This window comes from Colwellia sp. BRX10-9, assembly GCF_014077405.1.
Taxonomy (GTDB): Bacteria; Pseudomonadota; Gammaproteobacteria; order Enterobacterales; family Alteromonadaceae; genus Colwellia_A.
Genome location: NZ_JACGVV010000022.1, coordinates 1 through 57,671 on the forward strand (window position 1 = coordinate 1; position 57,671 = coordinate 57,671).

Consider the following 57,671-nt stretch of genomic DNA (forward strand, 5'->3'; position numbering starts at 1 on the left):
GTCATCGATTACAAGGCTTTCACCTTGAATTTCTTCAACATTCTCTGCGATTTTTTCTTCAGAAACATCAGATGTTTCTACTGATGTTTCAACAACATCTGTAACTTCTTCAACAGCTTCTTCTTGCTGACGTCCCAAACCTAACCAGGAAAATAGACCTTTTTTCTTTGACATAACAATAAATTCTTCTCTGCACCATCATTTTGATGGCAATAGTTCACTAAACAAGGATAAAATCCTCGCTATAGTAGCACCTAAAAACAATACAAAAAACAAAAGCTGAGTAAGATATGAACAAACAACGTAAACAATCAGCAAAACCTAACAATAAAGGCAGTATTCGTATTATTGGCGGATCACACCGTGGCCGAAAGCTGCCTGTTTTAATGGCAGAAGGTTTAAGACCCACCACAGATAGGGTAAAAGAAACCGTATTTAATTGGTTAATGCCTTTTATTCAAGACAGTCTATGTTTAGATTGCTTTGCTGGCTCTGGTGGTTTGGGTTTTGAGGCATTATCGCGAGGGGCAAGCCATGTTAGCTTCGTAGAATTAAACAAAGCGGCGGCTCAGCAATTACTTGAAAACCAACGTTTACTGAAATCAGCTAATATCTCGATAGTAAATAGTGATGCGCTGAGTTTCATTGAAAAAAATATCAGCAAATTTGATATTGTCTTTATTGATCCGCCTTTTCGCAAAAATTTAGTTGAGCAAACGGCCAAACGATTAGACCAACATAGTTTGGCTGACAACGCATTGATTTATATAGAAATGGAAAGTGAACAAAATAACCAACAGCTGCCCATGAACTGGACACTATTAAAAGAAAAAATAGCCGGACAAGTCGCTTATCGTTTATATCAAAAAATGTAACCTTCGTTTATCGCTGGGAGTTAACCTTAAACGCCCCCAGCTTAACATTATCAATAAAACGCTTACTGCTTAGGTTTAAGCTTTAAGTCATGAAAATCAAAGCTAAAATCGGTTGCGCGCGACACAGCTTGCATTGTTATCTCGTTAATTGAACCATCCGGATTCAGATTAAAATTAACAAAAGCATCGGCTTCCAAGGTTCTATCATCCCAGCGCACAATAAAAGTATTATGTTGATAATGCTCTAATACACCGCGCAATGCCGGTGTATGACCAAACTGCATGCTTAAAGCATTATTTGCATAGTTAATCGCAATATCACCGTACCAATTATCTTGATAGGTTTGTGCATAAGCTTTTAAAGGTAAAGAATGACGTGAATTTTTATCAACATTACTGGCGGCTTCTGCTAAACGATTTTTTTCTGCACTTTTTCGTTGCTCACTCATCGTCGCATAGAAATCCACCCAGTCTTTTTCAGGCAAGTCTAAATATTCATTTAATATTTGATGATAAATCGCATTAAAAGCATATCCCGATTGCTGATTGGTTAAAATAACCATCGCTAAGTTTTCTTCTGGAACTAAAACAACTTTAGAGACCATACCTAGAATGCCACCACTGTGATGAACTAACTTTACACCGTGATAATCATTTAAAAACCAACCTAGACCATAACCAGAAAAATGGGTTTTATCATTTTTTGTCGCGGTAGCTGATACCGGTAATATTGTTCGCATTTGCCACATGTTGTGGCTTTGACGTTCACTAAAAAGTTTTTTGTTATCACCGTAAACGCCTTGGTTTAACTGCGCTTTGAGCCATAAAGACATATCATTAACACTTGAGGCAACAGATCCCGCTGAAGAAAACTGCTCTAAGAAGTTACCACCAACCACATTTAGCTTGCCATCTAACGGAACATGAGCACGAGCAACATTTTTGTTGTCTGTTGAAATCAGTGAAAACTTTGCTTTAGTATTCTTCATCCCTAACGGCTTAAAAATAGTTTCTTTAATATTTTCTTGCCAAGTTTTACCGGTAACTTTTGCGATGATCTCACCGGCAATAACATACATTAAATTGTCGTAAGCGAACTCACTGCGAAAGCTTGAAACCTCGGGTAAATGCTTTAAGCCTTTAATAATATCTTTATTGGTTAACGTTGTACCTGGCCAAATCATCAGGTCGCCTGCACCTAGACCTAAACCACTGTTGTGTGATAATAAATCGAGTAGGGTAAACTCGCGAGTCACGTAAGCGTTTGGCATTTGAAATTCAGGGAGTATATCAATAACCTTTGTTTGCCATGTTAATTTCCCTTGATCCACCAAATTGGCTAATAACGCTGCGGTCATCGCCTTAGTGTTAGAGGCAATACCAAAAAGAGTATCGCCATTAACCTTATTATTTTTACCATATTCAGTTAAACCGAAACCTTTACTCATCACCACTTTATTATCTTTAATAATAGCAACAGCAACACCAGGCACTTGAAAAGTATTCATTGCCTTATTAATCGATTTTTCGATATTTTGATTTTTTTGTTCAAGCGTATTTGCAGGATTACCAAAAGCTAAAGAGGCAAATAGATAGGCTACCGTCATCAAAATAGTGTGGAATAATTTCATCTTTTATCCTAATTGTTTAGTTATTCTAATAAGTAGATTGTGCATCCTAAGTAATTTCAATGCCTAAATTGGATAATCCTTCTTCAAGAACCATCGCTTTAATTTTAATACAGGTTTCTTTATTTTCAGGAGAATCTTTTAGTGCGTAATAGAGCTCATTTTGCGTATCAAACTCCCACTCCATTAATGGGTGTTGTTCTATTTCTTTAGTCGTAATGTCACTGTCGTCATTAGCGTCTCTTTGATCAGCGATCATCAGTTCAACATAATAAGTTACGCTATTCTCTGATAATCGTGAGACAATTTCAGCGCCTTCTACCTCTTTATCTTGCATCGCCTGTAAAAGTGACATTGTTGCCATAGTTGCATCAATGGCTGGAAATACCCCAAAAAAATCAAAACCTTCTGGATCGGGTATTTGTGGCTCCAGTTTATTTATTTGTGCTTCATAATTTATTTTACAACGATTATTTTTATCAAGCCACTGCCAGATAAGCTCTAATTGATTACGTAATACTGAAAATTCACCAAAATCTGCATGTTCAGAAAAAACTTTATAATTGGGGATCATTCGCTCTAATAATGCAGCAGAAAAAGCGATCTGTTGCCATTGACTTAAATGGGAAAAAGGAAGTTGAATAGCCACTGTACTCTCCATGGAAAAGTTTAAAAAATGAGTATATCCCAAAATATAACATTACGTTTATTTAGATATAAAAAAAGAGCCATAAGGCTCTTCTCTTTAAAACCGTTAAGCGATTACGCTTCAGCAGTTTCTTTAGCAAATTGTATTTGAATAGCCGTTACTTTTTGCTCACTATCAGATAGATTGCGTAATTGAGCTAAACGATTAATTTGACCAATCGATCCTAACATCGCATGAATCGGAATAAATAGACCTCGTTTATGGAAATCTAAAACTTTAGCTTCGCTAAGTTCCTGAAGTTTTTTCTCATTAATGCCAAATAAACCAACCAGTTTTTTATTTTCGCCGGTACTGAAATTAATATGCAATTCTAATTCTCGCAATAAATCATTTTCAGCTAATTCAACCATGAATCGTTCTGTCATCGTTTCATTTTCATATAAACGGCCTAATGATTCTTGAACGTTTTTATAAAAATCGGTAACCAAACCTTCAGCGTCAAACAAGGCATTATCTTTATCATCGCCTACATAAGCACTGTCTAAATCGATATAAGTCGTTAACGTTTTTTCTTTATCTGGGTCTATACCTAAACCAAACGGCATCATAGATGCACCGTGTGGTAAGTAAGTACCAGTCCAACGTTCATCTTTATAGTATAAGTTTTCGCCAGCTTCTAGTCCTAGCATAACGATACTGCGGAAGCTTGAGCCCTCAGGCTGTTTAACTAAGAAGATAGGAAAGCTGTTAGCAGCTTTGGTATATTCTGCTGCGGTAATTGGAGCAATGTGTTGCTTCTCAATATGTTCTAAGCCACGTTTAGTAGTAACTTTTAAATTCTGGTGTTGATCTTTTCTTACTGGAACGACGTTAGCCATAATAATATTCTTCTCTTTAATGCATGCGCTTTTCATTTAAAAATTTTAGCGCTTATATAATGTTATAAATAGTTATGGTGCCAATAGGGAGAGCTTTCAATGGTATATAAAAAAAAATGTTCTTTTTATTTAAATATTAAATCACTTTTCACTCTACACAATAAGTCAGCTATACTTTTGTAAAGAATATCAAATAGCTAATACTTCCTTATTATCTAAAGAAAATAATGTAAATTTAATGAAAAACTTACTCATCACCCTATTTTTTGCTGTATTAATATTGTTATTAACAAATATCGTCCATGCGAAGCCAAAAACAAAAACTATTTATGGCCGTAATTTAGACGGATTTGCACAGGTTAAAATAAAAAACAACACGACTGAAAACCTTGCCTGTTATGTTGCAATCGACGGGTACAAAATTAAATTTCGATTACAGGCACTTCGTGAATCGAAATGGTACACCGCCACAGATAAACGTTTTCAATACCGTAGCTTTAGTTCTTGGTGCGACTACTTAACTTTATATCCCGAATATTTAAAATATCAAACTTTCTAATTTTTGATAGATGCAGATAATAAAATATATAAATCCCACTTAAATATAGCAAAAATTAGCGCTAAAAAACTAGCGCTAATAGTCGACTATTGGCTAAGCTTGAGCATTTAGCGAGCTCTGTAAAGCTTAATAAGGGCATTCGTTGAGCCATCCATATCTAGCGTTTCACTGGGGTCAGTTATTTTTGTTAGTACTTTATTACCCAGCGATTTGCCTAATTCAACCCCCCATTGGTCAAAAGAGTTCACTTTCCAAATAACCCCCTGCACAAACACTTTATGCTCATACATAGCAATTAAACTGCCAAGCACCTTAGGTGTTAACTTTTCAAATAAAAGCGTGTTACTGGGTTTATTACCCTCCATAACTTTATGTGTAGACAGCTTTTGAATCTCTGATACATCACAGTTCGCTTTTTTCATTGCCGCTTTCACTTCTTCGAGACTTTGCCCTGCCATTAAGGCCTGACTTTGACCAAAACAGTTAGACGCCAGCATGTCATGATGATTCCCCATCTCGTGAAAGGGGAATAACGGCATCAAAAAATCAACAGGAATAGGGGTTTTGCTTTGATGAATAAGTTGATGAAACGAGTGCTGACCGTTGGTCCCTTCGCTTCCCCAAATGATCGGCCCAGTATCATAAGACATCGATTTATTATCAAGTGAAATAGATTTTCCGTTACTCTCCATATCCAACTGTTGGATATAAGCCGGTAAACCCCGTAAATAATGGTAATAAGGTAATAAAACCTGTGATTGCGCGCCATGAAAATTTCGGTACCAAATACCTAATAATGCCAAAATAACCGGGAGGTTTTTTTCAAGTGGCGCCTGGGTGAAATGTTCATCCATTTCAAACGCACCTTGTAAAAAGTCACGGTAATGATCAAAACCTATCGCTAAAGCTAAAGGTAAACCAATCGCAGACCAGACCGAATAACGTCCTCCCACCCAATCCCACATCGGAAAAATATTATCTTTATCTATACCTAATTCTTGCGCGGCCTCAACATTAGACGACACACAGGCAAAGTGATGTTTAACGTTTTCGGTGGTGGCAGTAGCAACAAACCAATCACGTGCTGTTACGGTATTACGCAGTGTTTCTTGGGTAGTTAATGTTTTAGATGACGTAATAAAGAGCGTCGTTTCAGGATTGACTTTAGCAAGCACATCATGAATGTGACAACCGTCAACGTTCGCAATAAAATGGACGTTTAACTGGCTTTGTTGATAAGGCTTTAGTGCCTCTGACATTATTTTAGGTCCAAGAAAAGACCCGCCAATGCCAATACTAATCACATCCGTAAATGCTTTGCCGGTATAGCCTACTTTTTTACCTGATGAAATATCATTAACAAAAATTTCGAGCTTAGCCAGCGTTGTCTGTATTTGTGGCATCACATCGACACCATCAACATAGACAGCGCTCCCTGAAAAGTTACGTAACGCGGTATGTAATACCGGACGATTTTCAGTGGTATTAATCGCTGAGCCATTAAACATCTGAGCACGCTTATCGACTAAACCGGATGATTGTGCCAGATTCATGAGTAAGTGCATGGTTTCATCAGTAACGCGGTTTTTCGAATAATCGAGCATTATTCCCGCGCCAGAAAGTGAAAAATTATTAAAACGTTCCGTATCTTGCGTAAATAAATCGCGCATTTGTACCGGTACGTTTTTATTATAATGATTGACGAGTGACTTCCACTCAGGGGTGCTTGGTAACATACCCGTTATATCCTAATTTAAAAGAGGAGACTGACTACAAAGTCACATGATAGCGCAACCTTTAGCTATCGGTCATATTTATACGAAAAAATCATTACAACTGATTAGGGCGTTGGCTTTAAATACCCTAAACATGCATCAACTTCTTCCGTTGAGCCCATAATCACCGCAACACGTTGATGAATATGCGATGGTATGATTGTTAAGATACGCTCGTGTTCAGTAAAAGCTTTACCCTGAGCATTTTCAACAAGCATGGCTAAGGGATTGGCTTCATACAACAAACGTAATTTAGCCGGTTGCTGAGCATTTTTAGTATCGCTGGGGTAGCAAAAAATACCACCACGAGACAAAACACGATGAACATCACCCACCATAGCGCCATTCCAACGCATGTTATATTTTTTAGCGCGCGGGCCTTCATTGCCTAACAGTAATGCATTAATGTAATCGGTAAAGCCCGATGACCACTGAGTAAAGTTTGACATATTGACCGCAAACTCTGCTGTCTGTGTCGGTATTTCCAGTTGTGCGGTGGTCAGTAAGTAGCAGCCTTGTGTTCTATCTAAGGTATATAAACGCGACGGACCGCCCGTGGTCAGCGCCAGCATGGTCGAGGGACCATATAACACATAGCCCGCACATACTTGTTCGGTTCCTTGTTGAGCAAATTGTAATTCGCTGGTTGCCGGAACGTCGTCTTTGGCGCGATAGATGGTAAATATCGTGCCTATTTGACCATTAATATCAATATTAGAAGAGCCATCAAGTGGGTCAAAGGCGACAATATAAGGGGCACCTTCGGTTGCCGCAACCACCGAGTCTTCTTCTTCAGACGCAATGGTTCTAACGCGACCACTCTCTAACAACATATCTTTAAGTAACTGATTACTGATGATGTCTAATTTTTTTTGCGTTTCACCCTGAATATTCTCATCTAAGGTAGAGCCCAGCACATTTGACAATGCGCCTTGTCCCACTCTAAAAGAAATTTCTTTACAGGCTGTTAAAATGGTATCAATTAACAGAATAAGTTCAATATCAACCTTATCGTTTTCTAAACAATGAACTAAGCGTTTCATAAGTCTCCCTTATACCGATTAAGGCAATTAAGTTCTTTAAATGAAAGGATTAAACGCTCAGCCATCGACAGTTCGACTTTACGTAACCAGACACGTGGGTCGTAATATTTTTTGTTAGGACTATCGTCACCCGTAGGGTTACCTATTTGGCTTTGCAGATAAGCTTTATTGTCTTGATAATAGTCAGCAACCCCTTTCCAGCTTGCCCACTGTGTGTCGGTATCTATATTCATTTTGATGACACCATAACCAATAGCTTCAGTGATTTCTGCTGGTGCAGACCCTGATCCACCGTGAAAAACAAAGTTCAGCGCGTTATGTCCCAAAGCATATTTTTCGGCAACAAAGGCTTGAGAGTTTTTCAATATCTTAGGCGTTAATTGCACATTACCAGGCTTATAAACGCCATGCACATTACCAAAAGAAGCCGCAATGGTGAATGAATCACTGACACGACTTAAGTGCTCATAAGCATAAGCAACATCTTCGGGTTGGGTATAAAGTAATGAAGCATCAAGGCCAGTATTATCGACACCGTCTTCTTCGCCGCCTGTACAGCCGAGCTCAATTTCTAAGGTCATACCGATTGCTGTCATGCGTTTAAGATAACGAGCACAAATATCAATATTTTCGACTAATGTTTGCTCAGATAAATCAATCATATGCGAGCTAAATAATGGTTCGCCCGTTGTTTTAAAATGTGCCTCGCTGTGCGCTAATAAGCCATCAATCCAAGGTAAGAGCTTTTTAGAAGCATGGTCGGTATTAATGATGACAGGAATATCATAAAACTTAGCCACGGCTTTAATATATTTTGCCGCGATAACACCGCCTTCAATGGCGGCATCCATAGGTGAAAGTTTATGCCCTTTACCAATAAAAAAAGCCGCACCCGAATATGATAATTGAATAATAATAGGTGAGTTTATTTCACTGGCCGCTTCGAGTGCTGCATTAATAGAGTTAGTACCAATGACATTAACCGCAGGGTAAGCAAACTTATTTTTTTTAGCATAATCAAAAAGCACGCTAACATCTTCACCGAAGACAAAACCACTATTGACTAGATCTGATAAACTCTTCATATTAATTAATTCCTTGGGCAGTTAAACAAGCAGCTGTGATCTTAGACCATTGCCCCGATTCTACCCAGTTAGCATCAGCAATCCAAGTGCCACCGACAGCAAATACATTGGTTAATGCTAAATATTCATCTTGATTACTCTGCTTAATTCCGCCAGTTGGGCAAAAAGATATGTCTTTAAAAACTGACCCCATAGCTTTTAAAAACGGAGCACCTCCAGATAATGAAGCAGGAAATAATTTAAGCTCGTTATAGCCAAATTCCTTTGCTAAAAGTATATCTGCCGTATTAGATACTCCAGGAAGTACAGGAACCGTACATTTAGCTAAAACAGTCAGTAATTGACTTGATACTGCTGGCGTAATAATAAAATCACTACCCGCGTCGAGTGCTTGCTTTAAAACATTAGCGTCAAGCACCGTACCAGCACCTACTTTTAATTCGGGTAGTTCTTGCTTAATGGCTTTTATAATATCAAGTGATGCTGGCGTTCTCAGTACCACTTCAACTAAACCAATACCTGCGGCGGCCATAGCTTTAGCAATATTAAGTCCTTGTTCAACATTGTCTGCTTGAATTATAGGTAGCAGAGTCTGCTTTCCCATCAGTGTGGAAAATGATTTCATGAATGATCCTTATTAAATTTTTAGACTAATTCGAGTTGAGTTTTAATAAACCGATTAAACTCATCTGCTGGTGCAATAGCACCTCTATGTTGTATTACAAAGCCAGCGGCTTTTGATGCTAAGGAAATTGAGTCATTTACTGAGTACCCCTCAATACGAGCACCAAGGTAAACGCCATTAAATGAATCGCCCGCAGACGTTGTATCAACCACATTTTCTACTGGGGTGATGGCAAATTGAGACGTTTCGCCGTCAACGACAACTAAAATGCCTTGCTCGCCATTTTTTATGATTAATTCAGTTAAGCCAAATTGCTGACAGTATTGATTAACTTCTTCAACGGTAGTCATACCAAATAATTGCTGAAAATCATCAACACCAGGCAAAGATAAATCTGATTTTTGTAAGGCTAATTCAAACTGATCTTGAGCTTCTTTGGCGCCACTCCACATACGAGGACGGTAATTAGGGTCAAATACAATTTGTACTCCTGCGGCTTTTAATTGATCAATTAAAAGCCAGAATGCTGCTCTAGCACTTGGCTCAATAACAGCCAAAGAAATACCGGAGAAAAAAAACATATCTCCTTTTGCTAATTGACTTATCACTTCATCATCAATGTGTTGCATTACTTGGCGAGCAGCAGAGTTTTCACGCCAATAGGTGAAACTACGTTCACCTTGCTCATCAAGTTGAATAGAGTATAAACCTGGGATTTTTGTTGTCGATTTAAACACAAAATCACAGCCAATATTTTCATTCTCAAAGTATTGGAGCATATCAAGGCTAAATGGGTCTTGACCAACAGCGGTAACTAAATGCACGTTCATGTCAGTAAAAGTGCGTTTTAGGTAAACAGCTGTGTTAAAAACATCTCCGGCAAACGATTGTTTCATTAGAGTAGATGACTGATCTTGTGCAGCAGGCATCAATTCAATCATACATTCGCCGAATAAATAAATGTTCTTCATTTACATAGCCTTATTAATTTAATTAAAATTTATCCGGTAACTAATTACCGGATGATTACATGCTTAAGCTTTAGGTTTTAATGGTTCTATTTTGGGAATAAGAATCCAAACAGCGGCCATTGCAATAATAGCTAAAGACGCACCGATAACAAAAGCAGGGGTGTAGTTACCATCAGCAGTTAAAATAGGCACTAACGCTGTTAAGCCTAATGCGCCAAATTTTGCCGCCATGCCTGAAAATCCAGCGAGTGTACCTACAGATTTTTTACCAAAAAGGTCACTAGGTAATGTTTGAAGATTACTGATAACGGTTTGGAAGCCAAATAAGATAACAGCCATAATCATTACCGCTGTAGTGGGTCCACCAGGGCTTGCCATCGCTAATAGTGCTGGCAACATAATCAAACAACCCAAAGTAATGGTTAACTTACGAGTTCTATCAATATTCCAGCCTGCCTTTATACGATTCTGTGCAAGAAGACCACCAAACCAAGCACCAAACATAGCACCCACATAAGGTACCCATCCGTAGATACCAATAGCTTTAACATCCATGCCATACACTTCGTTAAGGTAAATAGGGATCCAAAAAACAAATAGCCACCAAATAGGGTCAATAGCCGCTGAAGCAATAATTACGCCCCAACTTTCTTTACGTGACAGTAATTCACCCGTACTTGGGTTATATTCGTCTTCCGTTGAAGAATCATCAACATTAGTATTTCGTTGACCCGTTAAAATATATGCGCGTTCTTCATCGGTGATCCAAGGATGTGATTTAGGTGGCGCCTTTACCAATATAATCCAAGGAATAAGCCACAATAAACCAACCAAACCAATAACAACAAAGACCATTTGCCAACTGAAATAAACGGTCAAATAGGCCACTAACGGAATAGCAATGATACCGCCAATAGCAGCACCAGAGTTGAAGATACCTTGTGCTAAGGCACGTTCTTTTGTCGGGAACCAATCGGCATTACTCTTAGCTGCACCGGGCCAGTTTCCAGCTTCCGCAACACCTAATATAGCGCGAAAAATACTGAAACTCAGTACACCCTGTGCAAATGCGTGAGCGGCAGTGGCAAGAGACCAAACACCAATAGATAACACAAAGCCTAAACGAGTACCGATCCAATCAAATATCTTGCCAAAAATTGCTTGACCAAAAGCATAAGATAAAATGAAAACCATGGAAATATTTGCATAGATTTGTTTTCGTTCAAAAGCTGATTCATCAGGAAATAAATCTTCAACGATGTCTGGCCACAATACAGCAAGTGCAGATCGATCAATGTAGTTAATTACGGTTGCGATTGCGATTAACGTAATAACCCACCAACGGAGATTTTTAAGTTTCATTAGCTGCTTTCCTTATTGTGAATATGATCAAAAGCACCTTCTTCGACAAAATCTTCCCGAGCAGGGCTAAAAGTATCAATTAAAATTCCACCGGTATGGCAAGTCGCACCATGGTCAGCATGGGGTGGTATCATACAGCTATCACCTGGCTTTAATATTTTAGTTACACCATTAATGTTAAAGTGAAATTCTCCTTCAACAACATAGGTTACTTGAGAGTGCCGGTGAGCATGATTGTAACCAATGGCACCTTTTTCAAACCAGATCTTAACTGCCATCAACTCATGGTTGTAACCCAACATTTGACGCTTTAAACCGCCGCCTATATCTTCTATTTCTGTTTCATTACCAAATGAAAAATTTTCACTTTGACTCATGGTTGACCTCTATTTTTTAATTTCGAACAATTTAAAACGGCCATCAAATTTATATTTTGAGCCATTAAATGAAAATGCATTGCGTTGATTTTTTTCAGTTGCATTAAACGCTAATAGATAATGTTTATCGCCACTAAGCATGATTTCTACCACATCAATATCATCAATCTTTTGATGTGATAATGTTTCAACACTGCTTACGGCTGCGATGGTAAATTCTTTTGATGGGTTATATTCGCCATGCGGCTCTAATACGCTAACAAAGGTATGATTCTTAGATTTTGTTTTACGGTTGATAAAGGCATTTTCGTTACGTAAGTTAAAGAGCGGATCGTTGGCTCCAATCTGAGTAAAGATTAAGGAAGCATCACCGTCCATAACGATCGAGTTTGTGTAAAACCGACCATTATCATTTAACCAAGTAATTTGAGATAAGCCAGCCTTGGGTTGAGCTTGTGCTTTTAACCATAAGTGTTGATAGCCATTTTCTTTGCCAAGGACTGGCAAGCTAGTTAAATGGGTGTTTAAGTCAAAGCTTGTGCTAATTAAATGACCTTTGTAATGGACAGGTAAATCATACTGATGTGCTTGCTTTGACATAACATCAAAAACATCAACAACCAATGATTGTTCCTGCTCTGGCAGTTTTATTAACGCTATGGTGCGAGTTAATGAAACACCGTCATAAGCACTATTGATACGTGCAGAACTGATCGTCACATTAGTATCTTTTTCAAAAAACACCAGTTTAGGGTAATTGGCATTACCCACGGCAACATTGGCATTAAAATGTGATTTTTCGTCAACAACAACGGTGTTATGCGCAACAGTTTGTTTAGCCCATGTTTGGTTTTCTGGCAAATATCGCCCACCAAATTTAGCTTCAACATTTAAAAATCGAGCAGCGCCGTAATCTGAGACTATCTCTTCACCTTTATCATAAAATTGCCAAGTCAGTTTATCAAAATGTCCATGACCTAAACCTTGCGCGGCGGGTTTAAACAGTACCGCTTGTTCTCCACCAACATTTTGGCGCATGATCACTAAGGCACCTTGCTCGCCATCGTTACCATCACCAAAGGCAACCGACTTAAATTTATAAGGCGTAGCTAGATGATTATCTAAAGCATTTGCCACTTTTAAACCGTCGCCAGTTAATAAAATCTGTTTCTGCAGGTTAGCAATATCAAGTAAACCTGTGTCTTTTGTAAAACCATAGGCTATGGCAACACCATTAACTAACTCAATAGTATCGATACCCTTACTTTTAATCGCATCATTAATTGGAAAGAATAAATTGTTGTAGCTTAATTGTATCGTCGTATCAATCGCTTTTAATACGATTCCATCACGGTATTCAAAAATTTTACGTTCAGGTTGATTGGTTTGAATAGCCTTAGCAAAGGTAATAAACGGCAGTAACGCAAAACGTTGGTAATAAGGACCTTCATTGTAATAACCTGCGGGAGAGAAAAGCTCATCTAACTGTCTTAAAAATCCGCCCTTGCCAGATTTATCTAAACCATAAAGCGCTTGTTCTACCCAGTCCAACTCACCTAATACATAACCTGTCATACCAACAGCAGCCGTTGTCCAGGTACCATGGTTATGAACTTTATTGAATGTTTCAGGAGAATCGACAGATAAAAATTTTACAATAGGATGAAATAGCCCTTTTTCAATGGTCGATTTTTCAGCAGATGTTAAAGAAGGTATAATTAAATCGTAAGCTTGACTGGTATATACCAACCACATCGCTTCGTTTAAGCTTTGCCAAAAGAGTTTACCTGGGTTTTGTTTACCCATTTTTCTTTTTGGATGCAAAGGTAAAGTAGGGTAGAGCTTTGCATACTCAAGCAACATGTCACGTACGTAATTTGCATATTTTTCATCTTGCGTTAATTGATAAATAATCCCTGCATCGTACATCAATTTATAATTTTTCTTATGGCGCTCATGGGTATAACCGCCGCCGCCATCTTTTGGTAGAGGTACAGTTATCACTTGTATTATTTGCTTATTAACTAATAATTTATTAGCAACAAAAGCTTCGGTAAACTGTCCATTTTGTTCAATAGCACCACGCATATCAGCGACATCCGCAGTGGTAATAACAAGATTAGGGCTCGTATATGCCATCACCTTATTACTTGCCAGTACCGCGGTAATCAGCATGGAAATAAGAAATAGCCCCTTTTTTGCTGAACACCATATTGGTGAATAAAATGACATTGGATTAGAAATTTTCATAGAGAAGCTCTTAGTTAGATTGCTTGTTGTTTAATAGCACAGCGGTATGCGGGCCTGCGGCATGTAGCTCTTTCACATTAGGCGCTGCTGTACCCTTAAAGTTATTATCATTTATAGCTGTTTTGGGTTCGCCTACGGTATGTTCAATAATGATCTCAGCAGTATCAGTAAAAGTATTATTGTCGATATTGGTAACCTGTACACCGTGCAAGTAAAGACTCGATCCAGTTTTATTACGCTTACCATTACCACTATTGTTAATAGCGTTTTTATACATCGCTAAATGAGGACCAAAAGTACTTTCGTCAGTGCCACCTCGATATAAGTTAACTAAAGCACCTTGTACATTATCAAAAGTGTTATTTTTTAAAATGACATATTCCGCGTTATAAATACCTAAGTCTTCAATTTCTTTGTTTAAGCGAAGAAAATCACCGGTGATATCGGTAAATTGGTTATTAGTTAACTCAATATAATCAGCAAACGAACCATTACCCGCGTCAAAAAAATGAAACGAATGATTAATATCAAGTCCACTCACCTTGCTATTACGCATAACAAAACGGTAGTTATAAACCATTCCCCATTTCTGTGAACGAACTAAGGTATTACCTGAAGCATCGGGACTGTTGCTACCATTTATATTCAAGCCATCAAGAGTTAAGCTACCTCCATCAGAAATTTGAAATAAGGTAGAACGCTGAAAAGTTACCTTAACCATGCCTTGATTTTGCGCTTTAATCGATACCGTTTTATTAATATCAATCATCTTTCTAACATCGTAATTTCCATCAGCCAATATAAGGACATCGCCATTACTTGCTGAAACCACAGCATTAAATAAAGCATCGTCTTCTGCTTTAACATTAATAGTATGACCCGATTCAAAGGCAACTAAGCCATCAGTTTTCTTGTACCAACTTGGACCTGTTGCTGATTTTAAAACGGGTGATAAACTCTTTTTAGCTCCCTTAGCCAAAAGTTTTTTGTCGGTAGGGTAAAGCAAGCCATTAGCTGCACGCTTAAGCTCAATATTCTGTTGGCTAATACCTGATGCTAGCTTTTCTAGCGCGACAGTATTTGCAATATTGCCTTTAAATTTAATGCCACTTACATCGTCAAATAGCGTAAAAGGTTGTTGACCATTATCATTAAAAATTAAGTTGTTTTGTACTTTAGAGTTAATTGGTACCGCACTTCTTTCTTGGTCGCTTCCTGCTGCTAGCTGAATATGATCAACATTAATTAAAGAATTATTTTCAATTAAAGCGTTATCAACTTGGTGATATCGATTAATAGATGAATTAGGAACGCCATTCATGACAGTAAAGCCACTGCCAAAACGATAACCGGTTAGTCCTTCAAGATAATTGTTACGAATAATTTGTTCTTTATTTATTACTCGAATACCACCGGTATGGTCAACGCCATTACCAAAGAAGACATTTTCTTCTATGATATTGCCATTACCGTGGCGTAAGGTCAGCGTACCTCTCGACTCAAAAAAGACATTATTACGAATTTTATTTTGTCCTGATTTAACTGATATTATTTCTACTTCACCATCACAGCGATCAAAATAATTATTTTCAACTAAGGTGTATGAATTTGATAATGAATAATGGCTGGTGCCAATACGAAGAGTTTCGCCACCATTAGAGCCAAGAATAGGGCGAGGGCCAAAATAGTTATGATCTATTTTATGATGATTCTCTTGACTATCTACTGTATCTAAACGAACAGCAAGAGTTACCCCTTTATTACGTTTACCGGTGAGGTAATTATGATCAAAACGATTATATTGACCATAAATAGCCACCCAATAGTCAGACTCACGCTTATCAGGATTACTGAAGTTATCAATAACAACTTCTGTTACCCGTGAATGATAAGCTAAATTTTCTTTATTACTTCTAAAAGCGACAACAGCACTACTAGGCGTATAACCATTTTTAAAAACTAATCCTGAAACGACTAAATGCTTACCAGACAACCTCAAATTTGATTGCCCAGTCAGGAAAACCTTACCTTTTGTTTGTGCCTTTAGTGTTATTGGCTTTTGTATTGTACCTTCGCCTTTAAACAAAATTTCAAAGTTATTCCATATGCCGTCAGACAAGATAATATTGTCACCCGGCTTTACTTTTTCCAATGCATTTTTATACGCCGTTTGATCGCCAACTAACCATTCTTTTGCCGCTAATTGGTTTGTTGTTAACATTAAGCAAAATGTTATGGTGAGACAACACAGTAGATAGGGTGATAGTTTAGTTTGCTGCATAAAATAACCTATGAAATTAAAGTGTAAAATTTAACGTTTTTACTAATAACTATTAAATAACGTCAACATATTGGTATTAATTGGATTTAGCTAAAATAAAAGTATCACTTCCCTTTACATTTCGGGCTTATCCAACGCCATTACTAATGTAATAAAACAGCTCACATCGTACTTCTAACTAACAATCGATTTAATTTAACTGATATCAACAGCCATTGTCAACCAAATCACATTACCAAATACCGTCCAATTGGTAATAATTAAAGTTGAATTTAGCGCTAGACCTTTATACAGAAGTTATCTTTACACCTAGACCAAAACATTAATAAACAGAAAATTCCTCACCTAATAGTTTTGCCATAAGCGCCAGAAGGCTATATGATTAGTTATATAGGGCATCACTTTATTATATTTAGCTAAGGAAAATAATATGAGCAGCAACCGCAGGCTATTTTGGGGTATTGTAGATAAAATAGAGGCTTTAATTGATTCTGAAATTTACACCGCAGGCAGTCGCTTACCACCAGAAAGAGAATTAGCTGAAACATTTAAAGTGAGCAGACCAACGATTCGAGAGGCAATAATTGCCCTAGAAGTTCGTGAGAAAATTGAAGTTAAAACAGGTTCCGGCGTTTATGTTTTAAAACCGGTTAACCAATTATCGGGCTTACACAAGCAAATTAATGCTTTTGAGGTTACTCAAGCTAGAGCATTAATTGAAGGTGAAGTAGCAGCGATTGCGGCAACAACCATCACCGAAGATGAATTGGTTCGCTTACATCAAACCTTAGTTGATATGGAAAACAGTCAGTTTATTGCTGCCGCTGATAAAGAATTCCATCAAATTATAGCCAATGCTACCCGTAATAGTGCGATGATTTTAACCGTACAAAATCTTTGGAAGCTTCGCTCATCAACACCAGAAATTATTAAAGATTATGACAGTGTTTGCAGTAAAGATAATTCAAAAACACTTGCAGAGCATAAAGCGATCTATCAGGCATTAAAATTAAGAGACGCTCCTCAAGCAAGGCTTGCTATGCACAGTCATTTTAACCGACTAATAAACGCCTTATTTGATGCCGTTGAGTCGAGAGCGTTAGAAGAAATAAAACAAAAAAACAGTGAAAAGCGTGGACTTTATTCAATTCCTCACTCTAACGATATTTAATTAATTATAACTTTATATCAGGTAAAACATAAAAGGCCTCTTTAATAGAGGCCTTTTATTTAACTATATCGTCAATCAACTCATCACTTAAAATCTAACAACAGTGCGGTCGCCTTACTAATAGCGTCATTATGCTAAAACAATATTCGTCACTTTAGCATGATATACATTGAAATTACTTCGCCAATTTAAGGAAGTAGTCAAATATTTCTGGCACGTTACCATTACCCATGTCGGCAGCAACTGCTGCATTTAGATTGGCAGAAGTACCTTCAGCAATTTGTGACACAGTACCAAGGTCTTTGACCATTTCTAAAAAGTAACCTAAATCTTTATTCGCATTAGCGATAGAGAAACCTAAATCACTTACACCATCTACGGCGTAGTTTTTACAAAAGCCCATAAACGGTGAGTTAGATGGACCTGTCGACATAATATCAAAAAGCTGTTGGCGGTCAACGCCAGCTTTATCAGCAACAGCAAAAGCTTGTGACATCGCTGTAACCGTAGTCATACCGATGAAGTTATTTATGAGCTTAGTCGTGTGACCTGCACCAAGAGCGCCAAGATGGAATACATTTTCACCTTGCTGTTCTAAAATAGGCTTCACTTTATTAAAAGTATCTAAGTCACCAGCAGCCATAATATTAAGTAAGCCATCTTTAGCATGAGCGGGTGTTCGACCTAATGGGGCATCAATCATCCCTGCGCCTTTCTTGGCAAGATCTGCACCAATCTTACGAGTAGATGCTGGTATAGAAGTACCAAAATCAATCAGAACAGCACCTTCTTTAATACCCGCTAAAATACCGTCTTCAGCATAAACTAGCTTTTCAACAACAACAGAAGTTGTTAACGCAAGCATTACTATATCACTACGTTCTGCGAGTTCTTTCGCTGAGGTGACTTCAGTAGCATTACCGCGAGCAATTACCTTAGCAACCGCCTCTTTATTTAAATCCATTACATTTACTTGAAAGCCACGCGTTTGTAAGTTTTCGACCATGTTGCCGCCCATAAGGCCAAGGCCGATGAAACCTATAATAGGTTTTGTCATATCTAACTCCTAAAAATATTATTGTTTGTTTATCTGAGTGCAACATTGCTCACTTTATCGATGGGCATGTTATTTTATTTGAGTATATTTAGCTAAATTATCTAAGCCCTAGGGTAATACTCGGTATATAAACCGAACACCGAACCTTATATTCAAGCGGTTAATAATTTCGGTATAAACACGGTATGCTTGTCTTGTGTCTATACAAACTTATTGCTTAGAAACACTCGAAACAATAAGGAACCATTAAATACTAACCAAAACAACAATAGGTGTCAACCAATCAATAATTATTGGTAATAGAGTTGGTTTAACTTATTAAAAATAATGAAGCTTATAGGTGTTACCCGTATTCATCTAAGCTATTTTATAGTTTAACCATTTCATTTATAACAGTCAGATAAAAACCAAGTATATGATTTAAATGCCCTTTAACTAAAATTTATTGTTAAATATATACTTATCATTATATGATAATTTATTATATTTTTAGCTCATACAAAGCGCTGAAGTTTTACAATAACGTTTATATTGTTACTAATAAACATCACTTTAATGGCTATTATCTAATAGATTAGTGTTGAATCAATTGTGCGCCGCCACCCGGTCAACCAATAAAAAATATATGGTTGATCAGCAAAAATTCAACCATAACCTATCTAGACCATTACAATATATAAACTACACTCCTTTATATTTTATTAGAATATAAAAGATACATATAAAAATAAAAACATTCGTTATTACTAATGCACAATAATCGACCAAAAACTGTTTATTCAATAACTTACAAGACAAAACAACAATAAACAAACAACCTGGTAACCAACGAAGCGAATATTGGTATACCAATTTACACATTTTTACACTTGTTTTGTATAACCAAAAGATTGACCTTTCCAATTTTTATTGTAACTATCTGTAGTAATTCCTTATCAGTACTAAGTAATTTACTTGTAAGGTGTTGGGGGTTTAGGGGACGACTTTTATAAATTAAAGATGTGGCTTTTGAGATGTTTACAAATCAAATTTCAAAAAAACTACACAGGGGAAATATATGAGACAAAAATTATCAAAATTAACATTAGCGATTCTTTCAGCTACCTCGCTGAATTTTGCAGCATCGGTAAGTGCACAAGAAGCTGAAATAGAACCACAAGTAAACAATGAAACTGAAATTGAAGTAATTCAGGTTACGGGTATGCGAAGCTCTCTAACGACTGCCCTTGCAGAAAAACGTGAAACAGCTAACCTGGTCGAAGTCATTATGGCTACAGATATTGGTAAGCTACCTGACCAAAACCTTGCAGAGGTTCTTGAAAACGTAACAGGCGTTCAAATCACAAGAACAGCTGGTATAGGTACTGGTGTTCAAATTCGTGGTAGTAACGCTAACCGTGTTGAAATTAATGGTGCTTCGACAGTCGGCTCAGGGTCTGGACGAAGTGGAATGAATTTTGAAGATCTTTCAGCGGCCATTATCGCGGGTGTTGAAATAACAAAATCACCAGAAGCTAAAACGACCGAAGGCTCTATTGGTGGCACGGTAAATTTACGTACTATTCGTCCTCTTGAGTTGACTGAGACATTAGGATCACTTCGCTTACAAGGTGAAGACAGTAGTTTAACCACTGATGGTGTTCAGCCAAGATTCTCAGGAGCATACGGAGATAACTGGGAACTTGACTCAGGTAAATTTGGATTTGTTATAAGTGGTAGCTACGCTAAACAAGAAGCTACGTCATTTCGTCCACGCGTTGACCGTGATGGTAGCCTTGTTGAAAATGTTAACGCTGACGTCTATAGAAGTGGCACATTAGAAGATCAAGCAACTAAAAGACCTGCAGCTCAAGATTTCGATTTTCTCGGCATTCAATTCCTTAATCAGGAATTAGAAAATTTTGAATATGAAACAACCAATATTGCCACTACTCTTGAGTTTGCCCCTAACGACAACACGAAATTTTTCTTTGATGCTATTATTACCAGCCAAGAGCGTCGTCAAGAAAGTACACGAGTACAAGGTTCAGGTGTTAGTAGTGTACTTAACTACACTTTACCTTCTCAGTTTGAAACAATAAACTTTGGCTCTCTTGATGGTGTAAATCTAGGCAGTATTCAAGCGGCTACCAGAGGCACAATTCAACCAATCAATTCAGTTGATGACGACGATCCAAACTTACGCTTTAACAGTGATACTGGTGCTCGTGTCACAGACACCGAAGTTTTTAGATTTGGTGGTGAATGGCAAGGTAATAACTTATTTGTAAGTGCTGAGTTGTCTACAGCAAATTCTGATACCGTTACCCCTTCATTAAACACTCAATTAAACTTTATTAACCCTAACCCACTGACGCCTCTTGATGGTTCGAGTAACGATAACAGTGTGCCATTTATTTATGATTTAACTGGTGACTCATTGGCATTTGGTATTGATTTTGCTTCTCCATTCGCACCAACTGTTGATGATTTACTTAATCCAAATAACGTTGTGCTAGATCAGGTAGACATAAGTAGAAGCTCTACAGATAATTCTGAAAATGCATTCCGCACTGATTTCACTTATTTTATCGATGAAAGTATGATCACTTCTGTTGATTTCGGTTATCGCTACAATGAAACAAAACATAGTGCAGTATCAATATCTGATCGTATTGGTGGCTTCAGCAAAATGGTTGATAGTCCAAACGGCGCTTTGTTTTCAGAACTTCTTGTTGCTGGTCCTAGCCACTTTGGTGATGCCGATGGTAGAGAACTAGCCCTTAGAAATTTTCTTATTGTTAATCCAGACTTAGCATTCAATGATCCAGACGGTGTGTTAGCGACCTTAGAAGCGGCTATTGTTGCTCATGGCGGTAAACAAGACTTTTCAAACCTGACACCTTCAGATACCGCAGCTTTTAAAATAAAAGAAGAAACGCATGCGCTATACGCACAAGCAAACTTTGAATATAAAATGTTCCGTGGTAATTTTGGTGTTCGTCATATATCAACAGATATTGCATCAACAGGTAATACAGTAGTCAATGGTGTTGCAACGCCAGCAACAAACAAAGGTGATTATAGTTATACATTACCTCGTTTGAATTTAGTTGCCGATGTAACTGACGATGTGGTTTTACGTTTAGGTTGGGGTAAAGACATTCTTCGTCCTAACTTTGGCGATTTAAATACCTCGGTATCATTTGGTACAAACGAAAATCAATCTGTCGAAATTGGTAATGCTGGTTTGGAACCTGAAGAAGTCACTTCGTTTGATCTTTCTGCTGAATGGTATTTTGCTGAGGCAGCAGTAGTTAGTATCGGCTATTTCAAAAAAGAACGTACTAACTTATTTGTTACTCAATTAGAAAGTGCAGCAATTGACGCAAACGGTTGGCGTGAACCTGGACCTACATGTGCAGGAGGCGGTATCTATAACCCTGCCGTTCAGCCTAATGCAATCGGAGATCCAAATACCACAGGTTTGTGTGTTGATGTTGAAACACTCTTTAATGATACTGCAACAACGACTCAATCAGGTATAGAAATGGCTGTCCAGTATGACCTTTCCAGCTTCGAAGAAGACTTAGGTTGGGCATCAGGTTTCGGCATTGTCGCCAACTACACCATACAAGAGTATAAAGGCGGTTCAGCTTTTTACACTTCAGCGTCACGCGGAACAGATATCCTTAATGCAATACAAGGTGTTTATGACGATGCAAACTTTGTCACGTATTCATCAGAACGAGGTTTACTTGATTTTTCAGAAAACGCTTACAATGTAGCTGTTTACTATGAAAAATTTGGTCTTTCAGCAAGATTACGTTATACGTGGCGTGATGCGTTTCGCACTGAAGATACTGCAGCGGGCGCTAGCCTTAACTCTACATTAGGCTTCCCTGTTGTAACCCATGACAGAGGACAACTTAATGCTAGTGTAAGTTATGACGTCGATGAAAATTTAAACCTTGGTGTTGAAGCTGTCAACTTAACAGAGTCAGACATTACACAGTCATGTGTTAATGAAGGGGCTATGTTATGTGCTCAAGGTATAACAGACCGTCGTATTACCTTTGGTATTAGCTACAAGTTCTAAGAAATAAAAAGCGCTTATTCCGTCCTATAGTCATATTTATTTGGATGTCAGCGCTGTAGGTAAAGCATCAATTAAGTCATTAATGAGAAAAATCTCGTTAATGACTTTTTTTTAAATAAAAATAGTGCTGTGATAACAACCAAGGTTATTGTAGAAAATAAAAAGTGCTTTTTCTAAAATTATAAAAGTGTAATGGGGGCTAAGCGGACTGTTTATTAAGACAAATTAGTGTCTACATTAGATGAAAGACCCTAACAATGAATCTATGACCAATAAAAAAGCGACCACTCAAAAGAGTAAGTCGCTTTATAATTAAGATCTCATATCTATTAACTAGATCTCAAACCTATTTATCGATAACAACAGTTTTCTTTAATATAAGACCTATTACTCAACGGTAACTGATTTTGCTAAGTTACGAGGTTGATCAACATCTGTGCCTTTAATTATTGCGACATAATATGAAAGCAATTGCAGTGGTAACGTATAAACAATGGGTGCGATTAAATCGTCACATACCGGCACATTAATAACTTTCATCGTATCATCACTGGCAAAATTTGCTTCACTGTCAGCGAACACATACATTAAGCCACCGCGCGCGCGGACTTCTTCAACATTTGATTTAAGCTTTTCAATTAAATCATTTTTAGGCGCAACAACGATTACAGGCATATCAGCATCAATTAACGCTAATGGTCCATGTTTTAATTCACCAGCGGCGTATGCTTCAGCATGGATATAAGAGATTTCTTTTAACTTTAAAGCCCCTTCCATAGCGATAGGATATTGGTCGCCACGACCTAAAAACAAAGCGTTGTGTTTGTCAGCAAAGTCTTCTGCTAAATCTTCGATAGAACTTGCTAATGCTAAGACTTCTTCTAGTTTACTGGGTAAAGCCATTAATGAACTGGCGATTTCATTTTGAACCGCTTCACTCATACCGTGATGTTTACCTATAGCCCAAGTCATCATTAACAAGCCGACTAACTGTGTGGTAAATGCTTTGGTAGAAGCAACGCCAATTTCTGCGCCCGCTTTGGTCATGAAAGCGAGATCAGATTCACGTACTAAAGATGAACCGGCTACGTTACAAATAACTAAGCTGGCTTTATAGCCAAGCTCTTTTGCTAAGCGAAGTGCCGCTAAAGTATCAGCTGTTTCACCCGACTGAGAGATAGTTACAATTAAGGCATTTTTAGGAACATGAGACTTTCGGTATCTAAACTCACTAGCAATCTCTATATTACAAGAAACACCCGCTAGCGACTCTAACCAATACCGAGCAACCATACCTGAATGGTAGCTAGTACCACAGGCAATAATCTGTACGTGTTCGATACCCTTAAATATTTCATCAGCGCCTTCACCAAAAGTATTCATATCGAGCACATTACCAGACAAGCGCCCCTCTAAAGTATTGCGGATAGCCGTAGGTTGTTCATAAGTTTCTTTTAGCATGTAGTGACGGTATTCACCTTTATCACCACTGTCTTGACTGATATCTTGTTCTTTTGCTTCACGCTTTACGGGTACGCCGTTAGTATCAAATACGTTAACTTCAAAACGAGTGACTTCAGCAACGTCACCTTCTTCAAGAAAAGCAAACTTTCGCGTGACCGGTAATAGCGCCATCATATCAGAGGCTATAAAATTTTCACCTACGCCATAACCTATCACTAAAGGGCTGCCAGAGCGTGCAACAACTACACGACTCTTATCGGTCGTATCAAGTACAACTGTGCCATAGGCGCCATCAAGCTGCTTAACTGTTTTTTGTACTGCTTCAAGTAAGGTCGCTGATGTTTTCAATTCAAGATGAACTAAATGAGCAATAACTTCAGTATCTGTTTCTGAAACAAATTCGTAGCCCATGCCCTGCAAACGTATTCTTAAACTTTGGTGATTTTCGATGATACCATTATGAACAACAGCGATATTTTCACTAGATACATGTGGGTGAGCATTCACTTCACTTGGCGCACCATGAGTAGCCCAGCGCGTATGAGCAATACCTGTTCCACCTGATAAAGGGGTTGTTATTAAAGCGTCTGCTAACTCTTGTACTTTGCCTAAGCGGCGTACTCTGTTTAATTGGTTGTTATTATCGATAATAGCAACACCGGCTGAGTCATATCCACGGTATTCTAGGCGTTTTAACCCTTCAACTAATATATCTGCTACATCACGTTGTGCTACAGCACCTACGATCCCACACATAGTTTTTCCTTTTATTTTGCAATGAGTAATTTAACGTCTTGTTCTAAGAGTTTGGCTTTGAGTTCATCAGACAGATCTGCATCAGTGATCAGTATGTCTATATTTTGCCAAGGAATTTCAACGTTAGGTATTTTACGATTAATTTTTTCAGATTCAACAAGTACAATAACTTCACGAGAGACGTCGGCCATCACGCGGCTAAGCCCTAAAAGCTCATTAAAAGTAGTCGTGCCACGCTCTATATCGATACCATCGGCACCAATAAAAAGTTGGTCAAAATCATAAGATCTCAAGACACTTTCCGCTACTTGACCTTGAAAAGACTCAGAATGTGTATCCCAAGTGCCCCCGGTCATCAATAATGTCGGTTCATTTTCAAGCGCATGTAAGTCAGAAGCTATAGCTAAAGAGTTGGTCATTACGATTAAACCTTGTTTGCTATTAAGCTCTTTCACTAAGGCCGAAGTCGTACTACCGCTGTCGATAATGATGCGGTTATGATCACGAATAAGTGTTGCCGCTTTACTGGCAATTGAAACCTTTCGTTTCGAAACTTTATCAGACTTATGCTCGATAATATCTCTAGGTAAAGGCACAGCTCCACCGTAGCGTCTGAGCAATAATCCGCTATTTTCTAGCGCAGCTAAATCTTTTCTGATGGTTACTTCTGAAGTAACGAATTTTTTTGCAAGACTATCGACACTTACTTCTCCGTGCTCATTAAGCTCAGAGATAATACTGTGGCGACGCTGCTGGGTGTTTCTTTTTGACATGCGATTAAGTTTATCTTTTGTTTCGTCACTTATCTTACAGAATAAGTTTCGTTTAGTAACTTAAGCTATTAGAACAAAAGTATGCTTTTATGGCAATAAATATTTATTTCACTGATATTAATCCTAATTAATATCAGTGAACATAAAAAAGAGGCACATATTGCGCCCCTTTCATTTTAAATATCAATTAACCTAGCTTTTTTTGGTCGGTCTTTGCCAGCCGGCTATATTTCTTTGTTTACCTCTAGCAACCGCTAATTCACTGGCTGCTACATCTTTGGCAATAACAGAGCCTGCACCTATGGTGGCATTAGCACCGATAGTAACCGGGGCCACTAACGAACTATTTGAACCGACGAAAGCACCGTCATCTATAATAGTTTTAAACTTATTAACGCCATCATAGTTACAAGTGATGGTTCCAGCGCCAATATTTACATTCTGACCAATAATCGTATCGCCCAGATACGTTAAGTGTCCCGCTTTACTACCAGCTCCTAAAGTTGTTTTTTTCATTTCAACAAAATTACCAACATGAGAGTCTTTATTCATTACAGAGCCGGGGCGTAGTCGAGCAAATGGGCCGACAGAACAGTCTTTACCAACAACGGCGTCTTCGATAATACTATTTGCTTTAACTATGCTATTTTCGCCGATTGTACAATTTTTTAAAATACAATTGGCTCCTATTTGCACACCACTCGCTAAGGAAACATCACCTTCGAAAATACAATTGATGTCGATATGCACTTCTTCTCCAATGACTACGTTTCCACGAATATCGATGCGGTTAGGATCACGTAGGCTTGCCCCTGCTATCATTAACGCTTCGGCTTCACGTAGTTGGAAAGCTCGTTCTAATGAAGCAAGTTGCACTCGATTATTGGCACCTTCAACTTCAATCTCGGTATCGGGATGCGCAGTAGCAATAGTTTTACCTTCATGATGACATGCGGCAATAATATCAGTTAAGTAATATTCACCTTGGGCATTGTCACTTGACAAATTTGCTAACCAACGTTTTAAATCTCCACCATTTGCTAATAAAATGCCGGTATTAGCTTCAGTAATTAATAACTGTTCGGCCGAAGCATCTTTTTGCTCTATGATGCCAACCACTGCATTATCTTTACGCATTATACGACCGTAGCCAGTAGGATCAGCTAAATTTACCGTTAGTAATCCCATACCATGGTCTGGTTTAACCGCTAATAATTTTTCTAATGTACTAACTTTGGTCAGTGGTACATCACCATAAAGCACTAAAACATTTTCATTATCTTTAATGAAAGGTGATGCCATATCTACGGCATGTCCGGTACCTAGTTGTTCTTTTTGTTCAATAAAGGTTAAATCATCATTTGCACTACTCTTCGCTATTGTCGCTTTTAATACTTCACCACCAAAGCCATAGACAATATAGATATTATCGGCGTTTAATTGGCGTGCAGCATTAATGACATGGCTAACCATAGGTTTGTCAGCAATTGCGTGAAGTACTTTAGGGAGTGATGAACGCATGCGAGTACCTTTACCCGCGGCAAGAATGACAACTGAAAGAGACATAGTATATCCGTTATTTATGTTTTTGATGGTAATAACAAATATTGTAACCTTGTTTTAACAGATAAACTATAGCCATGTAGCGCTATAAGTATCTGATATATTTTTACATCATCAAGATTAATCGCTTAACAAAGTTCAGTAAATTTAACCGAGTGACTTTGTGGTAAGACTTAATTAGCCAGTATATTAAAGACAAAAAAAAGCGATATATACCTTAAGTAAATATCGCTTTTCTGTCACTAAAACTTAGTGTTTTGTCTGTAAAGTTAGACTTTTTTATTAGACGCTTGTATTACGCGTAATTGCGCAGTTACTCGCGCTAATTCAGCCGCAACTTCAGCAAAACCAACATCTCCGCCATGGGCGTTCATGTGTTTTTCTGCACGTTGCTTAGCTTCTAATACTTCTTTTTCATCCAAATCGTCTGCACGTATCGCTATATCAGCTAATACGGTTACGTTATTTGGTTGAACTTCTAACATGCCGCCAGAAAGATATATAACATCTACTGAGCCACCATATTTAACAATACGAGCCATACCAGGTTTTAGCGAGGTCAATAAAGGTGCGTGACCAGGCATAATACCTAGTTCACCTTCTGAACCTGTGATCTGTAATGATTCAATACGTCCAGAGAATAGATTCTCTTCTGCACTTACTACATTTAGATTTACCGTCATTGCTGACATTTTGACCTCCTAAAGTAGGCGGTTAGATCGTTAATAAGTCGATGACTTACGTTAACCTAACACGCCCAAGCAAATTACATGTTTTTAGCTTTTTCAACTGCTTCTTCGATAGAACCAACCATATAAAAAGCTTGCTCAGGTAAATCATCGTATTCACCTGCAAGTAAGCCTTTAAAACCACTGATAGTGTTTTTAAGTGACACATACTTACCAGGAGAACCGGTGAATACTTCAGCAACAAAGAACGGTTGAGATAAAAAGCGTTGAATCTTACGTGCACGATTCACAGCTAATTTGTCTTCTTCAGATAATTCATCCATACCTAAGATGGCGATAATATCTTTAAGTTCTTTGTAACGTTGTAATGTTGATTGAACACCACGGGCAGTTTCGTAATGCTCAGCGCCAACAACTAATGGATCAAGTTGACGAGAAGTAGAATCTAGTGGGTCAATTGCAGGGTAAATACCTTGCGAAGCGATATCACGACTCAATACAACCGTTGCATCTAAGTGAGCAAAAGTAGTAGCTGGAGAGGGATCAGTCAAATCATCTGCTGGTACGTATACCGCTTGGATTGAAGTGATTGAACCTTTCTTAGTTGAAGTAATACGCTCTTGAAGTACACCCATTTCTTCAGCAAGTGTTGGTTGATAACCAACCGCTGATGGCATACGACCAAGAAGTGCAGATACTTCAGTACCGGCTAATGTATAACGGTAAATGTTATCAACAAAGAATAATACGTCACGACCTTCGTCACGGAATTTCTCTGCCATTGTTAAACCTGTAAAGGCAACACGTAAACGGTTTCCTGGAGGCTCGTTCATTTGACCGTAAACAAGTGATACTTTATCAAGTACATTTGAATCGTTCATTTCATGATAGAAATCGTTACCTTCACGAGTACGCTCACCTACACCAGCAAATACTGAGTAGCCGCTATGCTCAATCGCGATGTTACGAATAAGTTCCATCATGTTAACGGTTTTACCAACACCAGCACCACCGAACAAACCAACTTTACCACCCTTAGCGAATGGACAAACTAAATCGATTACTTTGATACCAGTTTCAAGTAGCTCATTTGACATCGCTTGGTCAGCATATGCTGGCGCTTGGCGGTGAATTGACCACTTTTCTTCTTCGCCGATTGGGCCAGCTTCATCGATAGGCTCACCCAATACGTTCATGATGCGACCCAAAGTTGCAGTACCTACTGGAACTTGGATGTTCTCACCTGTGTTTTCTACATTCAGACCACGACGTAAACCGTCAGATGAACCCATGGCGATAGTACGAACTACGCCACCACCAAGTTGCTGTTGTACTTCAAGTACTAAGCCACTAAGGTTACCTTCAGTTATTTTTAACGCGTCATATACCTGAGGTACAGCATTTTGTGGAAATTCTACATCCACAACTGCGCCAATGATTTGGACGACTTTACCTGTACTCATGTTTAATCCTCTAATCTTGTGCTCTTATTTACTAATAAAATAAACAAAGAACTTTTGTTTATACCGCTGCTGCACCAGCACAGATTTCACCCAATTCTTGAGTAATACTTGCTTGACGCGCTTTGTTATATACCAATTGTAAATCATCAATTAAGTCACCCGCATTATCTGTTGCAGCTTTCATTGCAACCATACGAGCAGCTTGTTCACAGGCGAGATTTTCAACCACACCTTGATATACTTGCGATTCCGTATAACGAACGAGCAGTTTTTCAAGTAAAACTTGAGCATCAGGTTCGTATAAATAATCCCAGCTATGCTTAAATGCGTCATCATCTGACTTAGGCAAAGGTAAAAGTTGATCGATTGTTGGTTTTTGCGTCATGGTATTAACAAATTTGTTATATACAATGAACAATCTATCTATTTCACCACTATCATAGGCATTCAACATCACCTTAACACTACCAATTAAATCAGTTAGTGAAGGATTGTCACCTAATCCAGACTTCTGCGACACTATTTTAGCACCGATATTGTTAAAAAATGACGTAGCTTTAGAACCCACTATGGCAAATTCAACATCGGCGCCCGCTGTTTGGTGTGTACCCGCATCAACAAGTACCTTTTTAAATAAATTAATATTTAAACCACCACACAAACCACGGTCTGTTGAGACAACGATATAACCTACACGCTTGACTTCACGTTCAACCATATATGGATGACGAAATTCTAAATTACCAAGTGCGACGCGACCGATCACATCTCGCATATTCTCAGCGTATGGACGAGATGCAGCCATGTTATCTTGCGCTTTGCGCATTTTACTAGCTGCAACCATTTCCATTGCGCTGGTGATCTTCTGTGTATTTTTTACACTTCCAATCTTTGATTTAATCTCTTTACCACCAGCCATGACTATTCTCCAAAAAGGTGAACTAAATTACCAAGTTTGAGTAGCTTTAAAAGCTTCAATTGCTTTCGCTAAACCAGACTCGATATCTTTGTTATAGTCGCCTTTTTCATTGATAGTAGCCATCAACTCAGCGTGATCATTGTTTACGTAAGTGCGTAATGCATCTTCAAAATCAACCACTTTAGCGATTTCAACATCGTTTAAGTAACCTTTTTCTGCAGCAAATAACGATACAGCTGTTTCAGCAATTGACAATGGACTGTATTGCTTTTGCTTCATCAGTTCAGTAACACGTTGTCCATGCTCTAATTGAGCACGAGTCGCGTCATCTAAATCTGAAGCAAATTGAGCAAATGCAGCTAATTCAGCATATTGTGCTAAGGCTAAACGTATACCACCACCTAACTTCTTGATGATTTTAGTTTGCGCAGCACCACCAACACGAGAAACAGAAATACCAGCGTTAACAGCAGGACGAATACCTGAGTTAAATAGGTTAGACTCTAAGAAAATCTGACCATCAGTAATTGATATTACGTTAGTTGGTACGAAAGCAGATACATCACCCGCTTGCGTTTCAATGATAGGTAAAGCCGTTAATGAACCCGTTTTACCTTTAACTGCACCGTTGGTAAACTTTTCTACGTATGCTTCGTTTACACGAGCAGCACGTTCAAGTAAACGACTGTGAAGATAGAAAACGTCACCTGGGTAAGCTTCACGACCTGGTGGACGACGTAAAAGTAATGAAATTTGACGGTAAGCAACTGCTTGCTTAGACAAATCATCATATACGATTAATGCATCTTCACCACGATCTCGGAAGTATTCACCCATAGTACAGCCAGAATATGCTGACAAGTACTGTAGTGCGGCAGCTTCAGAAGCACCAGCAACAACAACGATAGTATTATCTAACGCGCCGTGCTCTTCTAAAGAACGTACTAAGTTAGCAACTGTAGAAGCCTTTTGGCCTATTGCTACATATACACACTTAATACCAGTATCTTTTTGGTTAATAATGGCATCTAAAGCGATGGCAGACTTACCAATTTGACGGTCACCAATGATAAGTTCACGTTGGCCACGGCCAATTGGAATCATTGAATCAATTGATTTAATACCTGTTTGTACAGGTTGATCAACAGATTTACGTTCGATAACACCTGGTGCTAAAACTTCAACAGGAGAAAAACCATCATTTTCAATAGGTCCTTTACCGTCAATAGGTTCACCCAAAGTGTTAACCACTCGACCTAATAAACCACGACCTACTGGTACTTCTAAAATACGACCAGTACTTTTAACTTTTACGCCTTCAGCTAAGTCAGCGTATGGACCCATAACTACCGCACCGACCGAATCACGGTCAAGGTTTAACGCGATAGCAAAACGGCTACCAGGAAGTTCGATCATTTCACCTTGCATTACATCAGCAAGGCCATGTATACGAATAATACCGTCAGTTACAGAAACGATAGTACCTTCGTTGCGAGCTTCGCTGACAACGTCAAACTGTTCAATACGATTTTTGATCAGTTCGGCGATTTCAGTGGAATTCAGTTGCATGCTCTTTTCCCTTATTCTAGGATTGTAAAATTGTTGCTAAACGGCTCAATTTACCTTGTATAGAGCCATCAATTACCATGTCATCAGCTTTAATAATTAAACCTGAAATAATAGTCGCATCGACAATACAATTAAGCTTTACTTTTCGAGCCAAACGCTTTACAAGCGCGGCGCTAAGTGTTGTTTTTTGCTCTGCTGTAATTTCTACAGCTGAGGTTACATCCACAGTAACTTCTTGCTCAAATTCAGCTTTAAGTGCTAAAAATTGCGTCAAAACATGTGGTAGCACCAACAAGCGTTCGTTTTCTGCCATTATTTTCAAGAAATTTTGGCCTTGACTGTCTATTTGCTCGCCACAAACACTTAAAAAAAGTGCTTGTGCCTGCTCGACTGAAGCACCACCAGAAAGAACCCCTTTAATGGTTTCATCTTTGGCAACTTCAGCAGCAAAGGTCAGCTGTGATAACCAGCTATCAATAGCCTTTGCTTCAACAGCAAAATCGAACGCTGCTTTAGCGTAAGGACGAGCGACAGTTGTCAATTCAGACATAGCTCTATTCCCTCTTAAAGTTCAGCGACGAATTTATCTAAGATGTCACTATGTGTGGCGGCATCAATAGAACGTTCAAGAATCTTCTCGGCACCGGCGACAGCAAGAATAGCAAATTGTTTGCGCAATTCTTCTTTAACACGGTTACGTTCAGTTTCGATTTCTGTGTGACCTGTAGCTAAGATTTTTTCTTTCTCAGCTTGAGCTTTTACTGCAGCTTCTTCAACTATTTGCGTTTCACGTTTTTTCGCTGCTTCGATAATTTCGGCAGCTTGTGACTTAGCTTCTCTAAGTTGAGCAGTAGCTTTTTCTTGAGCAAGCTCAAGATCATTTGCAGCACGGTCTGAAGCAGCAAGTCCATCAGCGATCTTTTTCTGGCGAGCTTCAATAGCATCGTTCAATGGTGGCCATACATATTTCATGCAGAACCAAACAAAAACAACGAATGCTATTAATTCACCAATTAGAGTGGCGTTTAAATTCACAACCGCTCCTCCTTAATAGTAAGCTGTTCAAATAATGAAATTAAAGTACAAACAATAATACCATCGCGATACCAACACCGATCATAGCAACGGCATCGATTAAACCAGCTAAAATAAACATTTTCACTTGTAGTGAAGGAGCTAGTTCTGGTTGACGTGCACACGCTTCCAAGAATTTACCACCCATGTTACCAAAGCCAATTGCAGTACCAATAGCACCAAAACCGATTAGTAAAGCAACTGCGATAAACTTAATCGCTTCAGGCATTGTTAATATTTGTTCCATTTTTTTCTCCAAAGTTTTAATTGTAAAGTTAAAGTTAAAGTTAAAGTTAAAGGTTAAAGGTTAAAAATTAATGATTATCAGAACTCGCCATACTTAAGTAAACGATTGTTAGCATCATAAAGACGAATGCTTGCAATACGATAACTAATATATGGAATACAGCCCAGACAAAGTGCAATGGAAGCTGCATCAAACCAACAGCGCCAATTAAGATGAATATTAATTCACCTGCATATAAGTTACCAAACAAACGTAGTGCTAACGAAAATGGCTTAGCAACAAGAGCAATGGTTTCAAGTAATAAATTACAAGGGATCAAAAATACCATCGCTAACTTGTTTTTGGTGTTGAACGGGTGCAAGGTTAATTCTTTAACAAAACCGCCAAGACCTTTTATTTTTATTGAATAAAAAATCATCAATAAAAACACACCAAGTGCTAGTGCAGCTGTTAAATTAATATCTGTTGTTGGTACAACTTTCATGTAGACATCGTGACTGTCCATGCCGAAAGCAGTTTCACCGACAAAACCAGCAAATGCAGGTAAGAAATCAACTGGAATTAAGTCCATTAAGTTCATTAAAAAGACCCAAACAAATATCGTTAAGGCTAATGGTGCAATTAATGTACTTTTTCCTTGGAACGTTTTATTAACGTTGTCACCGACAAACTCGACAACCATTTCAATAAAACATTGAAATTTATCAGGAACACCTACAGTAGCTCCTTTAGCAGCTTTGCGAAAAGTCCACAAAAACAACATACCTAGGCCAATTGACCATGCTAGTGTATCTATATGCCATGTCCAAAACCCACTGTCACTACATGCTTTATTAAATGCTAAACCAGTATCGGTTGTACACATTTTTGCATTAGTTAAATGGTGTTGGATATGGCTTGATAAGGTGACTTCTTCTGCCATTTTATTATCCCAAAAGTTAAAGTTTATAAATCTTTATCGCCAGTGAATTAACGTTCAGTTAAAAAAACTGGCAGTAGTAATGTTAAAAACACCACCACACAATATGTGCTTAAAAATATTAAGGGTGAAATCACTAAAAATTTAAATACTAGCGCGAATAATAACGCTGTATATAGCATTTTTAATTTTACGCCGGTATAAAAAGATTCCATAACCTTTCTTGAGGCATTTGCACCTGCATACTTAAATGCTTTATAAGCGAAAATAATATTAGGAACTATCACCACTACTCCACCTACAAGTAAAGAGTAAGCGTATAAGAGTCCCCAATTGAAATATGTTATTACCGCGCATATAACGACCAACATTGTCATTATACCGATTTGTCTCGACGCTAATTTTCGACCAGGCGTAGTTAATAAATTTTGATAACCTTTCGCCACTGCGGTCTCCAACGTAATGCTTCGTAGTCATAGTATTTTTTAAAGTTAATACTTTAACTTTAAAAAAGTCGTCGCAAGTATACTTAATTACAGCACTAATGCAACAAAATAGGGCGCTGATTGCCCCAATATGTACAAAATTTAACACTAAATTTAGAAAGCTTTAATCGAAAATGAAAACGTTACCTTTGAATGACATAACTAAAGATAAAATAGTTAAATAAAACTTATTTTTTATCGTGGTTAATGGGTAATAAACAATATTTTTTATTATTACCCGTTAACTACCTTAAATATAATATGCGCGTAATCTAATAAGAGTTGAAGCGAGAAATAATACTATCAAGCTCAGATAGGTCGCTGTAGGAGATAACCAATTTTCCTTTACCTTTTTTGTTATGAGCAATTGTCACCTGTGAACCAAATCTTTCTGATAAATTTTGCTCTAAACTTTTAGTATCTGGGTCTTTTTCTTTTTCTTCAATCACCTTCTCTGGTGCTTGTATCTTTTTAATTAACGCTTCTGTTTCACGAACGGTTAAATCTTTAGCAACAACAGTTCTAGCCGCATTACTTTGTATGTCTTTTTCTAATGCTAGTAACGCACGTGCATGTCCCATTTCGATATCACCGTGTTCTAGCAATGTCTTAACGTCTTCGTTGAGATTATTTAAACGCAGTAGATTAGAAACAGTCGTTCTAGATTTACCCACCGCATTGGCTACTTCTTGGTGCGTTAACTCAAATTCTGTTAATAAACGCTCTAATGCAATAGCTTCTTCCATGGCATTAAGATCTTCACGCTGAATGTTTTCAATTAAGGCAATAGCGATTGCAGCTTCATCGGGTACATTTTTAATTAAACAAGGAACCTTGTCCATTTTAGCTAATTGCGCGGCTCGCCATCGACGCTCGCCAGCAATTATTTCATAATTGTTTTCACTAATATTTCGAACAACAATTGGCTGTATAATTCCTTGAGAAAGAATAGAATTTGATAAATCTTCTAAAGCCTCAGCCGACATATCTTTGCGGGGTTGGTATTTACCCTGTTGTAATTGCTCTATGGGTAAATATTGTAATTCACTGTCTTGATTAGAAGATAAATTACGTTGAGTCGCATCATCAGTTTCTTTATTTGATGTTAATAATGCATCAAGGCCACGACCTAGGCCTCTACGTTTTGCTGGACTCATAATTTTCCTTCGGGTTTATCTAAATAGTTAATCAATTGTTTTTTCAGGTTTTTGTTTTTTTTGTTCTGCTTTACGTAATATTTCACCGGCAAGTGCTAAATACGCTTTTGCACCAGTTGATGACTTATCGTAATACATTACTGGTGAGCCAAAACTGGGTGCTTCAGCTAAACGGACATTACGTGGAATTACGGTTCGGTAAACTTTATCACCAAAATGACGTTTCAATTGTTCTGAGACATCATTAGCTAATCGGTTACGGGGGTCGTACATCGTTCGCAAAATGCCTTCTATGTGTAAGTCAGCATTCACTACCGATGTTAACTGCGAAACTGTGTCCATAAGTGCTGTTAAGCCTTCTAATGCATAGTATTCACATTGCATGGGCACCAACACCGAATCAGCAGCAGTCATGGCGTTCACTGTCAGCATATTCAATGAAGGAGGGCAGTCAATTATAATATAATCATATTGATCGCGAATAGGGGCTAAGGCATTTTTTAGACGATGTTCTCGAGAATACACTTGCATTAATTTGATTTCAGCAGCAGTAACATCAGTGTTGGCGGCAATTAAATCATATAAACCTGACGTTTCTCGACATACCACTTCTTCGAAAGACTTTTGTTCGACAAGTAATTCATAGCATGTTGCGTGTACTTCATACTTATCGATTCCACTGCCCATAGTGGCATTGCCTTGAGGGTCTAAATCAATTAATAATATTTTTCGTTTGGTTGCTGCTAGTGAGGCAGCTAAATTAACAGATGTTGTTGTTTTACCAACCCCACCTTTTTGGTTAGCAACCGCAATGATTTTTCCCACAATGACCTCGAAAGTATTTTATTATATTATTATTTTTTTTAGTTTAATAACATGGCGTTCGCCTTGTAAATTAGGCACGATTATTTCGCTACTGTCTACAAACTTTATATGTTCTGGTAATTGTTCTATTTCTTCGCGGGGAAATTGACCTTTTAGTGCATAAAATCGCCCCGTTTCATCCGCAATCAGATGTTGACACCAATTGACCATATCTTCAAGTGATGCAAATGCTCGACTTAACACACCATCAAAGAGTTCATCAGGTTGATATTTTTCAACCCTGGATAAAACTGGTGTGACATTCTTGAGCTTTAGTTGAAAAACCACTTGTCGTAAGAAAGTGATTCTTTTACCTAAACTGTCCAATAAAACAAAATTTCTTTCAGGGTATAAAATAGCTAGCGGTATACCTGGTAAACCTGGTCCTGTACCTACATCAATAAATGATTGACCTTTTAACTCTTTGCCTACCATTAGGCTATCCATTATATGTTTAACCAGCATATCACTGGTATTACGGACAGATGTTAGGTTATAAGCCTTATTCCATTTATCTAACAATTCAACATATTGAATTAATAAATCTATTTGTGCTTCATCGAGTGTTAATTCGCTTTTATCAATGAGTAATGTTAGTTCAGTTTTAAGTGTCATTTTTTTTTCGCGTTTTAATAATTTTAATTAGGCAATCTTACGTAACAAACCATGCTTTTTAAGATAAACCAATAATAACGATATCGCTGCTGGTGTAATACCGGATATACGTGATGCTTTGCCAATTGTTTCAGGTCGTGAATCACTTAATTTTGCCACAACTTCATTTGATAAACCCGATATTTGGGTAAAATCAAAATCTAGTGGGATCAGCGTATTTTCGTGTCGTTTCTTTTTTGATATTTCATCAAGTTGTCTATCAATATAACCTGCATATTTAATTTGAATTTCAACTTGCTCTGCAGCTTGTTTATTTGTAATTGCCGGTCCTAAACCTTCTATTTTCATTAAATCATCGTAACGAACTTCAGGGCGTCTGATCAGATCTTCTAAACTATTTTCTCGACTGATATCGGCTTTAAGTAGCTCATTGATTTGATCTACGCCAGAGTGATCCTTTTGGATCCAGGTTGTTTTTAAGCGTTGACGCTCTAGTTCAACCATCTCTATTTTTTCGTTAAAGGCTTTCCAGCGAGCTTCATCAACTAAGCCCAGTTTATAACCTTTTTCTGTTAATCTGATATCAGCGTTATCTTCGCGTAACAATAATCGGTATTCAGCACGTGAAGTAAACATACGGTAAGGTTCTTTAGTGCCTAGCGTCGCTAAGTCGTCAACCAATACGCCCATGTAAGCTTCATCGCGGCCTAAAATAAGTTCTTCTTTTCCTTGTACTCGAGCTGCAGCATTCGTCGCCGCTAATAGCCCTTGTGCTCCAGCTTCTTCATAACCAGTCGTACCGTTAATTTGTCCAGCAAAATATAAATTTTCAACAAATTTACTTTCAAGGGTTTGTTTCAAATCGCGAGGATCAAAGTAATCATATTCAATAGCGTAGCCCGGTCGAGTGATATGAGCGTCTTCAAAACCTTTGATTGAACGTACTAATGCCATTTGAACATCGAAAGGCAAACTTGTTGATATACCGTTAGGATATATTTCATGGGTTGTTAACCCTTCAGGTTCAACAAATATTTGATGAGAATCTTTATCTGCAAAGCGAGTTATTTTATCTTCTATTGAAGGACAATATCTTGGTCCAACGCCTTCAATAACGCCAGTGTACATTGGCGATCTATCGAGACCATTTCTAATAATATCATGGGTATTACTGTTGGTATGGGTAATGTAACAAGGTACTTGAGCTGGATGATCATCTCTTGATCCCATAAATGAAAATACCGGTCGAGGATCATCGCCTGGTTGTTGCTCCATTTTAGTAAAATCTAAGCTGCGTGCATCTAAACGAGGTGGGGTACCTGTTTTTAAACGATCCATTCGAAATGGCATATCACGTAGATTTTTTGCTAAATTTACACTTGCAGGATCTCCTGCTCGGCCACCTTGGTAATTATTCAAACCGATATGAATTTGTCCTGCTAAAAATGTGCCAACGGTTAAAACAACGGACTTCGCTTTAAATTTCAATCCCATTTGTGTAGATACACCGACAATTCTATTATTTTCTAGAATAAGATCGTCACAAGGTTGTTGAAAAATAGTAAGATTTTCTTGATTTTCTAAATGACTTCTAACATACGAGCGATATAAAATTCGATCAGCCTGTGCTCGTGTAGCACGAACGGCAGGACCTTTACTGGCATTTAATGTTCTAAATTGAATTGCAGCATGGTCTGTAGCCGTTGCCATTAATCCGCCTAAGGCATCAATTTCTTTAACAAGATGTCCTTTGCCAATTCCGCCAATGGCTGGATTACATGACATTTGACCTAAGGTGTCGATGTTATGCGTTAACAATAATGTTTTACAACCCATACGTGCTGCTGCAAGACATGCTTCAGTTCCGGCATGACCACCACCCACTACGATTACGTCATAAGATTCTTGGTACCACATAAATTTCAGGCCTTGATTAAACGTTAAAAATATTTTTATGAATAATTTGTTATTCAAAAATTAGGGAACGTATTTTAGCGCTTTTTTGCGATGAGGGGAATGATCAAATGACTAAAAAGATCTGAGTGTGATCCTTCTTATAATATATAAGATCTTTAAAGAGATCTTATTACTATTACTTATTAGTAAAGCCATTTTCTGTTGATAAGTCCTTTTTCCTTATAGATAACAGTTCATTAGTACGATCATAACACTGTGATCAAACTTTGATCAAAGGGTTTTAAACCTATGATCAAAATGGCTAGTTATCCACAAGCTAAATAAATTAGAATTCTATACACTGAATAATAATAAGAAATTAATAGCTTTTACCCAGACTTATCCACAGATGGTTGTTGTAGGGGACAGTTTTGTTGATAACTTATGAATAAGATCTTTATAAAAGATCTTTATTATTTTCTAACCAACGTTGAGCAAGATCCTCTGGATCTATTTCTTCACTCATATCTAAGGTTTTGATCACGACTATTTCATTGCAACCCCTTGATAGTAATAACTTTTGAAAATCTTTAGCGGCTTTACAAAAGGTATCATAATTTGAATCACCCAAACCTATGATCATAAATTTAACTGGGGATAGATCTATAGTGCTATTTTTAAGATCTTCAACAAATTTTTGAATGTTGTCAGGAAAGTCTCCAGCACCATGAGTCGATGTACAAATTAGCCAAGTTTGATTATCGGCTATTATTTGTTCAAAATCGGGCTGCAAGTGAAGAGTTGTTTGGTGATTTAGTGCCAATAATGTCTCTTCACAGGCTTCAGCAACATACTCAGATCCACCTAACATACTGCCAACAATGATTTGAAATGAGCTCATTTTGTCCCTTTTTTCTTAAATTTAAAGTGGTATTTAGCGTTATTTTCCGATACAAAAAGACGAAAATATCTCTGTTAATAAGTCGTCATTGGTAAATTCACCGGTTATTTTATTGAGTTCTATCTGACATAAACGTAACTCTTCAGCAAGAATTTCTCCTGCGACATAAGATTCAAGCTGTTCTAAACCAATAATTAAATGATGGTGAGCTTGTTCTAATGCGGCCAAATGTCGTCTCCTTGCCATAAATCCTCCTTCAGTACTGCCCTGATAGCCCATAATACTTTTTAAATGGTCTTTGAGCTCTGCTATGCCATCACCATTTTTTGCCGATAAGGTTACCGTAGGAATATCATTAGTCGCCGATAAACCGGTCGCTATGCCCTTAATATCTGCTTTGTTTTTAATAATGCTTAAACCAATATTTTTGGGAAGTTTGGCAAAAAATTCTGGCCATAATTTCTGTGGATCATCATTATTATCATCACAAGCATCGACCATAAGAAGCACTCTATCTGCTTGATTTATTTCCTGCCAAGCGCGTTCAATACCAATTTGCTCTACTTGATCGTTACTTTCACGTAGGCCGGCCGTATCAATAATATGCAGTGGCATACCATCGATGTGTATCTGCTCTGTAAGGACGTCTCGTGTTGTTCCTGCTATATCTGTGACAATAGCTGCTTCACGTCCGCTTAATGCATTTAACAAGCTTGATTTACCGGCATTAGGTCGTCCAGCGATAACTACGCGCATTCCTTCACGAATTATGCTGCCCTGATGGGCTTGGCTTTGAACCTTTTCTACCTGACCTATGATTTTTTTCAGATCGCCAACAACTTTTTCATCAGCAAGAAAGTCTATTTCTTCTTCAGGAAAATCAATTGCGGCTTCAACATACATTCTTAAATGAATAGTACTTTCGACAAGTTGATTAACAAGCTTAGAAAAATCACCCTGTAGTGAATGTAATGCACAACGAGCCGCTTGCTCTGAACTCGAGTTGATTAAATCAGCGATGGCCTCAGCTTGTGTTAAATCTAATTTGTCATTAATAAATGCCTGCTCACTAAATTCACCGGGTTTTGCCATACGTACTTTAGGTAGTGCTAAAATTTCTTTTAACAGCATATCTAAAATCACGGGTCCACCATGTCCTTGCAATTCAAGGACATCTTCACCAGTAAATGAGTGGGGCGCTTTAAAATATAAGGCAATGCCTTGATCGAGCGTTTGCTGGTTAGCATCGTTAAAGGGTAAATACTCAGCTTTTCTAATTTCAGGTATCTTGCCTAAAATAGCCTGAGCAACACTCTTAACTTCAGGTCCAGATATTCTGATAATACCAACGCCACCTCTACCAGGTGCAGTAGCTTGTGCGGCAATGGTTTCTTTTTGATATAAAATTTCGGTCATAATCATTTCCTAGATAATAGCTTAGCTATTATAAACATTTTTCACTGGAAATAAAAAAGGCGACCTAATAGGCCGCCTTTAATAATTTTACGCTGTAGAAATTAATCTTTAGCTTTGGCTAGTTTAGCTTTTTCAATACCACTGAAAATAATTTTCATTTGAGCAATTGAAATCATGTTACTGACAAACCAGTAAAGTACTAAACCTGATGGGAACCAAGCCATAAATACAGAGAATGCCACTGGCATGTATTGCATTATTTTCTGTTGCATTGGATCTTGTATCGTCATCGGTTGCATTTTTTGCATAACGAACATACTTACACCCATAAATACCGGTAATATAAAGTAAGGGTCCATAGTAGAAAGATCTTCTATCCAGAAAAAGAACGGTGCATGTCGTAGTTCAACACTTTCTAAAAATACCCAATACAATGCTAAGAATATTGGCATTTGAATGATCATTGGTAAACAACCACCGGCTGGGTTCACTTTTTCTTTTTTGTACATTTCCATGGTAGCTTGTGACATTTTCTGACGGTCATCACCAAAGCGTTCTTTTAACTGTGCCATTTTAGGCGCAAGTTCACGCATCTTAGCCATTGAGGTGTATTGTGCTTTTGTTAATGGATACATAGCACCCTTAACGACTAAGGTAATTACAATAATCGCAATACCCCAGTTAGTAACTAAAGACTGAATTTGAAGTAATAACCAAAATAGTGGCTTACTGATCATGAATAAAAAGCCGTAATCTATAGTCAACCCTAAGTTTGGCGCTATCTCATCAAGCTTATATTGATCCTTAGGACCAACATAAAAAATAGCTGAGGTTGTCGCTTGGCTATTTGGCTGAATAGTCACAGATGGTGACTTAAACCCAATAACAGCTTCATTGTTAGCAGAATAACTTGAATAAATATTGTTATCGGCAGTTAGACTCGGTACCCATGCGGAAACAAAATAATGTTCAAGCATTGCAACCCATCCACCAGCAGTAGCTACATTTAATCTTTTTTCTTCAATGTCACCAAAATCGTATTTTTCATAGCGATCTTCAGTTGTCGAATAGGCTGCACCACGATAAGTAGGCATTAATGAACTGCCACTTTCTACTAATGTAGACTGTTTTAGTTGTCCGTACATTTGAACGGTAGCAGCGGTAGTTGCTGTGTTGTTTATAATATATTCAACATTTACGCTGTAGTCTGATTTTGTAAATGTAAAACGCTTTATTACGTTTAAGCCATTTTCAGCAGTATATTGTAAATCAACGATTAATGGATCATCGCCTTCTAACTGGTAGTTTTTGCTACTCGTTTGGTAAATAGGACGTCCGGACACTTTATCTATGCCTTGCGCGCCTATTAAACCACTTTGTGCGATGTATTTACGACTACCGTTTTGCAAAACGGTAAAAGGAATATCGTTTCCTTGTTCGGTATTAAATTTGACTAATTTCGCATCAATGATATCACCACCGCTAGTCGCAATTTTTACTATTAACACGTCAGTATTAATTGTAATGACTTGTTCTTTTGCTTTAGTAGGCGCTGACATTGGCATTGCTGAGCTTGATGATTCAGGAACAAAATCTCCATTGCCGGTAGCAATTTGATCAGATGTTTGAGTCATTGTTGTTTGAGCTACTACGGGTGCATTATCTTTTTGGTATTCAGTGAATAGCAAATAAGTAACAACCATAAGCGCAATAAAAAGAAAACTGCGTTGAGATTCCATAATTTATTATTTCTCTTCTTTTGATGGTGGCACGGGATCTAATCCACCCGCGTTTAATGGGTGGCATTTTAGTATACGTTTGGCTGCTAACCAACAACCTTTTATCACACCGAAGCGATTTATCGCTTCAACAGCATAAAAAGAGCAAGTTGGATGGAATCGGCAGTTATTACCCAGTAGTGGACTAAGCCAGCGCTGGTAAGCTTTTACAAGAGCTATGGCTAGCTGTTGTGCCGCTGAATTATCTTTCGCCATATTTTTTCTAATTGTTTTCTTATTTCGGCATTTTCTAACTGATCAGTACCAGACTTTACCATTACAACCATATCGATGTTAGGTAAGTCGTGCTGATTGAGTCGAAAGCTTTCTCTGATTTGACGTTTAATACGATTTCGCTGAACAGCTAATTTAACGCGTTTTTTAGCAATAGCTAAGCCTAAACGATTACGTTCATCAATATTTGGACTAACAAGAATGGTTATGTGGCTAGAGCCGAAACGAAGAGGTTTAGAAAATACAGATTGAAAGTGACCGGGAGTCAACAAGCGTGACTCCCGATTAAATTCATAATTAACCATGATGGTTAAAATATCTCTTAATTAAAGATTAAAGAAGAGATTATGCGCTAAGGCTTTTACGGCCTTTCGCACGACGACGTGAAATTACTGCACGACCGTTTTTTGTAGCCATACGTGCACGGAAACCGTGGTTGCGTTTACGCTTTAATACACTAGGTTGAAATGTTCTTTTCATTACGCTCATCCGTCTGTTGTTGTTGCCCTGGCAAACAGCCGTATTGAGCACACTGGTTCTAAAAAAAGAGGCCGAATTTTATAGTTTGTAGCAGGTGTTGTCAATGCTTATAGTAATCTATTTTAAAAAGATCCTAATAGATCTTTAGGTTATTTATTTATATCCACAGTTTTATAACATTTGATCAAATAATTTCCATAATAATATAAGCAATTGCCACTAATAGCTAAATAATATGTAAACGATATTTTAGCAGTAAATTAGTCTAAGAAGACCGTTTTAATTGCTTATGTGTGGTTTTTTTTATTTATTTTCTCTAAAAGGGCAACTATTTAAAAGTCAATATTGATGTTGTGGATAACTATGGTGATAATAGACACATTACAAAATACCATATTTACCGACTTTTGTTTTATTTGTCATATTAGCTAAAAGATGATTTAACAAAAGATAGCGTAATTTCAGGAGCATTTGGTTGGATCATTCACTTTGGCAGCGATGCCTTTCAGTTCTACAAGAAGAATTGCCTGCACAGCAATTTAGTATGTGGATACGTCCATTACAGTGTGTTGTTGCCGATAATATCATGACTTTATATGCGCCTAATCGTTTTGTGCTTGATTGGGTTCGAGATAAGTATGTAAGTCGTATAAATGAATTGGTCACTTTGCAAGAAAGTACAAATCCTCCTTTACTCAGGTTTGATGTTGGCAGTATTCCAAACCAAAGTAGCTCTCAGAATATTATTAATACTATTCCTCAACTTGTTACCTCGAATAAAAAACGAGAAGAGCCACAAAGTAATTTACCTAAAACGACCAATGTTAGAGTTAAATATACCTTTGACAATTTCGTTGAAGGTAAGTCTAACCAGTTAGCACGTGCTGCCGCTTCTCAAGTTGCTGATAATCCTGGTTCTGCTTATAACCCTTTATTTATTTATGGTGGTACAGGGTTAGGTAAAACCCATTTATTACACGCTGTTGGTAATGGTATTTTACTGAATAAACCCAATGCAAAGATCGCCTATATGCACTCTGAACGTTTTGTTCAAGATATGGTGCGTGCGTTACAAAATAATGCGATGGAAAAATTTAAGCATTACTACCGTAGTGTCGATGCATTACTGATAGATGATATTCAATTCTTTGCCGGTAAAGATCGTACCCAAGAAGAATTTTTTCACACTTTTAATGCCTTGCTTGAAGGCAATCAACAAATTATTTTAACCAGCGACCGTTATCCTAAAGAAGTCGATGTTGAAGACAGACTGAAATCTCGCTTTGGTTGGGGATTAACGATAGCAATAGAACCACCCGAACTAGAAACACGTGTCGCCATTCTTAAGCGTAAAGCACAAGAAAGTCATATTAATTTGGCTGATGAAGTTGCGTTTTTTATAGCTAAACGTTTACGTTCTAATGTTCGTGAGTTAGAAGGGGCATTGAATCGCGTTATTGCTAATGCTAATTTTACCGGCCGGCCAATTACTATTGATTTTGTCCGCGAAGCATTACGAGATTTGCTTGCCTTACAAGACAAGTTAGTTACTATCGATAATATCCAACGAACTGTTGCAGAATATTATAAAATTAAAGTGGCCGATCTACTTTCAAAACGTAGAAATAGATCTGTTGCTAGACCTAGACAAATTGCAATGGCATTATCTAAAGAGTTAACTAATCATAGTTTACCTGAGATAGGTGATGCCTACGGTGGGCGAGATCATACGACTGTTCTCCATGCATGTCGAAAAGTTAAAGCGTTACGCGAAGAGTCGCATGACATTAAGGAAGATTATTCTAATTTAACTAGAACACTTTCGTCATAGCTTTCGTTATAATAATAAGTACATAAAAAGATAGGTAGATAAATGAAGTTTTCATTAAATAGGGAATTATTACTGAAACCACTTTTATTGGTTTCTGGTGCCGTAGAACGTAAAAGTACATTACCTATCCTTGGTAATATTCTTTTAGATATAAGTGGGCAGTCACTTACGTTAACAGCCACTGATTTAGAGCTTGAAATGGTATCTAGTACGCAAATAGATAACCAAGGTGAGGATGGAAAAATTACTATTCCCGCCCGCAAGCTTCTCGATATCTGTAAAAGTTTACCCGAAGATTCAATGTTATCTTTTGAATCGAATAATGAAGCAATCATTATCAGTACCGGTAGAAGTAAATATTCTTTAGCAACGCTACCTGCTGCTGACTTTCCTAATATAGAAGAGTGGAAAGGTGATGTTGAATTTCAAATATTTAAATCTGACTTGCTTCGATTAATAGAAAGCACTCATTTTTCTATGGCAAATCAAGATGTTAGGTACTACCTTAACGGTATGTCTATAGAGACAGAAGGTAACGAAATTCGCTCTGTAGCTACTGACGGTCACCGTTTAGCGATATGTAAAATTTCGTCTAATGAATTAACACTACCGTCTAGACAAGTTATTGTGCCTCGTAAAGGTATCTTAGAAATTATTCGTTTACTTGACCCAGTCGAAGAAAACGTTCAAGTCTTTTTAGGCTCAAATCATATTCGTATTATTGATAGTGGCTTTTCATTTACCAGTAAATTAGTTGATGGTCGTTTTCCTGACTATCGTCGTGTTTTACCACGCAATGGTGATAAAGTACTCAACACCAGTAAAGAAAATTTACGACAACTATTATCCCGCGCTTCGATATTATCTAATGATAAGTTTAAAGGTGTCCGTCTTAATTTTTCTAAACACGAATTAAAAATTACCGCTAATAACCCTGAACAAGAACAAGCCGAAGAAATATTAGAAATTGATTTTCCTTACGAGGAAGTTGAAATAGGTTTCAATGTAAATTATGTTCTAGATGTTCTAAACGCAATAAAAGAGCCTGAGGTTAAATTTACTTTAGCCGATGCAAATAGTAGTGTAGTTATCGAAGGTGCTGAAAGTAACGAAGCTATTTATGTTGTTATGCCAATGCGACTTTAATGAGTATAGAAAAACTTACCGCTTATGATTTTAGAAATTTAGCAGCAGATACCATTGAATTAAACGATAATATAAATTTTATTATCGGTGATAACGGCAGTGGTAAAAGCAGTTTACTTGAAGCTATTTTTTACTTGGGTCATGGTAAGTCTTTTAGAACGTCGCAAGTTGAAAATTTAGTTACTCACAATAAAAGTAAATTCATTGTTAGTGCTAAAGACGATAAAGGATTACAGTTAGGTGTTGCCAAAGATTTTGCTACCGGCTTAACAGAAATTAAAATTGCTGGAGAAAAGCATAGACAGCTTTCTCAATTAGCAATAAATATTGCGGTACAAGTTATTACACCAGAAAGTTTTAAATTATTTTTTGGTGGACCGAAACAAAGAAGACGTTTCATTGATTTAGGATTGTTTCACGTGAAACATTCATTTTCAGATTGTTGGAAAGAATTTTCAAGAATACTAAAACAAAGAAATGCTTGTTTACGTAATAGGTCTGATGTTGATACCTTAGATTATTGGAGCCAAGTATTCTGCGAGGCATCGGTAAGGGTTGCAAAATTACGTGACGAATATATTAAGGAGCTTTCTTTAGAGCTTCAACCTTGGTTAGAGTTGATGTTGCCTAGTTTAGCTGAAGGTATATCGATATCTTATAGCCAAGGTTGGAATAGTAAAAAAACATTGAGTGATGTGTTATTACAAAATAGAGAGAGAGAAAAAAAAGCAGGCTTTAGTTTATACGGCGCACAAAAGTTTGATGTGAAATTTTTAACGGGTAATGTGGTGATCGACAATCAGTTATCACGTGGCCAACAAAAGTTGTTTTTACTGGCGTTAACTTTTGCGCAAGCTAAGTTAATAGAAAAAGTTAAGCGAGTAAAACCAATTTTATTAATTGACGATGTTGGTGCGGAACTAGATTTAAATTCTAGAACCTTATTAAACAACGCGATAAATAAATTAGACTGCCAAGTTATCATCACGGCAATTGATAAAATCGCAGTAGAACCCTTGGTTCCTACTGATAATAATTATAAGATGTTTCACGTGAAACATGGACAAATCTCAGCAATAGGTAAATAGGCTATACGCTATGACAGTAGAAAATGAATACGGCTCAGACAGTATCAAAGTTCTAAAAGGACTTGATGCTGTACGTAAAAGACCAGGAATGTACATTGGTGACACGGATGATGGCAGTGGCTTGCATCATATGGTATTTGAAGTTTTAGATAATTCTATCGATGAAGCCTTAGCAGGTCATTGTACTGAAATTGTTGTTAAAATACACATAGACGGCTCTGTATCGGTTAGAGATGATGGTCGTGGTATTCCAACTGACATTCACCCTGAAGAAGGTATTTCTGCTGCTGAAGTTATCATGACAGTACTTCATGCTGGTGGTAAATTCGGTGGTGAAGACTCTGGCTATAAAGTTTCAGGTGGTCTTCATGGTGTTGGTATTTCTGTAGTAAATGCTTTAAGTAGTAAGCTAAAACTGAATATTCGCCGAGCAGGTAAATTATTTGAGCAGATATATCACGAAGGTGTTGCTGAAGCTCCTTTAGCTGAAGTTGGTGTTAGTGATAAAACAGGTACTGAAGTACGTTTTTGGCCAAGTGAAAATACCTTCACAGATATTTTATTTCACTATGACTTATTAGTTAAACGTATCCGTGAGTTATCTTTCTTAAACTCTGGTATTTCAATTCGTTTAATTGATGAACGTGAAAAAGGCAAAGAAGACCATTTTAAATTTGATGGTGGTATTCAAGCTTTCGTCGATTACCTTAATACCAATAAAACACCCGTCAATGAAGAAATATTCTATTTTGATTTAGCGCGTGAAGACGGCATTATTGTTGAAGTTGCTATGCAATGGAATGATGGTTTCCAAGAAAGTATTCATTGTTTTACTAACAATATTCCTCAACGTGATGGTGGTACTCACTTAAGCGGTTTCCGTACTGCTTTAACACGTACACTAAATAGTTACATGGTTAAAGAAGGCCTTAATAAAACGAAGAAAGGTGGTAGCACAGAAACAAGTGCTTCGGGTGATGACGCTCGTGAAGGATTAACCGCGGTAATATCGGTTAAAGTTCCTGATCCTAAGTTCTCATCGCAGACCAAAGATAAATTGGTATCTTCAGAAGTAAAAACAGCTGTTGAACAAGCGATGGGCGAAAAACTTGGTGAATACCTTTTAGAAAAACCTTCTGTTGCTCGTACTATTATCATGAAGATTGTTGATGCAGCTAGAGCGCGAGAAGCTGCTCGTAAAGCCCGTGAAATGACGCGCCGTAAAGGTGCATTAGATATTGCTGGCTTACCGGGTAAATTAGCTGATTGTCAGGAAAAAGATCCTGCTCTTTCTGAACTATATATTGTCGAAGGAGACTCTGCTGGCGGCTCTGCCAAGCAGGGGCGAAATCGTAGAAACCAAGCAATATTACCGTTGAAAGGTAAAATTCTTAACGTTGAGAAAGCACGTTTTGATAAAATGATTTCATCACAAGAAGTTGGAACATTAATCACCGCCTTAGGTTGTGGTATTGGTCGCGATGAATATAATCCAGAAAAACTTCGTTATCACAGTATCATCATTATGACCGATGCCGATGTCGATGGTTCTCACATACGTACATTATTACTGACGTTTTTCTATCGTCAAATGCCAGAAATAATGGAACGTGGTCATATCTTTATTGCTCAACCACCACTTTATAAAGTGAAAAAAGGTAAGCAAGAGCGTTACATTAAAGATGATGACGGCTTAACAGAGTACTTAACAACGTTAGCTCTAGATAGTGCCGAGATTTATGTTAATGAATCAGCACCAGCTATTTCAGGCTTAGCTTTAGAACAGTTAGTGAAACAGTATCGTAAAACGCATGACATTATTAAGCGTGTTTCACGTCAAATACCTGCTGATATATTAGAAAAAATGATCTACAGCAGAGAAATTGTTAAAACTGATTTTCATGATAAAGCGTTAGTAGAAGCATGGGTTGGTGACTTAGTCGCACAATTAGACGAACAAGATGGTAATGGTTCTATCTATTCTGCAGATATTAAGCATGACCAAGAAAGAAATATCTACTATCCAAGTTTTAACGTTCGCCAACATGGTATTGATCATATTTATGATTGTGGTTATGAATTCATTCATTCAAAAGAATTTGAAACTATTTTTGGTTTAAATACTGCTATCAATGGTCTCATTGAAGAAGGTGGTTATGTTAAACGTGGTGAAAAAATTAAAACGGTTACTACTTTTGAAGACGCACTAACATGGTTAATGGCTGAATCTAAACGTGGTCAGTATATACAACGTTATAAAGGATTGGGTGAAATGAACCCAAGCCAGTTATGGGAAACCACCATGGATCCTGAAACTCGTCGTATGTTACAAGTTACCATTGAAGATGCTATTGCCGCGGATTTATTGTTCACTACATTAATGGGTGATCATGTTGAACCACGTAGAAACTTCATTGAAGCGAATGCGTTAAATGTAGCTAACTTAGATATATAGTTAAGCGCGTTATTTTAAAATTATAAATGCCCGGACATCAAATCTGGGCATTTTAACATTCTGCAATACGGTAATAGCTAAAGTAAATTGATTACCGAGTAAAAACTCAAAGTTTGTTAACTTGTTACTAGGTTAATAATAATGCAATCGGTATACTTAATATCATTAGCCGTTATCGGTAAAACTCACACGAATAATGAATCGGAAAATTATGAGTACGTTCAATATAAAAACATTTCAAGGATTAATCTTTCAGTTGCAAGACTACTGGTCACGCCAAGGTTGTGTCATCGTACAACCGCTTGATCTTGAAGTCGGCGCTGGTACTTTTCACCCAATGACATTTTTACGTTCTATTGGTCCTGAGCCAATGAGCAGTGCTTATGTTCAACCTTGTCGCCGTCCAACTGATGGCCGTTATGGTGAAAACCCTAATCGTTTACAACATTACTATCAATTCCAAGTCATGTTAAAACCTTCGCCGAAAAATATTCAAGAATTATACTTAAATTCTTTAAAAGAACTGGGCATTGATCCTTTAGTTCATGATATCCGCTTTGTTGAAGACAACTGGGAATCACCAACGCTAGGCGCTTGGGGATTAGGATGGGAGATTTGGTTAAACGGTATGGAAGTATCACAATTTACTTACTTCCAACAAGTAGGTGGCTTAGAGTGTACGCCAGTCACAGGTGAGATAACCTATGGCTTAGAACGCTTAGCTATGTATATCCAAAATGTTGATAGTATCTATGACCTAGTATGGGCTGATGGTCCTATGGGTACTGTACTTTATGGTGATGTTTTTCATCAAAATGAGGTTGAGCAGTCAACGTATAATTTTGAACATGCAGATGTCGATGCTTTGTTTAATACTTTTGATCAATGTGAAAAAGATAGCCAGAAGTTAATTGCAGCAGGTTTAGCATTACCCGCTTACGAGCAAGTTATGAAAGCCTCACACGCCTTTAACCTATTAGACGCTCGTCACGCTATTTCAGTGACCGAACGCCAACGTTATATACTAAGAGTCAGAACATTATCAAAAGCTTGTGCACAGGCTTATTACGATAAGCGTGAAGAATTAGGTTTTCCTCTTTGTAAAAATAATAATACTGCTGGTGGGAAATCATAATGAACACAGAAACACTACTAATAGAGCTAGGTACTGAAGAATTACCACCGAAGTCATTAAAAAATCTTGCCGTTACATTTTATCAGCAAATAAAAGATCAACTAGATAGCGCAGGTTTAACTTACGAAGATATTCAATGGTTTGCTACACCACGTCGTTTAGCGGTAAAGGTCAGTCAGTTAGTTGAAAAACAGGCCGATAAAGAAATTGAAAAACGGGGTCCAGCCATTGATGTAGCATTTGATGCTGAAGGCAATCCTAGCAAAGCCGCGCAAGGTTGGGCACGTTCCAATGGTATTAGTGTTGAAGAAGCTCAGCGCTTAAAGACTGACAAAGGTGAATGGTTATTACATCGTGCGACACAAACAGGAAAAACCATAGCAGAGTTAATTCCTGCTATGGTCAATATTGCGGTAAGTAAACTACCTGTTCCTAAACCTATGCGTTGGGGCAGTACTCGTACTCAATTTATTCGCCCAGTCCATACCTTGACCATAATGTTTGGCGCAGAAATCATTGTCGGTGAAACTTTAGAAGTAAGTTCAAGTAATGTTGTCACGGGACATCGTTTTCATCATGAAGGTTTCGTTACTTTAGCGCATGCAAATGAATACGAAGACAAACTAACGTCGGCATTCGTTCAAGTTAATTACCAAGAGCGCCAAGCATTAATTTTGTCAGAAATTAATAAAGCCGCTCAGCAATTAGATGGTGTTGCATTAATTGACGATGAGTTATTGGAAGAAGTTACTGGTTTAGTTGAATGGCCGGTAATATTAATTGGTAGTTTTGACAAAGCCTTTTTAGATGTTCCCGCTGAACCACTTATTTATTCAATGAAAGATCACCAAAAATACTTTCCGGTAAATGATAAAAATGGTCAGTTATTAAATAAGTTTATTTTTGTAACCAACATTGAAAGTAAAGACCCTATTCAAGTGATTAAGGGCAATGAAAAAGTCATTCGTCCACGCTTGGCAGATGCGGAGTTTTTCTTTAAAACGGATAAGAGCAAAACGTTAGCGTCACGTTTAGAAAGTTTATCATCGGTATTATTTCAGAAACAGTTAGGAACATTAAAAGAGAAATCTGAACGTATTGCTTCATTAAGCGCAGTTATTGCCGGACAAATAGGCGAGAACACGGAACAAGCAAAACGAGCAGGTTTACTCAGTAAAACTGATTTGATGTCTGATATGGTTTTAGAGTTTCCTCAAGTACAAGGTACTATGGGTAAATATTACGCTGAGAATGATGGCGAAGCACCTGAAGTTGCTCAAGCCTTAGAAGATCAATATAGACCTCGCTATGCTGGTGATGCCTTACCTGAAGGTAATATTGGTTGTGCAGTCGCTATTGCAGATAAAATTGACAGCTTAGTGGGTATTTTTGGTATTAACCAAGCTCCTAAAGGTGATAAAGACCCTTTTGCGTTACGTCGTGCGGCAATTGGTTTGATTCGAATTATCATCGAGAAAAAATTACCATTAGATATCAATACCTTAATTGAAGAGAGTGTTAGTTTATACGGTGAAAAACTTTCAAATGAAAACGTTAATGTCCAAGTTGTTGATTTTGTTTTGGGTAGATTTAGAGCCTATTACCAAGAGCAAGGTATATCAGTTGACGTTATTCAAGCAGTATTAGCCAATGCGCCAACTGAACCTTTAGACTTTGAAAAACGTATTAAAGCGGTAAGTCACTTTAAATCATTGGAACAAGCCGCAACACTAGCTGCCGCTAATAAACGTGTTGGTAATATTTTAGCTAAATTTAGCGGTGAACTTTACCCAACGTTTAAAGCTGATTTAGCCACTGAAACACAAGAAAAAGCGTTAGCTGAAGCATTTAATGAAGTGAAAGCTACGATTGCACCGATGATGTTGGCAAAAGATTACCAGGCGGCATTAACAGAGCTTGCTTGTTTAAAAGCACCGATAGACAACTTTTTTGATAATGTTATGGTGATGGCTGACGATGAAGCGATAAAAACTAATCGTTTAACGCTATTAAATGAAATTAGGAATAGTTTCTTTGCGATTGCTGATGTTGCACTTTTACAATAGGTAAGCGTTAGTCGTATCGACACTTACTTATTAGTGCTGAATATTTAAAAAGGGAAAGTGTTAAGCTTTCCCTTTTTTGATCAAATAAAGGAAAGGTTTTTCATGAGTTTGTTGGGCGATAAGTTCATGATCCATAAAACGACAAAAACTGGGTATATCTCTAGTTGTGGAAGGGTCGTCTGCCGTTATTAATAAAGTTTCTTGAGCGGAAATTTTTCGAATCGATTTCCTTACCATCATGACGGGCTCTGGGCAACGTAACCCAACAGCATCTAATAAATGGTCGGGATTTTTGAAAACATCTTCAGGGTTATTATTCATGGTGATATACAAAGGAGATAATTAATAAGGCAATGTTAGCAAAAAAAATGAAAGCAGGGTATCAAGACTAAATTTTATTTATAAAAACTAAATTATCATTACCTTGTAACGACTTTAAAAGCTAATTTATTGATGATAAGTATCAAGCATTACAGAATGCTAATTTCACTTGCTTTGTTGGGCTATGCATGAAAAATTAAGGGTAACTGCTAACTAGTCTGTTAAGGGTAGAGTTACAGATGTAAACAGAAATATATTTAGGTAGAACGGGTCAATTAACGGCCAAGGGAAGTAAATTTTCTTATAATTAAGGTAACGCTATGTTTCGTTTAACATCGTCAGTGTTAATAATATTCTCACTTTTCCTCTCAAGTACAATTAGTGCAACAACATCAATAAGTCAAACCAGTATTCGTGATGCATTTCAAGAAGCAGAAAAGTACGTCTGGCAACCCAATTCATTGCATTATCAAACCTTGTATCAGCAGTTACACTATTACCCATTGCAGCCTTACTTAGATCAGCAACGATTAATGCATGGTATGAATATGTCATATACAGGTGAAATTAGTCAGTTCCTTGAAACATATCGCGGATCACCACTCGACTGGCCACTGCGTAAAAAATGGCTGAACTATTTAGCTAAACAAGACAACGCATTATTATTTCAGGACTTCTTTAAGCCGACCTCTGATGTGGAATTAACCTGTCAGTATTATCGTTATCAATTACAATCAGGCGTGGCGGAGTCAAAAATTTTACCTGAAGTCACTAAACTATGGGTGGTAGGAAAGTCTCAGCCGAAAGTGTGTGATCCACTTTTTACGCTTTGGCAAAAAGCAGGTTATAGAACCGATGAACGTATATGGCAACGTATAGCTCTGGCTGCAGATGGCGGTAAACACACCTTAATCCCTTATTTGACTCAACTACTACCAAAAAAAGATCAGTATTTAGGCAGCTTATGGCATAAAGTGCGACGTGATCCTGCCTACATTAGCAATATGAAACGCTTTCCACAGAAATCTGTTAAAGAAGCCTCTATTGCCGCTTATGGTTTAAAACGTTTAATTTGGCGTGACTCTGAAAAAGCGTTAAAGACATATAGTAAGGCTATCGAAGTATTACCTTTTTCAGAAGCACAACAACAGCAAATTGTTTTAAAATTCGCTATTGCGTTAGCCAGTAAAAACCATAAAAGCTCAGCGACATGGCTAGCTAAAGTGGATGAGAAACTGCAGTCGACAAACATTGTGCAATGGAGAATGGCTGATCTACTTAGAGCTCAAGATTGGCCAGCGATTAAAGCTGATTTAAGGGCACTACCTGAAACATTACACCAGAAAAATCAATGGCGCTACTGGTATGGACGTAGCCTACTTGAAACTGGAGAAACAGCACTAGGGCATGAAGTATTAAGTGAACTAGCGAATAAACGTCATTACTATGGGTTCCTTGCCGCAAGTGCTATAAAGCAAAGTGTTAACCTACAAAATTATCCATTAGCGATTACTGATGCTGAAAAAGTCGACTTATTGAAAAACCCAGCAGCAAAGCGGGCTTTTGAATTCTTCCATATTGGACGTTTTCATCAAGCTCGGCTTGAATGGAATTATTGGTTATCGCAGTTAAGTGATCGAGAAAAATTGGCCGCATCAAGAATAGCTTATGAAGCACAGTGGTTTGATCGCGCCATTTTTACCTTATCTAAAGTGGGTTATTTGAATGATGTTGATTTACGTTTTCCATTAGCATTTGCTGATGAAATAACGCATTCATCCGGAATTTACAAAATAAACCCTGCCTGGGCATTTGCAATAGCGCGCAGAGAGAGCTCATTTATGGCCGATGCTAACTCACCCGCAGGCGCAAAGGGGTTAATGCAAGTTATGCCCGCAACAGCTAAACATTTACAGAAGCGTAAAGTGACTAACAAGCGTTTATTGAATGCGAAAGACAATATAAAGCTAGGTACAAAGTATTTAAAGCGTTTACTTGACCGACATGATGGTAATCAAGTGCTTGCTACAGCAGCTTATAATGCCGGTCCGTATCGTGTTCGGAGTTGGTTAAAAGGCTTGGAGCCTATGCCAGCGGATATTTGGATAGAGACGATTCCCTATAAAGAAACACGTGAGTATGTGAAAAGTGTTATGGCGTATCAAGAAATATATCAAATAAAAGTAGGGCAGGATGTATCACTCTTTGATCAGATATTTACGATGAGTATTGCTCAGTAAATTCAAACGTTAGAAGAGTATGATATGATATTGGAAAATTTTCAGAGGCGCGATCAATGATCAAATTAGCAACACTTTACCCAGCCCATATTAGCGAACTTCAGCAACGGTCGAAGTCTGTTTTAAAACGTGAGAATCTACAAGGTTTAGTGATTCATTCTGGTCAAGAAATTAAAGTATTTCTCGATGATTATGGTTACCCCTTTAAAGTGAATCCTCATTTTAAAGCTTGGTTACCATTAGTGAATATTCCCAATTGCTGGTTGATTATTAATGGTGAAGATAAACCAACACTTATCTATTACCAACCTGTTGATTTTTGGCATAAAATCACACCTTTAGCTAATGACTATTGGAATGATTTTTTTGATGTTAAAGTGCTGACCAAAGCGACTGATGTTGAGAAATTGCTACCCTATGATAAAACCGATTTTGCCTACATAGGCGAACATATCGAAGTAGCAAAAGCGCTAGGATTTAAAAATATAAACCCTGAGCCTTTACTTAATTACATACATTATCATCGCGCTTATAAAACGCAATATGAACAAGAGTGTTTACGTAAGTCGAACGCGATTGCTGTTACTGGTCATAAAGCGGCAAAAAGCGCTTTCTTGCAAGGCTCGTCAGAGTTTGATATTCAGCAAGCCTATTTAAAAGCAACCAATCATACCGGTGACGAAACACCTTATGGCAATATTGTTGCACTGAACACGAATACCTCAATTTTACATTACACCGCTTTAGACCGTGGTGTACCGCAAGCACATCGTTCATTTTTAATTGATGCAGGCGCAAGCTTTAATGGTTATGCCTCTGATATAACACGTACTTATTCATTTAAACGAGATAAGTTTGCTGAATTGATTGCCCGCATGAACAAATTGATGCTCAATGCTGTTGATGGCTTAAAACCCGGGAAAAGCTATGTCGATTTACATATTGAAACCTATCGTGATATTGGTAATGTCTTACATGAATTCGGCTTTATTAATGTTGATGTTGATACAGCAGTTGAAACGGGTATTATTTCAACCTTCTTTCCGCATGGTTTAGGTCATCATTTAGGCTTACAAACTCATGATGTTGGCGGCTTTATGGCCGATGAACGCGGTACTCATGCTAATACACCAGAACAACATCCTTTTTTACGTACTTCACGTATTATTGAAAGTAATCAAGTATTTACCATTGAACCAGGCTTATATTTTATTGAATCATTATTGGCCGATCTTAAAGCTTCAAAAAATGGCAAAATGATAAATTGGGAAAAAATAGAGGCTATGCGTCCATTTGGTGGCATTCGTATTGAAGATAATATTATTGTTCATCAATTGCATAACGAAAATATGACCCGTGAATTAGAGTTGAAATAACCCTTAAGACTATATTTACGACTTTATATTTTATGAACAAACCTTACAAAGTAGCGGCTAACAGTATTGTTGATGAAACAATCGTTA

49 protein-coding genes (1 of these 49 running past the window's edge) are annotated in these 57,671 nt (G+C 37.6%); 13 read left to right on the forward strand and 36 right to left on the reverse strand.

Annotation, left to right across the window (positions count from 1 at the left end; genetic code table 11):
* Positions 1 to 290 precede the first annotated feature (290 nt).
* Positions 291 to 875, forward strand: a complete 585-nt coding sequence (rsmD, locus tag H4J69_RS12985) for a 16S rRNA (guanine(966)-N(2))-methyltransferase RsmD (RefSeq protein ID WP_070375326.1) — start codon at positions 291 to 293, stop codon at positions 873 to 875.
* A gap of 62 nt (positions 876 to 937) precedes the next feature.
* On the opposite strand, the gene H4J69_RS12990 is transcribed toward rsmD, so the two are convergent.
* The 3 genes from H4J69_RS12990 to H4J69_RS13000 all read right to left on the reverse strand — a co-directional run bounded on the left by H4J69_RS12990 (position 938) and on the right by H4J69_RS13000 (position 4,030).
* Positions 938 to 2,506: a serine hydrolase gene (locus H4J69_RS12990; protein WP_182222550.1), complete on the reverse strand. Its 1,569-nt coding sequence runs from the start codon at positions 2,504 to 2,506 to the stop codon at positions 938 to 940.
* Between the two features lie 46 nt (positions 2,507 to 2,552).
* The gene (locus H4J69_RS12995) at positions 2,553 to 3,152 is read right to left on the reverse strand and encodes a YjaG family protein (RefSeq protein WP_182217821.1); all 600 of its coding nucleotides are present in this window, start codon (positions 3,150 to 3,152) and stop codon (positions 2,553 to 2,555) included.
* A 113-nt stretch (positions 3,153 to 3,265) separates the two neighbouring features.
* Positions 3,266 to 4,030, reverse strand: a complete 765-nt coding sequence (locus H4J69_RS13000) for a SapC family protein (RefSeq protein WP_182217822.1) — start codon at positions 4,028 to 4,030, stop codon at positions 3,266 to 3,268.
* A 238-nt stretch (positions 4,031 to 4,268) separates the two neighbouring features.
* Here H4J69_RS13000 and H4J69_RS13005 point away from each other — a divergent pair, with 238 nt between their 5' ends.
* Positions 4,269 to 4,589 (forward strand): hypothetical protein, encoded by a 321-nt coding sequence (locus H4J69_RS13005; protein WP_182217824.1) that lies wholly within the window; start codon positions 4,269 to 4,271, stop codon positions 4,587 to 4,589.
* A 107-nt stretch (positions 4,590 to 4,696) separates the two neighbouring features.
* On the opposite strand, the gene pgi is transcribed toward H4J69_RS13005, so the two are convergent.
* The 9 genes from pgi to H4J69_RS13050 all read right to left on the reverse strand — a co-directional run bounded on the left by pgi (position 4,697) and on the right by H4J69_RS13050 (position 16,358).
* The gene (gene pgi, locus H4J69_RS13010; protein ID WP_182245072.1) at positions 4,697 to 6,325 is read right to left on the reverse strand and encodes a glucose-6-phosphate isomerase; all 1,629 of its coding nucleotides are present in this window, start codon (positions 6,323 to 6,325) and stop codon (positions 4,697 to 4,699) included.
* A gap of 104 nt (positions 6,326 to 6,429) precedes the next feature.
* Complete coding sequence (locus tag H4J69_RS13015; protein WP_182243326.1) at positions 6,430 to 7,407, reverse strand: class 1 fructose-bisphosphatase; 978 nt, start codon at positions 7,405 to 7,407, stop codon at positions 6,430 to 6,432.
* Complete coding sequence (gene fbaA, locus H4J69_RS13020; RefSeq protein ID WP_182245071.1) at positions 7,404 to 8,492, reverse strand: class II fructose-bisphosphate aldolase; 1,089 nt, start codon at positions 8,490 to 8,492, stop codon at positions 7,404 to 7,406. The genes H4J69_RS13015 and fbaA overlap by 4 nt, the downstream gene beginning before the upstream one ends.
* A gap of 1 nt (position 8,493) precedes the next feature.
* A complete protein-coding gene (gene eda, locus H4J69_RS13025; RefSeq protein WP_182217831.1) occupies positions 8,494 to 9,117 on the reverse strand; it encodes a bifunctional 4-hydroxy-2-oxoglutarate aldolase/2-dehydro-3-deoxy-phosphogluconate aldolase in 624 nt (207 codons plus the stop codon).
* Between the two features lie 20 nt (positions 9,118 to 9,137).
* On the reverse strand, positions 9,138 to 10,088 hold the full coding sequence (locus tag H4J69_RS13030; RefSeq protein WP_182217833.1) for a sugar kinase: 951 nt from the start codon (positions 10,086 to 10,088) through the stop codon (positions 9,138 to 9,140).
* Between the two features lie 63 nt (positions 10,089 to 10,151).
* A complete protein-coding gene (locus tag H4J69_RS13035; RefSeq protein WP_182217835.1) occupies positions 10,152 to 11,450 on the reverse strand; it encodes an MFS transporter in 1,299 nt (432 codons plus the stop codon).
* Entirely contained in the window at positions 11,450 to 11,827 is a 378-nt protein-coding gene (locus tag H4J69_RS13040) for a cupin domain-containing protein (protein WP_182217836.1), read from the reverse strand. Before H4J69_RS13040 ends, H4J69_RS13035 begins: the two co-directional genes overlap by 1 nt.
* A gap of 9 nt (positions 11,828 to 11,836) precedes the next feature.
* Positions 11,837 to 14,002, reverse strand: a complete 2,166-nt coding sequence (locus H4J69_RS13045) for a heparinase II/III family protein (RefSeq protein WP_259367753.1) — start codon at positions 14,000 to 14,002, stop codon at positions 11,837 to 11,839.
* 85 nt (positions 14,003 to 14,087) lie between these two features.
* Entirely contained in the window at positions 14,088 to 16,358 is a 2,271-nt protein-coding gene (locus tag H4J69_RS13050; protein ID WP_404842432.1) for a polysaccharide lyase 6 family protein, read from the reverse strand.
* Positions 16,359 to 16,788: 430 nt separating this feature from the next.
* Here H4J69_RS13050 and H4J69_RS13055 point away from each other — a divergent pair, with 430 nt between their 5' ends.
* Positions 16,789 to 17,529, forward strand: coding sequence for a FadR/GntR family transcriptional regulator (locus tag H4J69_RS13055; RefSeq protein ID WP_182217838.1), 741 nt, complete (start codon positions 16,789 to 16,791; stop codon positions 17,527 to 17,529).
* A 175-nt stretch (positions 17,530 to 17,704) separates the two neighbouring features.
* Here the strand turns inward: H4J69_RS13055 and H4J69_RS13060 are convergent, their stop codons facing one another.
* A complete protein-coding gene (locus H4J69_RS13060; RefSeq protein WP_182217840.1) occupies positions 17,705 to 18,586 on the reverse strand; it encodes an NAD(P)-dependent oxidoreductase in 882 nt (293 codons plus the stop codon).
* A 1,057-nt stretch (positions 18,587 to 19,643) separates the two neighbouring features.
* Here H4J69_RS13060 and H4J69_RS13065 point away from each other — a divergent pair.
* On the forward strand, positions 19,644 to 22,664 hold the full coding sequence (locus H4J69_RS13065; RefSeq protein ID WP_182217841.1) for a TonB-dependent receptor: 3,021 nt from the start codon (positions 19,644 to 19,646) through the stop codon (positions 22,662 to 22,664).
* A gap of 387 nt (positions 22,665 to 23,051) precedes the next feature.
* Here the strand turns inward: H4J69_RS13065 and glmS are convergent, their stop codons facing one another.
* The 22 genes from glmS to rpmH all read right to left on the reverse strand — a co-directional run bounded on the left by glmS (position 23,052) and on the right by rpmH (position 43,926).
* Positions 23,052 to 24,884, reverse strand: a complete 1,833-nt coding sequence (gene glmS, locus H4J69_RS13070) for a glutamine--fructose-6-phosphate transaminase (isomerizing) (RefSeq protein WP_182217843.1) — start codon at positions 24,882 to 24,884, stop codon at positions 23,052 to 23,054.
* Positions 24,885 to 24,895: 11 nt separating this feature from the next.
* The gene (locus H4J69_RS13075) at positions 24,896 to 25,657 is read right to left on the reverse strand and encodes a DeoR/GlpR family DNA-binding transcription regulator (protein ID WP_182217845.1); all 762 of its coding nucleotides are present in this window, start codon (positions 25,655 to 25,657) and stop codon (positions 24,896 to 24,898) included.
* Between the two features lie 192 nt (positions 25,658 to 25,849).
* Entirely contained in the window at positions 25,850 to 27,223 is a 1,374-nt protein-coding gene (gene glmU, locus H4J69_RS13080; protein ID WP_182217846.1) for a bifunctional UDP-N-acetylglucosamine diphosphorylase/glucosamine-1-phosphate N-acetyltransferase GlmU, read from the reverse strand.
* 266 nt (positions 27,224 to 27,489) lie between these two features.
* Complete coding sequence (locus tag H4J69_RS13085; protein WP_070375313.1) at positions 27,490 to 27,912, reverse strand: F0F1 ATP synthase subunit epsilon; 423 nt, start codon at positions 27,910 to 27,912, stop codon at positions 27,490 to 27,492.
* Between the two features lie 74 nt (positions 27,913 to 27,986).
* The gene (gene atpD / locus H4J69_RS13090; protein ID WP_070375312.1) at positions 27,987 to 29,372 is read right to left on the reverse strand and encodes a F0F1 ATP synthase subunit beta; all 1,386 of its coding nucleotides are present in this window, start codon (positions 29,370 to 29,372) and stop codon (positions 27,987 to 27,989) included.
* Between the two features lie 58 nt (positions 29,373 to 29,430).
* Positions 29,431 to 30,291, reverse strand: coding sequence for a F0F1 ATP synthase subunit gamma (gene atpG / locus H4J69_RS13095; protein WP_070375311.1), 861 nt, complete (start codon positions 30,289 to 30,291; stop codon positions 29,431 to 29,433).
* Between the two features lie 27 nt (positions 30,292 to 30,318).
* A complete protein-coding gene (gene atpA, locus H4J69_RS13100; RefSeq protein ID WP_070375310.1) occupies positions 30,319 to 31,860 on the reverse strand; it encodes a F0F1 ATP synthase subunit alpha in 1,542 nt (513 codons plus the stop codon).
* Positions 31,861 to 31,876: 16 nt separating this feature from the next.
* Positions 31,877 to 32,410 (reverse strand): F0F1 ATP synthase subunit delta, encoded by a 534-nt coding sequence (atpH, locus tag H4J69_RS13105; RefSeq protein WP_070375309.1) that lies wholly within the window; start codon positions 32,408 to 32,410, stop codon positions 31,877 to 31,879.
* Positions 32,411 to 32,424: 14 nt separating this feature from the next.
* Positions 32,425 to 32,895 carry a F0F1 ATP synthase subunit B gene (atpF, locus tag H4J69_RS13110; RefSeq protein WP_070375308.1) on the reverse strand — a complete coding sequence of 157 codons (471 nt, stop codon included), beginning with the start codon at positions 32,893 to 32,895 and terminating at the stop codon, positions 32,425 to 32,427.
* Between the two features lie 40 nt (positions 32,896 to 32,935).
* Positions 32,936 to 33,163 (reverse strand): F0F1 ATP synthase subunit C, encoded by a 228-nt coding sequence (gene atpE / locus H4J69_RS13115; protein ID WP_086745850.1) that lies wholly within the window; start codon positions 33,161 to 33,163, stop codon positions 32,936 to 32,938.
* 85 nt (positions 33,164 to 33,248) lie between these two features.
* Complete coding sequence (gene atpB / locus H4J69_RS13120) at positions 33,249 to 34,103, reverse strand: F0F1 ATP synthase subunit A (RefSeq protein WP_182175911.1); 855 nt, start codon at positions 34,101 to 34,103, stop codon at positions 33,249 to 33,251.
* 47 nt (positions 34,104 to 34,150) lie between these two features.
* A complete protein-coding gene (locus H4J69_RS13125; RefSeq protein ID WP_182217504.1) occupies positions 34,151 to 34,546 on the reverse strand; it encodes an ATP synthase subunit I in 396 nt (131 codons plus the stop codon).
* A gap of 311 nt (positions 34,547 to 34,857) precedes the next feature.
* Positions 34,858 to 35,742 (reverse strand): ParB/RepB/Spo0J family partition protein, encoded by an 885-nt coding sequence (locus tag H4J69_RS13130; protein ID WP_182217502.1) that lies wholly within the window; start codon positions 35,740 to 35,742, stop codon positions 34,858 to 34,860.
* A 27-nt stretch (positions 35,743 to 35,769) separates the two neighbouring features.
* Positions 35,770 to 36,567 carry a ParA family protein gene (locus tag H4J69_RS13135; protein WP_070375304.1) on the reverse strand — a complete coding sequence of 266 codons (798 nt, stop codon included), beginning with the start codon at positions 36,565 to 36,567 and terminating at the stop codon, positions 35,770 to 35,772.
* A gap of 21 nt (positions 36,568 to 36,588) precedes the next feature.
* On the reverse strand, positions 36,589 to 37,221 hold the full coding sequence (gene rsmG, locus H4J69_RS13140) for a 16S rRNA (guanine(527)-N(7))-methyltransferase RsmG (RefSeq protein WP_182222561.1): 633 nt from the start codon (positions 37,219 to 37,221) through the stop codon (positions 36,589 to 36,591).
* A gap of 27 nt (positions 37,222 to 37,248) precedes the next feature.
* Complete coding sequence (mnmG, locus tag H4J69_RS13145) at positions 37,249 to 39,138, reverse strand: tRNA uridine-5-carboxymethylaminomethyl(34) synthesis enzyme MnmG (RefSeq protein ID WP_182217500.1); 1,890 nt, start codon at positions 39,136 to 39,138, stop codon at positions 37,249 to 37,251.
* A 436-nt stretch (positions 39,139 to 39,574) separates the two neighbouring features.
* A complete protein-coding gene (locus H4J69_RS13150; RefSeq protein WP_182222562.1) occupies positions 39,575 to 40,018 on the reverse strand; it encodes a flavodoxin domain-containing protein in 444 nt (147 codons plus the stop codon).
* 39 nt (positions 40,019 to 40,057) lie between these two features.
* A complete protein-coding gene (mnmE, locus tag H4J69_RS13155) occupies positions 40,058 to 41,434 on the reverse strand; it encodes a tRNA uridine-5-carboxymethylaminomethyl(34) synthesis GTPase MnmE (RefSeq protein WP_182222563.1) in 1,377 nt (458 codons plus the stop codon).
* A 101-nt stretch (positions 41,435 to 41,535) separates the two neighbouring features.
* Positions 41,536 to 43,173 carry a membrane protein insertase YidC gene (gene yidC, locus H4J69_RS13160; protein ID WP_182245091.1) on the reverse strand — a complete coding sequence of 546 codons (1,638 nt, stop codon included), beginning with the start codon at positions 43,171 to 43,173 and terminating at the stop codon, positions 41,536 to 41,538.
* Positions 43,174 to 43,179: 6 nt separating this feature from the next.
* Complete coding sequence (gene yidD / locus H4J69_RS13165) at positions 43,180 to 43,428, reverse strand: membrane protein insertion efficiency factor YidD (RefSeq protein ID WP_070375298.1); 249 nt, start codon at positions 43,426 to 43,428, stop codon at positions 43,180 to 43,182.
* On the reverse strand, positions 43,395 to 43,751 hold the full coding sequence (gene rnpA / locus H4J69_RS13170) for a ribonuclease P protein component (RefSeq protein ID WP_070375297.1): 357 nt from the start codon (positions 43,749 to 43,751) through the stop codon (positions 43,395 to 43,397). The genes yidD and rnpA overlap by 34 nt, the downstream gene beginning before the upstream one ends.
* Before the next feature lie 40 nt (positions 43,752 to 43,791).
* Entirely contained in the window at positions 43,792 to 43,926 is a 135-nt protein-coding gene (gene rpmH / locus H4J69_RS13175) for a 50S ribosomal protein L34 (protein WP_070375296.1), read from the reverse strand.
* Between the two features lie 475 nt (positions 43,927 to 44,401).
* Here rpmH and dnaA point away from each other — a divergent pair, with 475 nt between their 5' ends.
* The 6 genes from dnaA (at position 44,402) to glyS (ending at position 53,647) form a co-directional block, all read left to right on the forward strand.
* Positions 44,402 to 45,757 carry a chromosomal replication initiator protein DnaA gene (gene dnaA, locus H4J69_RS13180; RefSeq protein ID WP_070375295.1) on the forward strand — a complete coding sequence of 452 codons (1,356 nt, stop codon included), beginning with the start codon at positions 44,402 to 44,404 and terminating at the stop codon, positions 45,755 to 45,757.
* A gap of 42 nt (positions 45,758 to 45,799) precedes the next feature.
* Positions 45,800 to 46,903, forward strand: a complete 1,104-nt coding sequence (gene dnaN, locus H4J69_RS13185; RefSeq protein WP_070375294.1) for a DNA polymerase III subunit beta — start codon at positions 45,800 to 45,802, stop codon at positions 46,901 to 46,903.
* On the forward strand, positions 46,903 to 47,991 hold the full coding sequence (gene recF, locus H4J69_RS13190; RefSeq protein WP_070375293.1) for a DNA replication/repair protein RecF: 1,089 nt from the start codon (positions 46,903 to 46,905) through the stop codon (positions 47,989 to 47,991). Before dnaN ends, recF begins: the two co-directional genes overlap by 1 nt.
* Before the next feature lie 10 nt (positions 47,992 to 48,001).
* Positions 48,002 to 50,446 carry a DNA topoisomerase (ATP-hydrolyzing) subunit B gene (gene gyrB, locus H4J69_RS13195; RefSeq protein ID WP_070375292.1) on the forward strand — a complete coding sequence of 815 codons (2,445 nt, stop codon included), beginning with the start codon at positions 48,002 to 48,004 and terminating at the stop codon, positions 50,444 to 50,446.
* A gap of 211 nt (positions 50,447 to 50,657) precedes the next feature.
* A complete protein-coding gene (gene glyQ, locus H4J69_RS13200; RefSeq protein WP_070375291.1) occupies positions 50,658 to 51,581 on the forward strand; it encodes a glycine--tRNA ligase subunit alpha in 924 nt (307 codons plus the stop codon).
* Positions 51,581 to 53,647, forward strand: coding sequence for a glycine--tRNA ligase subunit beta (glyS, locus tag H4J69_RS13205; RefSeq protein ID WP_182244940.1), 2,067 nt, complete (start codon positions 51,581 to 51,583; stop codon positions 53,645 to 53,647). The genes glyQ and glyS overlap by 1 nt, the downstream gene beginning before the upstream one ends.
* A 60-nt stretch (positions 53,648 to 53,707) precedes the next feature.
* On the opposite strand, the gene tusA is transcribed toward glyS, so the two are convergent.
* The gene (gene tusA, locus H4J69_RS13210) at positions 53,708 to 53,968 is read right to left on the reverse strand and encodes a sulfurtransferase TusA (protein WP_182222566.1); all 261 of its coding nucleotides are present in this window, start codon (positions 53,966 to 53,968) and stop codon (positions 53,708 to 53,710) included.
* Between the two features lie 320 nt (positions 53,969 to 54,288).
* Here tusA and H4J69_RS13215 point away from each other — a divergent pair, with 320 nt between their 5' ends.
* The 3 genes in view from H4J69_RS13215 to H4J69_RS13225 are tightly spaced (at most 56 nt apart) and all read left to right on the forward strand, a layout consistent with a single transcriptional unit that may run on beyond the window.
* Positions 54,289 to 56,208, forward strand: a complete 1,920-nt coding sequence (locus H4J69_RS13215; RefSeq protein ID WP_182230300.1) for a transglycosylase SLT domain-containing protein — start codon at positions 54,289 to 54,291, stop codon at positions 56,206 to 56,208.
* 56 nt (positions 56,209 to 56,264) lie between these two features.
* Positions 56,265 to 57,584 (forward strand): Xaa-Pro dipeptidase, encoded by a 1,320-nt coding sequence (gene pepQ, locus H4J69_RS13220; protein ID WP_070375279.1) that lies wholly within the window; start codon positions 56,265 to 56,267, stop codon positions 57,582 to 57,584.
* A gap of 32 nt (positions 57,585 to 57,616) precedes the next feature.
* Positions 57,617 to 57,671, forward strand: the start of a protein-coding gene (locus tag H4J69_RS13225) for a YigZ family protein (RefSeq protein WP_182230299.1). 572 nt of this gene lie beyond the right edge of the window; 55 of the gene's 627 nt are visible here — the first part of the coding sequence; the start codon lies at positions 57,617 to 57,619; its stop codon lies off the right edge, out of view.

What these genes read in the sequence shown, in the direction of transcription:
- rsmD (WP_070375326.1), top strand. Translation starts at nt 291, where the DNA reads ATGAACAAACAACGTAAACAATCAGCAAAACCTAACAATAAAGGCAGT.
- H4J69_RS12990 (WP_182222550.1), bottom strand. Translation starts at nt 2,506, where the DNA reads ATGAAATTATTCCACACTATTTTGATGACGGTAGCCTATCTATTTGCC.
- H4J69_RS13000 (WP_182217822.1), bottom strand. Translation starts at nt 4,030, where the DNA reads ATGGCTAACGTCGTTCCAGTAAGAAAAGATCAACACCAGAATTTAAAA.
- H4J69_RS13005 (WP_182217824.1), top strand. Translation starts at nt 4,269, where the DNA reads ATGAAAAACTTACTCATCACCCTATTTTTTGCTGTATTAATATTGTTA.
- pgi (WP_182245072.1), bottom strand. Translation starts at nt 6,325, where the DNA reads ATGTTACCAAGCACCCCTGAGTGGAAGTCACTCGTCAATCATTATAAT.
- H4J69_RS13015 (WP_182243326.1), bottom strand. Translation starts at nt 7,407, where the DNA reads ATGAAACGCTTAGTTCATTGTTTAGAAAACGATAAGGTTGATATTGAA.
- fbaA (WP_182245071.1), bottom strand. Translation starts at nt 8,492, where the DNA reads ATGAAGAGTTTATCAGATCTAGTCAATAGTGGTTTTGTCTTCGGTGAA.
- eda (WP_182217831.1), bottom strand. Translation starts at nt 9,117, where the DNA reads ATGAAATCATTTTCCACACTGATGGGAAAGCAGACTCTGCTACCTATA.
- H4J69_RS13030 (WP_182217833.1), bottom strand. Translation starts at nt 10,088, where the DNA reads ATGAAGAACATTTATTTATTCGGCGAATGTATGATTGAATTGATGCCT.
- H4J69_RS13035 (WP_182217835.1), bottom strand. Translation starts at nt 11,450, where the DNA reads ATGAAACTTAAAAATCTCCGTTGGTGGGTTATTACGTTAATCGCAATC.
- H4J69_RS13040 (WP_182217836.1), bottom strand. Translation starts at nt 11,827, where the DNA reads ATGAGTCAAAGTGAAAATTTTTCATTTGGTAATGAAACAGAAATAGAA.
- H4J69_RS13045 (WP_259367753.1), bottom strand. Translation starts at nt 14,002, where the DNA reads ATGCTGATTACCGCGGTACTGGCAAGTAATAAGGTGATGGCATATACG.
- H4J69_RS13050 (WP_404842432.1), bottom strand. Translation starts at nt 16,358, where the DNA reads ATGCAGCAAACTAAACTATCACCCTATCTACTGTGTTGTCTCACCATA.
- H4J69_RS13055 (WP_182217838.1), top strand. Translation starts at nt 16,789, where the DNA reads ATGAGCAGCAACCGCAGGCTATTTTGGGGTATTGTAGATAAAATAGAG.
- H4J69_RS13060 (WP_182217840.1), bottom strand. Translation starts at nt 18,586, where the DNA reads ATGACAAAACCTATTATAGGTTTCATCGGCCTTGGCCTTATGGGCGGC.
- H4J69_RS13065 (WP_182217841.1), top strand. Translation starts at nt 19,644, where the DNA reads ATGAGACAAAAATTATCAAAATTAACATTAGCGATTCTTTCAGCTACC.
- glmS (WP_182217843.1), bottom strand. Translation starts at nt 24,884, where the DNA reads ATGTGTGGGATCGTAGGTGCTGTAGCACAACGTGATGTAGCAGATATA.
- H4J69_RS13075 (WP_182217845.1), bottom strand. Translation starts at nt 25,657, where the DNA reads ATGTCAAAAAGAAACACCCAGCAGCGTCGCCACAGTATTATCTCTGAG.
- glmU (WP_182217846.1), bottom strand. Translation starts at nt 27,223, where the DNA reads ATGTCTCTTTCAGTTGTCATTCTTGCCGCGGGTAAAGGTACTCGCATG.
- H4J69_RS13085 (WP_070375313.1), bottom strand. Translation starts at nt 27,912, where the DNA reads ATGTCAGCAATGACGGTAAATCTAAATGTAGTAAGTGCAGAAGAGAAT.
- atpD (WP_070375312.1), bottom strand. Translation starts at nt 29,372, where the DNA reads ATGAGTACAGGTAAAGTCGTCCAAATCATTGGCGCAGTTGTGGATGTA.
- atpG (WP_070375311.1), bottom strand. Translation starts at nt 30,291, where the DNA reads ATGGCTGGTGGTAAAGAGATTAAATCAAAGATTGGAAGTGTAAAAAAT.
- atpA (WP_070375310.1), bottom strand. Translation starts at nt 31,860, where the DNA reads ATGCAACTGAATTCCACTGAAATCGCCGAACTGATCAAAAATCGTATT.
- atpH (WP_070375309.1), bottom strand. Translation starts at nt 32,410, where the DNA reads ATGTCTGAATTGACAACTGTCGCTCGTCCTTACGCTAAAGCAGCGTTC.
- atpE (WP_086745850.1), bottom strand. Translation starts at nt 33,163, where the DNA reads ATGCCTGAAGCGATTAAGTTTATCGCAGTTGCTTTACTAATCGGTTTT.
- atpB (WP_182175911.1), bottom strand. Translation starts at nt 34,103, where the DNA reads ATGGCAGAAGAAGTCACCTTATCAAGCCATATCCAACACCATTTAACT.
- H4J69_RS13130 (WP_182217502.1), bottom strand. Translation starts at nt 35,742, where the DNA reads ATGAGTCCAGCAAAACGTAGAGGCCTAGGTCGTGGCCTTGATGCATTA.
- rsmG (WP_182222561.1), bottom strand. Translation starts at nt 37,221, where the DNA reads ATGACACTTAAAACTGAACTAACATTACTCATTGATAAAAGCGAATTA.
- mnmG (WP_182217500.1), bottom strand. Translation starts at nt 39,138, where the DNA reads ATGTGGTACCAAGAATCTTATGACGTAATCGTAGTGGGTGGTGGTCAT.
- H4J69_RS13150 (WP_182222562.1), bottom strand. Translation starts at nt 40,018, where the DNA reads ATGAGCTCATTTCAAATCATTGTTGGCAGTATGTTAGGTGGATCTGAG.
- mnmE (WP_182222563.1), bottom strand. Translation starts at nt 41,434, where the DNA reads ATGACCGAAATTTTATATCAAAAAGAAACCATTGCCGCACAAGCTACT.
- yidC (WP_182245091.1), bottom strand. Translation starts at nt 43,173, where the DNA reads ATGGAATCTCAACGCAGTTTTCTTTTTATTGCGCTTATGGTTGTTACT.
- yidD (WP_070375298.1), bottom strand. Translation starts at nt 43,428, where the DNA reads ATGGCGAAAGATAATTCAGCGGCACAACAGCTAGCCATAGCTCTTGTA.
- rnpA (WP_070375297.1), bottom strand. Translation starts at nt 43,751, where the DNA reads ATGGTTAATTATGAATTTAATCGGGAGTCACGCTTGTTGACTCCCGGT.
- rpmH (WP_070375296.1), bottom strand. Translation starts at nt 43,926, where the DNA reads ATGAAAAGAACATTTCAACCTAGTGTATTAAAGCGTAAACGCAACCAC.
- dnaN (WP_070375294.1), top strand. Translation starts at nt 45,800, where the DNA reads ATGAAGTTTTCATTAAATAGGGAATTATTACTGAAACCACTTTTATTG.
- recF (WP_070375293.1), top strand. Translation starts at nt 46,903, where the DNA reads ATGAGTATAGAAAAACTTACCGCTTATGATTTTAGAAATTTAGCAGCA.
- gyrB (WP_070375292.1), top strand. Translation starts at nt 48,002, where the DNA reads ATGACAGTAGAAAATGAATACGGCTCAGACAGTATCAAAGTTCTAAAA.
- glyQ (WP_070375291.1), top strand. Translation starts at nt 50,658, where the DNA reads ATGAGTACGTTCAATATAAAAACATTTCAAGGATTAATCTTTCAGTTG.
- glyS (WP_182244940.1), top strand. Translation starts at nt 51,581, where the DNA reads ATGAACACAGAAACACTACTAATAGAGCTAGGTACTGAAGAATTACCA.
- tusA (WP_182222566.1), bottom strand. Translation starts at nt 53,968, where the DNA reads ATGAATAATAACCCTGAAGATGTTTTCAAAAATCCCGACCATTTATTA.
- H4J69_RS13215 (WP_182230300.1), top strand. Translation starts at nt 54,289, where the DNA reads ATGTTTCGTTTAACATCGTCAGTGTTAATAATATTCTCACTTTTCCTC.
- pepQ (WP_070375279.1), top strand. Translation starts at nt 56,265, where the DNA reads ATGATCAAATTAGCAACACTTTACCCAGCCCATATTAGCGAACTTCAG.